Source organism: Paenibacillus curdlanolyticus YK9, assembly GCF_000179615.1.
GTDB classification, from domain to species: domain Bacteria; phylum Bacillota; class Bacilli; order Paenibacillales; family Paenibacillaceae; genus Paenibacillus_T; species Paenibacillus_T curdlanolyticus.
Genome location: NZ_AEDD01000010.1, coordinates 167,501 through 225,171 on the forward strand (window position 1 = coordinate 167,501; position 57,671 = coordinate 225,171).

At 52.8% G+C, this 57,671-nt stretch carries 51 protein-coding genes, 1 other RNA gene, 1 pseudogene, 2 riboswitches and 1 other annotated feature (1 of these 56 cut by a window edge); of the genes and pseudogenes, 21 read left to right on the forward strand and 32 right to left on the reverse strand.

The window, feature by feature from the left end:
* Positions 1-73: 73 nt before the first annotated feature.
* From PAECUDRAFT_RS18310 to rpoE, 14 genes are all read right to left on the reverse strand, one after another.
* Positions 74-337 carry a pro-sigmaK processing inhibitor BofA family protein gene (locus PAECUDRAFT_RS18310; protein WP_006039619.1) on the reverse strand — a complete coding sequence of 88 codons (264 nt, stop codon included), beginning with the start codon at positions 335-337 and terminating at the stop codon, positions 74-76.
* A complete protein-coding gene (locus PAECUDRAFT_RS18315; RefSeq protein WP_006039620.1) occupies positions 334-630 on the reverse strand; it encodes a DUF2508 family protein in 297 nt (98 codons plus the stop codon). The genes PAECUDRAFT_RS18310 and PAECUDRAFT_RS18315 overlap by 4 nt, the downstream gene beginning before the upstream one ends.
* A 148-nt stretch (positions 631-778) precedes the next feature.
* Positions 779-1,378 carry a recombination mediator RecR gene (recR, locus tag PAECUDRAFT_RS18320; RefSeq protein WP_006039621.1) on the reverse strand — a complete coding sequence of 200 codons (600 nt, stop codon included), beginning with the start codon at positions 1,376-1,378 and terminating at the stop codon, positions 779-781.
* A 98-nt stretch (positions 1,379-1,476) separates the two neighbouring features.
* A complete protein-coding gene (locus PAECUDRAFT_RS18325; RefSeq protein WP_006039622.1) occupies positions 1,477-1,788 on the reverse strand; it encodes a YbaB/EbfC family nucleoid-associated protein in 312 nt (103 codons plus the stop codon).
* 39 nt (positions 1,789-1,827) lie between these two features.
* The gene (gene dnaX, locus PAECUDRAFT_RS18330; protein ID WP_006039623.1) at positions 1,828-3,621 is read right to left on the reverse strand and encodes a DNA polymerase III subunit gamma/tau; all 1,794 of its coding nucleotides are present in this window, start codon (positions 3,619-3,621) and stop codon (positions 1,828-1,830) included.
* Positions 3,622-3,823: 202 nt separating this feature from the next.
* Positions 3,824-4,090: signal recognition particle sRNA large type (gene ffs, locus PAECUDRAFT_RS25375), an RNA gene on the reverse strand.
* Positions 4,091-4,156: 66 nt separating this feature from the next.
* Positions 4,157-4,561, reverse strand: coding sequence for a hypothetical protein (locus PAECUDRAFT_RS18335; RefSeq protein WP_006039624.1), 405 nt, complete (start codon positions 4,559-4,561; stop codon positions 4,157-4,159).
* 73 nt (positions 4,562-4,634) lie between these two features.
* Positions 4,635-4,832 carry a 50S ribosomal protein L31 gene (gene rpmE / locus PAECUDRAFT_RS18340; RefSeq protein WP_006039625.1) on the reverse strand — a complete coding sequence of 66 codons (198 nt, stop codon included), beginning with the start codon at positions 4,830-4,832 and terminating at the stop codon, positions 4,635-4,637.
* 136 nt (positions 4,833-4,968) lie between these two features.
* Positions 4,969-6,228 carry a radical SAM protein gene (locus tag PAECUDRAFT_RS18345; RefSeq protein ID WP_006039626.1) on the reverse strand — a complete coding sequence of 420 codons (1,260 nt, stop codon included), beginning with the start codon at positions 6,226-6,228 and terminating at the stop codon, positions 4,969-4,971.
* Positions 6,229-6,266: 38 nt separating this feature from the next.
* Positions 6,267-7,637, reverse strand: a complete 1,371-nt coding sequence (gene rho, locus PAECUDRAFT_RS18350; RefSeq protein ID WP_006039627.1) for a transcription termination factor Rho — start codon at positions 7,635-7,637, stop codon at positions 6,267-6,269.
* 108 nt (positions 7,638-7,745) lie between these two features.
* Positions 7,746-9,002: a UDP-N-acetylglucosamine 1-carboxyvinyltransferase gene (locus PAECUDRAFT_RS18355; protein ID WP_040713188.1), complete on the reverse strand. Its 1,257-nt coding sequence runs from the start codon at positions 9,000-9,002 to the stop codon at positions 7,746-7,748.
* A gap of 369 nt (positions 9,003-9,371) precedes the next feature.
* Positions 9,372-9,770, reverse strand: coding sequence for a response regulator (locus tag PAECUDRAFT_RS18360; protein WP_324603687.1), 399 nt, complete (start codon positions 9,768-9,770; stop codon positions 9,372-9,374).
* Positions 9,771-10,036: 266 nt separating this feature from the next.
* The gene (locus tag PAECUDRAFT_RS18365) at positions 10,037-11,644 is read right to left on the reverse strand and encodes a CTP synthase (RefSeq protein ID WP_006039630.1); all 1,608 of its coding nucleotides are present in this window, start codon (positions 11,642-11,644) and stop codon (positions 10,037-10,039) included.
* 415 nt (positions 11,645-12,059) lie between these two features.
* Positions 12,060-12,629: a DNA-directed RNA polymerase subunit delta gene (gene rpoE, locus PAECUDRAFT_RS18370; protein WP_006039631.1), complete on the reverse strand. Its 570-nt coding sequence runs from the start codon at positions 12,627-12,629 to the stop codon at positions 12,060-12,062.
* 359 nt (positions 12,630-12,988) lie between these two features.
* Here rpoE and PAECUDRAFT_RS18375 point away from each other — a divergent pair, with 359 nt between their 5' ends.
* Positions 12,989-14,122, forward strand: a complete 1,134-nt coding sequence (locus PAECUDRAFT_RS18375) for a S8 family peptidase (protein ID WP_006039632.1) — start codon at positions 12,989-12,991, stop codon at positions 14,120-14,122.
* 110 nt (positions 14,123-14,232) lie between these two features.
* Here the strand turns inward: PAECUDRAFT_RS18375 and argS are convergent, their stop codons facing one another.
* The 6 genes and pseudogenes from argS to speE all read right to left on the reverse strand — a co-directional run bounded on the left by argS (position 14,233) and on the right by speE (position 19,586).
* On the reverse strand, positions 14,233-15,909 hold the full coding sequence (gene argS / locus PAECUDRAFT_RS18380; protein ID WP_006039633.1) for an arginine--tRNA ligase: 1,677 nt from the start codon (positions 15,907-15,909) through the stop codon (positions 14,233-14,235).
* Between the two features lie 35 nt (positions 15,910-15,944).
* Positions 15,945-16,442, reverse strand: a complete 498-nt coding sequence (locus tag PAECUDRAFT_RS18385) for a DUF1934 domain-containing protein (RefSeq protein ID WP_006039634.1) — start codon at positions 16,440-16,442, stop codon at positions 15,945-15,947.
* 81 nt (positions 16,443-16,523) lie between these two features.
* Positions 16,524-16,779 (reverse strand) — a binding site (T-box leader).
* Positions 16,780-16,836: 57 nt separating this feature from the next.
* Complete coding sequence (locus tag PAECUDRAFT_RS18390; protein WP_006039635.1) at positions 16,837-17,511, reverse strand: DNA-deoxyinosine glycosylase; 675 nt, start codon at positions 17,509-17,511, stop codon at positions 16,837-16,839.
* Between the two features lie 22 nt (positions 17,512-17,533).
* Positions 17,534-17,701, reverse strand: a pseudogene (locus PAECUDRAFT_RS26825) (DUF7667 family protein); the annotation flags it as partial.
* 172 nt (positions 17,702-17,873) lie between these two features.
* Positions 17,874-18,743, reverse strand: coding sequence for an agmatinase (gene speB, locus PAECUDRAFT_RS18395; RefSeq protein WP_006039636.1), 870 nt, complete (start codon positions 18,741-18,743; stop codon positions 17,874-17,876).
* Positions 18,744-18,758: 15 nt separating this feature from the next.
* Positions 18,759-19,586 carry a polyamine aminopropyltransferase gene (gene speE / locus PAECUDRAFT_RS18400; RefSeq protein ID WP_006039637.1) on the reverse strand — a complete coding sequence of 276 codons (828 nt, stop codon included), beginning with the start codon at positions 19,584-19,586 and terminating at the stop codon, positions 18,759-18,761.
* A gap of 188 nt (positions 19,587-19,774) precedes the next feature.
* On the opposite strand from speE, the gene PAECUDRAFT_RS18405 reads away from it, so the two are divergent.
* A complete protein-coding gene (locus PAECUDRAFT_RS18405) occupies positions 19,775-21,961 on the forward strand; it encodes a transglycosylase domain-containing protein (RefSeq protein ID WP_006039638.1) in 2,187 nt (728 codons plus the stop codon).
* Between the two features lie 88 nt (positions 21,962-22,049).
* Here the strand turns inward: PAECUDRAFT_RS18405 and PAECUDRAFT_RS18410 are convergent, their stop codons facing one another.
* Positions 22,050-22,952, reverse strand: a complete 903-nt coding sequence (locus tag PAECUDRAFT_RS18410; RefSeq protein ID WP_040713196.1) for a LysR family transcriptional regulator — start codon at positions 22,950-22,952, stop codon at positions 22,050-22,052.
* Between the two features lie 145 nt (positions 22,953-23,097).
* On the opposite strand from PAECUDRAFT_RS18410, the gene PAECUDRAFT_RS18415 reads away from it, so the two are divergent.
* The 4 genes from PAECUDRAFT_RS18415 (at position 23,098) to PAECUDRAFT_RS18430 (ending at position 28,567) form a co-directional block, all read left to right on the forward strand.
* Positions 23,098-24,168, forward strand: a complete 1,071-nt coding sequence (locus tag PAECUDRAFT_RS18415; RefSeq protein WP_006039640.1) for a branched-chain amino acid aminotransferase — start codon at positions 23,098-23,100, stop codon at positions 24,166-24,168.
* 130 nt (positions 24,169-24,298) lie between these two features.
* Complete coding sequence (locus tag PAECUDRAFT_RS18420; protein WP_006039641.1) at positions 24,299-25,549, forward strand: hypothetical protein; 1,251 nt, start codon at positions 24,299-24,301, stop codon at positions 25,547-25,549.
* Positions 25,550-26,295: 746 nt separating this feature from the next.
* Positions 26,296-27,651, forward strand: a complete 1,356-nt coding sequence (locus PAECUDRAFT_RS18425) for an arsenic transporter (RefSeq protein WP_006039642.1) — start codon at positions 26,296-26,298, stop codon at positions 27,649-27,651.
* 262 nt (positions 27,652-27,913) lie between these two features.
* Positions 27,914-28,567, forward strand: a complete 654-nt coding sequence (locus tag PAECUDRAFT_RS18430) for a cupin domain-containing protein (RefSeq protein WP_006039643.1) — start codon at positions 27,914-27,916, stop codon at positions 28,565-28,567.
* A gap of 88 nt (positions 28,568-28,655) precedes the next feature.
* On the opposite strand, the gene bioB is transcribed toward PAECUDRAFT_RS18430, so the two are convergent.
* On the reverse strand, positions 28,656-29,678 hold the full coding sequence (gene bioB / locus PAECUDRAFT_RS18435; protein WP_006039644.1) for a biotin synthase BioB: 1,023 nt from the start codon (positions 29,676-29,678) through the stop codon (positions 28,656-28,658).
* 135 nt (positions 29,679-29,813) lie between these two features.
* On the opposite strand from bioB, the gene PAECUDRAFT_RS18440 reads away from it, so the two are divergent.
* From PAECUDRAFT_RS18440 to PAECUDRAFT_RS18455, 4 genes are all read left to right on the forward strand, one after another.
* Positions 29,814-30,962, forward strand: coding sequence for a glycerate kinase (locus PAECUDRAFT_RS18440; protein WP_006039645.1), 1,149 nt, complete (start codon positions 29,814-29,816; stop codon positions 30,960-30,962).
* Positions 30,963-31,027: 65 nt separating this feature from the next.
* Complete coding sequence (locus PAECUDRAFT_RS18445; RefSeq protein WP_006039646.1) at positions 31,028-31,474, forward strand: hypothetical protein; 447 nt, start codon at positions 31,028-31,030, stop codon at positions 31,472-31,474.
* A 188-nt stretch (positions 31,475-31,662) separates the two neighbouring features.
* On the forward strand, positions 31,663-33,165 hold the full coding sequence (locus tag PAECUDRAFT_RS18450) for an alpha-N-arabinofuranosidase (protein ID WP_006039647.1): 1,503 nt from the start codon (positions 31,663-31,665) through the stop codon (positions 33,163-33,165).
* 358 nt (positions 33,166-33,523) lie between these two features.
* Positions 33,524-34,006, forward strand: a complete 483-nt coding sequence (locus PAECUDRAFT_RS18455; RefSeq protein WP_006039648.1) for a C40 family peptidase — start codon at positions 33,524-33,526, stop codon at positions 34,004-34,006.
* Positions 34,007-34,216: 210 nt separating this feature from the next.
* Here PAECUDRAFT_RS18455 and PAECUDRAFT_RS18460 read toward each other — a convergent pair whose 3' ends face one another.
* Both PAECUDRAFT_RS18460 and PAECUDRAFT_RS18465 read right to left on the reverse strand, forming a co-directional pair.
* Positions 34,217-36,310: a methyl-accepting chemotaxis protein gene (locus tag PAECUDRAFT_RS18460; RefSeq protein ID WP_006039649.1), complete on the reverse strand. Its 2,094-nt coding sequence runs from the start codon at positions 36,308-36,310 to the stop codon at positions 34,217-34,219.
* Positions 36,311-36,522: 212 nt separating this feature from the next.
* Positions 36,523-37,044 carry a YwhD family protein gene (locus tag PAECUDRAFT_RS18465; RefSeq protein WP_006039650.1) on the reverse strand — a complete coding sequence of 174 codons (522 nt, stop codon included), beginning with the start codon at positions 37,042-37,044 and terminating at the stop codon, positions 36,523-36,525.
* 197 nt (positions 37,045-37,241) lie between these two features.
* Here PAECUDRAFT_RS18465 and PAECUDRAFT_RS18470 point away from each other — a divergent pair, with 197 nt between their 5' ends.
* The 6 genes from PAECUDRAFT_RS18470 (at position 37,242) to PAECUDRAFT_RS18495 (ending at position 43,722) form a co-directional block, all read left to right on the forward strand.
* On the forward strand, positions 37,242-39,377 hold the full coding sequence (locus PAECUDRAFT_RS18470; protein ID WP_006039651.1) for a M1 family metallopeptidase: 2,136 nt from the start codon (positions 37,242-37,244) through the stop codon (positions 39,375-39,377).
* Between the two features lie 91 nt (positions 39,378-39,468).
* Positions 39,469-40,284 carry a hypothetical protein gene (locus tag PAECUDRAFT_RS18475; protein ID WP_006039652.1) on the forward strand — a complete coding sequence of 272 codons (816 nt, stop codon included), beginning with the start codon at positions 39,469-39,471 and terminating at the stop codon, positions 40,282-40,284.
* Between the two features lie 244 nt (positions 40,285-40,528).
* Positions 40,529-40,690, forward strand: a riboswitch (cyclic di-AMP (ydaO/yuaA leader).
* Between the two features lie 4 nt (positions 40,691-40,694).
* Positions 40,695-41,207, forward strand: a complete 513-nt coding sequence (locus PAECUDRAFT_RS18480) for a C40 family peptidase (protein ID WP_006039653.1) — start codon at positions 40,695-40,697, stop codon at positions 41,205-41,207.
* Between the two features lie 179 nt (positions 41,208-41,386).
* Positions 41,387-41,546, forward strand: a riboswitch (cyclic di-AMP (ydaO/yuaA leader).
* A gap of 4 nt (positions 41,547-41,550) precedes the next feature.
* Complete coding sequence (locus tag PAECUDRAFT_RS18485) at positions 41,551-42,024, forward strand: C40 family peptidase (RefSeq protein WP_006039654.1); 474 nt, start codon at positions 41,551-41,553, stop codon at positions 42,022-42,024.
* 182 nt (positions 42,025-42,206) lie between these two features.
* Entirely contained in the window at positions 42,207-42,671 is a 465-nt protein-coding gene (locus tag PAECUDRAFT_RS18490; RefSeq protein WP_006039655.1) for a hypothetical protein, read from the forward strand.
* Between the two features lie 253 nt (positions 42,672-42,924).
* Positions 42,925-43,722 carry a sensor domain-containing protein gene (locus tag PAECUDRAFT_RS18495; RefSeq protein ID WP_006039656.1) on the forward strand — a complete coding sequence of 266 codons (798 nt, stop codon included), beginning with the start codon at positions 42,925-42,927 and terminating at the stop codon, positions 43,720-43,722.
* Positions 43,723-44,132: 410 nt separating this feature from the next.
* Here PAECUDRAFT_RS18495 and PAECUDRAFT_RS18500 read toward each other — a convergent pair whose 3' ends face one another.
* The 5 genes from PAECUDRAFT_RS18500 to PAECUDRAFT_RS18520 form a co-directional block, all read right to left on the reverse strand.
* Positions 44,133-44,639: a GyrI-like domain-containing protein gene (locus tag PAECUDRAFT_RS18500; RefSeq protein ID WP_006039657.1), complete on the reverse strand. Its 507-nt coding sequence runs from the start codon at positions 44,637-44,639 to the stop codon at positions 44,133-44,135.
* Positions 44,640-44,837: 198 nt separating this feature from the next.
* Positions 44,838-45,155, reverse strand: a complete 318-nt coding sequence (locus PAECUDRAFT_RS18505; protein WP_006039658.1) for a Dabb family protein — start codon at positions 45,153-45,155, stop codon at positions 44,838-44,840.
* A 39-nt stretch (positions 45,156-45,194) separates the two neighbouring features.
* Positions 45,195-45,707, reverse strand: coding sequence for an acyl-CoA thioesterase (locus PAECUDRAFT_RS18510; protein ID WP_040713201.1), 513 nt, complete (start codon positions 45,705-45,707; stop codon positions 45,195-45,197).
* A 109-nt stretch (positions 45,708-45,816) separates the two neighbouring features.
* The gene (locus PAECUDRAFT_RS18515; protein ID WP_233516786.1) at positions 45,817-46,992 is read right to left on the reverse strand and encodes an aspartate aminotransferase family protein; all 1,176 of its coding nucleotides are present in this window, start codon (positions 46,990-46,992) and stop codon (positions 45,817-45,819) included.
* A 170-nt stretch (positions 46,993-47,162) separates the two neighbouring features.
* Positions 47,163-48,434, reverse strand: coding sequence for a molybdopterin-dependent oxidoreductase (locus PAECUDRAFT_RS18520; RefSeq protein ID WP_006039661.1), 1,272 nt, complete (start codon positions 48,432-48,434; stop codon positions 47,163-47,165).
* A gap of 228 nt (positions 48,435-48,662) precedes the next feature.
* On the opposite strand from PAECUDRAFT_RS18520, the gene PAECUDRAFT_RS18525 reads away from it, so the two are divergent.
* From PAECUDRAFT_RS18525 to murI, 5 genes are all read left to right on the forward strand, one after another.
* Positions 48,663-49,640, forward strand: a complete 978-nt coding sequence (locus PAECUDRAFT_RS18525; RefSeq protein WP_006039662.1) for a diaminopimelate dehydrogenase — start codon at positions 48,663-48,665, stop codon at positions 49,638-49,640.
* Positions 49,641-49,897: 257 nt separating this feature from the next.
* Positions 49,898-51,274 (forward strand): NADP-specific glutamate dehydrogenase, encoded by a 1,377-nt coding sequence (gdhA, locus tag PAECUDRAFT_RS18530; RefSeq protein ID WP_006039663.1) that lies wholly within the window; start codon positions 49,898-49,900, stop codon positions 51,272-51,274.
* Between the two features lie 425 nt (positions 51,275-51,699).
* Entirely contained in the window at positions 51,700-52,368 is a 669-nt protein-coding gene (locus tag PAECUDRAFT_RS18535) for a hypothetical protein (RefSeq protein WP_006039664.1), read from the forward strand.
* A 390-nt stretch (positions 52,369-52,758) separates the two neighbouring features.
* Positions 52,759-53,631, forward strand: a complete 873-nt coding sequence (locus PAECUDRAFT_RS18540) for a DMT family transporter (protein ID WP_006039665.1) — start codon at positions 52,759-52,761, stop codon at positions 53,629-53,631.
* Between the two features lie 141 nt (positions 53,632-53,772).
* Entirely contained in the window at positions 53,773-54,567 is a 795-nt protein-coding gene (murI, locus tag PAECUDRAFT_RS18545) for a glutamate racemase (protein ID WP_006039666.1), read from the forward strand.
* Positions 54,568-54,641: 74 nt separating this feature from the next.
* Here the strand turns inward: murI and PAECUDRAFT_RS24885 are convergent, their stop codons facing one another.
* From PAECUDRAFT_RS24885 to PAECUDRAFT_RS18560, 3 genes are all read right to left on the reverse strand, one after another.
* A complete protein-coding gene (locus PAECUDRAFT_RS24885; protein WP_006039667.1) occupies positions 54,642-56,195 on the reverse strand; it encodes a trypsin-like peptidase domain-containing protein in 1,554 nt (517 codons plus the stop codon).
* A 181-nt stretch (positions 56,196-56,376) separates the two neighbouring features.
* The gene (locus PAECUDRAFT_RS18555) at positions 56,377-57,081 is read right to left on the reverse strand and encodes an NAD-dependent epimerase/dehydratase family protein (RefSeq protein ID WP_006039668.1); all 705 of its coding nucleotides are present in this window, start codon (positions 57,079-57,081) and stop codon (positions 56,377-56,379) included.
* 133 nt (positions 57,082-57,214) lie between these two features.
* Positions 57,215-57,671, reverse strand: the final stretch of a protein-coding gene (locus PAECUDRAFT_RS18560; RefSeq protein ID WP_006039669.1) for a methyl-accepting chemotaxis protein. The gene runs 1,301 nt beyond the window's last position; 457 of the gene's 1,758 nt are visible here — the last part of the coding sequence; its start codon lies beyond the right edge, outside the window; the stop codon is at positions 57,215-57,217.

Genomic DNA, 57,671 nt, shown 5'->3' on the forward strand with positions numbered 1-57,671 from the left:
GTCAACCCAGTCCGTTTAACCCCATAAATACAAAATGAGCCACAGTAGGCTCCTCGCCTGCTGTGGCTCATTTTCAAAACAACGTCATTCGCAATCCGGCAATAAGCGCAATCCCTGGAACGCCTAGAACCATCACTGTGCCAATCGTAACCGGGTTCAATGGAATTTCCCAACCACTAAGCAAACCAGAATAATTAATGGCATACAATCCTAATGAGGCAATCACAATATGAAGCGCGAATCTTCGCAGCCATTCAAAAGAAAGTTTCGTTCGGATGAGCACAAACAGCAACGCTATTGATGAAAGGATAAGAACGCCCGTTAATATTGCAGTCATTGAGGACTTTCACCCACTATCGATGCGGGCCACTCCACATTTTGAATAGCCTTCGCTTTTCGAATTAACATGACATAACGTTGTTCAGCTGCCTTAAGATGATAAATCGCATACTCAATCTCATCCGGCTCCACTACGTAATGAAAAAATCGACAAGCATTATGCCAGCCCTTGCGCGCATCTTCGACATCCTTCTTCAGTTGCCAAATCTCATCAGGCATGAATTTTACGGATTTAGATTTTGCTTTACTTTTGAACCTCTCAAGATGAAACCAACTCGCAAGCGTACGCATCGTATTCCCCCTCGCTCGTCCACTTATCTCCTACCACATTCTTATGTCGTGTGAGACAACCATAGAACCGACGGTGAACTCGACTACGAAAGCAAAAAGCCGAACTCCCATTGAAAGGCAGTTCGGCTTCTTATGCTTCGATGATATATTAGTTTAATTCTCTACGACCTTCTAGCGCTTTAGATAATGTGACCTCGTCCGCGTATTCCAGATCTCCGCCAACAGGCAGACCATGGGCAATTCGAGTAACACGAATGCCGAACGGCTTAACCAGACGCGATAAATACATGGCGGTTGCTTCGCCTTCAATATTAGGATTCGTGGCCATTATAAGCTCCTGCACGCGTTCATCGCTTAATCGCTGCAGCAGCTCCGCTACTCGGATTTGGTCCGGGCCTATCCCCTCCATCGGAGATATCGCACCCTGAAGGACATGATAATAGCCAGAGAACTCCTTGGTTCGTTCCATAGCAACCAGATCTTTCGATTCCTGCACAACGCAGATAACCGCATGATCGCGATTCTTATCTTGGCAAATCCGGCATGGGTCGACGTCTGTAATATTGCAGCAAACCGAACAGTAATGCAGATTCCGCTTAACGCTTACTAGCGCCTTAGCAAAGTCAATGACGTCATCCTCCTGCATCCGCAGGACATGAAAGGCTAATCGCGCAGCCGTTTTGGGCCCAATTCCAGGAAGCCGGGTGAATGCATCAATGAGTTTGGCTATCGGCTCGGGATAATACATGAGCTTTCAACCCCTCTCAACAACAAACGACCCGCCGGATGCATGCTGCGAATCCGACAGGCCGATTTTGGTTAGAAACAGCCTTGCTACACTTATGCTTAGAACAGGCCTGGAATTTTCATACCGCCAGTGTATTTGCCCATGTCTTCATTAGCCATCTCTTCAGCTTTAGCCAATGCGTCGTTTACTGCTGTAATAACAAGATCTTGCAGCATTTCGATGTCTTCAGGATCTACCACTTCTGGTTTGATGGTAATGGAAAGAACCTGCTTGTGGCCATTCACTTTAACGTTAACAACGCCGCCGCCAGCGGAACCTTCGATCGTTTTCGTACCCAGCTCTTCCTGCGCTTTCAGCATTTGCTCTTGCATCTTCTTTACTTGTTTCATCATATGTTGCATGTTTGTCATAACAATCACCTCACGGAAAATGTATGTTGCTCACGATTTCTAGTCCTGCTTTAATTCAACAAGTTGATCGCCAAACATTTTATAGGCTTCTTCGACCCATTCCGGTCGTGAAGCAGTCCCTGATTCATCGTCCATTCGGAGTTCCAACGGTTCTCCGGTTGCTTCATGAGCACCGTTCTCGGATGCCGCCTGCCAATCCTTCAGCATAACCGTAGCCAACTTCACTGGCCGATTAAACACCGAATGGAGCACTTGCTCAATCAATTCGCGGTTAGCCGGCTTCTCCGTAGTTTCCCGATGCATCATGCTCTTAAACGCAACGAGCACGGTTTCATCGGCGGCAGAGACGGGATCCCCATCCACCAACCAAGCGTGAACGGTAATCTTCGTTTCCTTCACGCGCTGCAGCAATTCGCCCCAACGCATACGAATCTGATTAATCGCCTGTCCGTTAAGAGCAGCCACGAAAGGCTCAAGCTTCGGCTTACCAATTGCACCTAGACCGCCGCCTCCCGATGACCCGAAGGATCCCCGCGAACCGGAATTCCGGCGGACTGCTCCGCTGCCACTGGCTGCCGATGCGGCGCCAGCATCCCCTCCGCCGCTTGCTGCCACGCCGTTACGAAGCAATTGCTCGAGTTTCTTCTCAAGCGCTTCCACTTGACGCTGCAACCGCACAACCTCATCGCCCGTATGACCAGATGGCGCTTGCGCACCATTAGCACTACGGCCGGAAACGTCATTCGGCTCAGCCAGCGTACAGAGCTTCATAAGCGCTACTTCGAATAAAGTCTGGGGCTGCAGCGCATGCTTCATATCCGCCTGATAACGGTTGAGCACGTCGATCATGACAAACAGTCGCTCCGTACTAAAGCCATCGGCCATTTCTCGGAATCGACTATCGTCAACAATTCGTTCCGTCGCGGCGCCACTCTGAGGAGCCAGCTTGAGAACCAACAGATCACGGAAATAGTAGATGAAGTTTTCCATACACTTCTCCGCACTCTTGCCCGCTTGCATCAATCCTTCAACCAAAGGAAGCACAGCGCCCGCGTTACGGTCTCTGACTGCCTCAGCAAGCTTGGCAAATTGCTCAGCCGCTAATCCGCCAGTTACATCTACTGCGCCTTCAAGCGTTATTCGCTCTCCTCCAAAAGCGGCCGACTGCTCAAGCAGGCCGATTGCATCGCGCATTCCGCCTTCCGATAAGCGAGCGATATAAGCTAGCGCCTCTTCGTCAGCCTCAATACCTTCCTCCTGACAGATCAGCCTAAGCCGCTCTGTCTGTTCCTCTAGGGAAACCTGCCGGAAATCAAATCGTTGGCACCGCGATATGATTGTCGGCGGCAGCTTGTGAGGTTCAGTCGTTGCAAGGATGAAAATGACATGACCCGGCGGTTCCTCTAACGTCTTGAGCAAAGCGTTAAAGGCCTCTGTCGTAAGCATGTGCACTTCATCAATAATATACACTTTATAGCGAACTTCGGACGGGGCATAACGGACTTTATCACGAATATCGCGGATTTCATCAATGCCCCTATTGGAAGCGGCATCAATCTCAACGACATCCATTACCGTGCCCGCTGTAATCCCTAGACAAGCGTCACATTCATTGCATGGTTCCGGCGCCGGCCCGCGTTCACAGTTAACCGCTTTGGCCAGAATCTTGGCTGCACTGGTCTTGCCTGTTCCTCGCGGTCCATTAAATAGATAGGCATGTGATACGCGATCCTCACGAATCGCGTTCTGCAGCGTCCGGATAATGTGCCGCTGTCCAACCATGTCATGGAATGTCTGGGGACGCCAGGCTCTGTATAAGGCAATATGAGACATGGGGCCCATCCTTTCTGCAATGACATTTCGATCCGATTATTCCATTATACACGAACCTATGCGGCAAAAAAACAAGCATTATGCAGAGTCTTGTCGCATCAGCATTAATTAGCAAGCATTACAAACATACAAAAAAACCGACCTATGCGGAGTGGCTACTGCCTTACTCCACACAGCCGGTCTGGCTGATGCATTATAGGAACCGTGCACCTGCCCCCGATCCATGCGACCCGGGTGGCACCTTTGCACTTCAACTCGAGCCAGGCACTCCTCCAACACATGAACAGATCTGCTTACGGCTGCTTCCTTCCGGACCTGACCGGGTTCACAGATGCCCATTGCGGAGGACCCAACTGTCAACATTGATTGCAAATACCAACCCCGCATCAGCATAACCTCAGACAGGAATTCAACCTCGCTACAGCGGATTGCGAGTTACAGGGCACCGCTACCTCCCCGTCTAGCACGGCAAAACTAAGTATAGCCCATTAAAGGACAAAGCGCAACCTTCGGAAATACTTCCCTCAACATTCCTCTAATGTACCACCGTCACATGCACATCATAGCGAGGCATATTCTTCTGAACAATTGCCGTTGCTTCTGACTGCAAGCGTGCCCGCTGCGCTGCATTCAACGATGGATCTGGATCAATCCTTACATGCATGGACGAGCCGTCAATCGTCACACGGCTGCGCTGAATTCCTTTCAGCCCGCGAAGCTTCTCGCCTACGAAGTCTGTATCGCTTTTTATCGTCAAGCTGTTCGGAGAGTTCGGCAGGTTCGGATTCGTGTTGGTTAAACCCATGTACCCGTCATGGCCGTAATTTTGCACCTTCATCTTGTTATCGTACTTGCCGCTTCCGCCGCCGCAGCCAGAACCAGTTATCGCGATGCTAATCATCAAAGTGCTGAAGAGTAAATAACGTCTACCATGCAACATAACAAAAAACCTCCCTCTAAACCATAGGATGGCTGAGGGAGGTCGTTGTATTCTGCCAATTTCAAACAGAATATTAGATACCGTATTTCTTTTTGAACTTGTCCACACGGCCGCCGGCATCGATAAATTTCTGTTTGCCAGTGAAGAACGGGTGGCATACGGAGCAGATCTCGACACGAAGATTCGATTTGATCGAACCAGTCTCGAACGTGTTACCGCAAGCGCACGTTGCCGTTGTTACGTGGTACGTCGGATGAATACCTTGTTTCATCGCGTTCACCTCTTTCCGCCCTGGATTACATGCGAATCCAGAGTAAATTGCACAGACAACGTGATTATAGCACGGTCCATTCAAAATATGCAATGCAATCCGTCGCCTGAGCTAATGCCAAAACATGCGAAAAAATTTAACGAGCACGACGCAATTGCTCGGGTGGCACATGCGTGAACGACCCAATAGCGACATCCGGCAATTCTTCGTTGAAAATTTCAATCATTTGCTTCATGCCGTAAATTTCACCCTGCGGCTTTGGAATAAGCTCCAAATAGCTTTCCGGGTCAATATTCAGATTGCGCATTTGAATGAGCTTAAGGCCTGTCCGCTTGGCAAATCCGATCATCGCCTCGATCTCCTCTTCTCGATCCGTCACGCCTGGGAAGATGAGATAGTTGATCGAGGTGTATACGCCATTGTCTGTCGCATACTTCAGCGACTTCTCAACGTTCGCAAGGGTATAGCCACGCGGCTTGTAATAAGCGTTGTAATGATCATCGAGCGCGCTGATGGTACTGACTCGCATCAAATCGAGCCCCGCATCGACAATGCCGCGAATGTGGTCAGACAAGCCAGCATTCGTATTAATATTGATATAGCCCATGGAAGTACGGCTGCGCACTTCTTTGATCGCATCGATAATGATCTTGGCTTGAGTCGACGGTTCGCCCTCGCAGCCTTGCCCAAAGCTGATGATCGCATCCGGCGTAACGAGCTGTTCCATCATTACCTGTACAACTTCATCGACGGTAGGCTTGAAATTCATTCGAGTCTGGGGTGCAACGAACCCGCTGTCTTCAGGCTGCTCAGAGATGCACCCGTAGCATCCTGCGTTGCACGAGAAGGACACAGGAACCGCGCCCTCCCAACGTTGTAAAAATGTGTTGGATGAAGTCAGGCATTCATAGCCTAATGCACAATTAGACAAATGCTTGTACAGCCGATTGTCCGGGTAGCGATTAATAAGCTGATCGACTTTCACGCGCAGCTCCTTGCGGTCGCAATTAAGCGGATTCCATCGTTCCGGATCGTCTGTCGGCTGCGCCGCCACATAAAACTGACCATTTTTCCAAACGACTGCCGTATAGCCGAACAAAGGAAACTTCTCTTCCTTGTTTGTTTTAACGTACGACGGAATGTTCAATCGGGTAAAGCCTTGCGGCAGCAACGCCCCAACTGCTTGAACATCTCCCGGCAGCACGGCCATCTCTCCACTCTTAGGATCGAGGCCAATCGGGCGCGTATGCGGCAACCCAACGAGCGTAGCGCCATCCGGGAGCGGTATTAGCTCATCTTCCATCAGCTCTACTGCCAAATCGCCAGAGCGTCCCAGACCAATCCATGTTGGATGGTCAAATACGTTGCCATCGGCGTCTGCATATACGAGATTCATGGTGTCCTCCTAAAAATAAGTACATTTGCAAAACGGCGTTAGTCCCGTGACAGCGCTGTCGAGCGCGCTGCCGGACGCCGTCCCGCATTCGTGCCGCTGTTGCTGCTATTATTTGCTCCAGACGTGCTGCTATTGCCGCTGCCAGAAGGCGAGCCTGGGAAAGATGATGTATCAAGCGACATTAAGAACTCTTCGTTCGTCTTCGAATCCGCAAGCTTCTTCAGGAAGTTGTCCACGAACTCCATGGAATCGTTCATGCTCTTGCGAATCGCCCACACTTTGTCCAGCTCTTCTTTCGATAAAAGCATTTCCTCGCGGCGCGTGCCAGAACGACGAATGTCGAGTGCAGGGAAAATCCGACGCTCTGCTAATCTACGGTCAAGATGGAGCTCCATATTGCCTGTGCCTTTGAACTCCTCATAGATCACATCGTCCATGCGAGAACCCGTCTCGATTAGCGCTGTTGCAAGAATCGTCAAGCTGCCGCCCTCTTCCACGTTGCGCGCAGAGCCAAAAAAGCGCTTCGGACGATGAAATGCCGCGGGATCAATACCGCCGCTCAGCGTTCGGCCTGATGGTGGAATAACAAGGTTATATGCGCGCGCTAAACGCGTAATGCTATCAAGCAAAATTACGACGTCCTTCTTGCTCTCGACAAGTCGAAGCGCCCGCTCAAGCACTAGCTCAGCTACTTTAATATGATTCTCTGGCAATTCATCGAATGTGGAAGCGACAACCTCGCCTTTAACCGAGCGCTGCATATCTGTAACTTCCTCAGGACGTTCATCGATTAGCAGTACAAATAATTCAATGTCGGGATGGTTCGCCGAGATGCTATTCGCAATTTCTTTGAGAAGCAAGGTTTTACCCGCTTTCGGAGGCGCCACGATTAAGCCGCGCTGTCCGAGTCCGACCGGTGCCAGCAAATCCATTATGCGCGTCGAAAGCTTGTTAGGGGCCATTTCTAGTACCAGTTTCTTCTCTGGGAAAAGAGGGGTAAGCGCGGGAAAGTGAAGGCGTTCTGCAGCTGTATCAGGGTTTTCGCCGTTTACGGCGTTGACTTGAAGCAAACCATAGTACCGTTCATTTTCTTTCGGAGGACGACATTTGCCAGAAACGAGATCGCCGGAGCGCAGATCGAACCTGCGAATTTGGGATTGCGAAATGTAAATATCCTCGTTACTGCTAGCGTAATTGATGGGCCGTAAAAAACCAAAGCCATCAGGCAAAATATCAAGTATTCCTTGCATGAAGAAGAACCCGCTCTTCTCCGCTTGCGCTCGCAGTATCGCGAAAATGAGTTCTTTTTTCTTAAATTGACCGTAATAAGGGATCTGATACTGTTTAGCCAGCTTATACAGATCGGTCAACTTCATCTCTTCCAGATCGTTGATCTGAAGATCCGTCATATTCTCACCACACTATTATATTTTGCTTACCAGCATTGCCGGAAACGGCGGACCCTATTCCGCCTTAGACGAAATCAGTACCGCCGTTCTCTGCAATGGCCACTTTCGTTATACGGTCTCGCGCCAAATGTCTGCTCCAAGCCGGCGCAAATTGTCTACGAGATTGTCATAGCCGCGATCGATGTATTCAACACCTGTTACTTCGGTAATGCCTTCCTTCACTGTTAAGCCGGCGATAACGAGCGCTGCGCCAGCACGCAAATCCGTCGCATGCACTTTAGCTGCGCTCAGCGGACCGCCTTCAATAATAGCGGAACGGCCCTCTACGCGAATGTTCGCTCCCATCATCGCAAGCTCCGGCACATGTTTGAAGCGGTTTCCATAAATGTAATCTGAAAGCACGCTCACTCCCTTAGCCTGCGTGAGGAGACTCGTCATCGGCGATTGGAGGTCAGTCGCAAAGCCAGGGTATACGAGCGCTTTGAGATCGACAGCCTCATAAGGCTTGTCGCCTCCGACAATGCGAATCGCATCATCCAGCTCCTCAACCGTTGCGCCCATCTCGCGAAGCTTGGCCGTAACCGCCTCCATATGCTTCGGAATGACGCCTTCTACCGTAACATCGCCTCGAGTCGCTGCAGCCATAATCATATAAGTACCCGCTTGAATGCGGTCTGGAATAATAGAATGTCGGCAACCATGCATCCGTTCAACGCCTTCGATGCGAATCGTTTCGGTGCCCGCCCCTTTAATCTTCGCTCCCATAGCGTTTAGAAGTGTAGCAACATCTATAATTTCAGGCTCTTTCGCCGCATTTTCGATAATTGTGGAGCCTTTGGCTCTTGCAGCCGCCAGCATGATGTTAATCGTAGCGCCTACGCTGACGAGGTCCAGATAAATCTTAGCGCCGCGAAGCTCTTTGGCCGAAATCCGCATTGCGCCATGCTCATTCGTTACGGTTGCACCCAATGCCTCGAATCCTTTAATGTGCTGATCGATTGGACGCGGCTCAAAGTTGCAGCCTCCCGGAAGCCCGATCACAGCCTCGCCAAACCGTCCTAGCAGCGCACCCATCAAATAATACGAAGCTCGCAGCATCTTCACTTTGCCATTAGGCATAGCGGTGGAAACTAGCTTCGAAGGATCAATGCGCATCGTATCTTCGTGACGCTCTACTTTTGCTCCGAGATCTCGCAAAATCTCGCTATATACGGCAACATCGCTAATCGCAGGCAAATTATCGAGCGTTACTTCTGATTCTGCCAATATTGCAGCGGGAAGCAGCGCAACTGCACTGTTCTTGGCTCCGCTAATTTGAATTTCACCATGAAGCGGCCTACCGCCGCGGATCATCAATTTCTCCATGCCTTAACCGATTCCTCCCCGTCAAAAGCGAACAAACCATCGAGCTCCAGTAGCCAATTCTCGCACTAAACCCCCATGAATACGGCGAATCTCTCCCCTCGAACCCCAAACGGTCCAATATGGGAGAGACTGTCGCACATGCATAAAGAAGAGGTTAACACCCCATCTTCAGAGGAGCATAGCTCCGTTATGGCCAAGCCGTCCTATCCGGACGGTCGTCGATTACTTTATTCGGACGTTACGCTTAATTGCTTCTACCAAACAGACGGTTATACCTCAACAACTACTTGTCATCCTGCGCTATTATACCACAACGCGCCCACGTATAGTAAATGGATTGTAACGATATGAAAAAAGGGACCCTAACGGCTAGGTCCCTATTGCGTAACGATTATTCGTTTGGTCGCCTCGCAGCTGGCTGTTCACCGCAAGACGCATTTCGTCAATATCGAATGGCTTCGTAAAATGCATCAACGCTCCCAAGTCGGTCGCTTCCTTGATAATGTCCAATTCGCCATACGCCGTCATCATGATGACCTTGATATCGACGTCGATCGTTTTAATATGACGCAAAATTTCAAGTCCATCCATGCCAGGAATCTTCATGTCCAGCAGCACCAAATCCGGCTTCTCCTGTCGAACGATTTCCAATGCGAGCTTACCGTTAGATGCTTGGAAAGTCGAGTATCCCTCGCTACTGAACACTTCCATCAGTAAAACGCGAATGCCATTCTGGTCATCGACAATCAACACTTTGTTCTTCTCCACCATATAACCTCCCATGAACACCACGATCGCCCAGCCTTGGACGTACCCGACATAATCGTTAAATATATTCGCATATGAAGCTATATTTTCCTGCATCTTTATCAAAAAAAGGAATTACATGGCTTGTCAGATATTGACGATGGCTATGTAGACTCACTTTCCACTCTTAATCACTACCCACGCAGCCCTCTTCCTTAATCACCCTTTTCCGACAAAATTAAAAAAAATCCCTGTATCTCCAAATAGAGAAACAGGGATTTAAACAATTATTGTTGTTCTGCAAATTTCAACGCTGCGCTAACGAAGCCGCGGAACAATGGCTGCGGACGGTTCGGACGCGACGTAAATTCCGGATGGAATTGAACGGCCAAGAACCAAGGATGCTCCGGCAATTCAACCATTTCGATCAAACGACCGTCAGGCGAAGTACCCGAGAAGACCAGACCGCGGGATTCCAGCTGCTCACGGTACTCGTTGTTGAACTCATACCGGTGACGGTGGCGTTCGTATACGAGCTCGTCGCCATATGCTTTCATGCCGACAGAGCCCGGAACCAGCTTACAAGGATACAGGCCAAGGCGCATCGTTCCGCCAAGATCCTCGATATCCTTCTGCTCTGGCAGCAGATCGATAACAGGGTAAGGCGTGGATGGGTTGATCTCCGAGCTGTTCGCGTCCAGCAGGCCGCCAACATTGCGAGCGAACTCGATTACAGCTACTTGCATGCCGAGGCAAATGCCGAAGAACGGCGTGCCGCTTTCACGTGCATATTTGATTGCTGTAATCTTGCCTTCAATACCGCGATCGCCAAATCCGCCTGGCACGAGAATGCCATGTACGCCCTGCAGCTGCTCAGCAACGTTGCTTTCCGTCAGCTCTTCTGCATTCACCCAACGGATTTTAACATCGGAATCAGCAGCAATGCCAGCGTGGCCCAACGATTCCACAATCGACAAGTACGCGTCATGAAGCGCTACATATTTGCCGACGATTGCGATTTCCGTCGTTTTGTGAAGCGACTTCACACGTTGAACGAGTTGCTCCCATTCCACCATGTCCGGCGGCGTCGTCGTCAGCTTCAAATGGTTAACGACGATGTCGTCCAACCCTTGCTCGCGAAGCATCAGCGGCACTTCATACAATGTCGAGGCATCGCGGCACTCGACAACCGCATTCGCGTCCACGTCCGTGAATTGCGCGATTTTGCGTTTCAAATCGTCAGCCATCGGATGCTCCGTACGGCAAACGATTACGTTCGGTTGAATGCCGATGCTGCGCAATTCTTTAACGCTATGCTGCGTCGGCTTTGTTTTCACTTCGCCTGCCGCTTTAATGTAAGGAATCAGCGTAACATGGATGTACATGACGTTATCGCGACCAATGTCGCTTTTGATCTGGCGAATGGCTTCCAAGAATGGCAAGCTCTCGATATCGCCTACCGTGCCGCCAATCTCCGTGATGACAACATCCGAGCCCGCTTCTTTGCCTGCGCGGAACACGCGGTCTTTGATTTCATTCGTAATGTGGGGAATAACTTGAACCGTACCGCCCAAGTATTCGCCACGGCGCTCTTTGGTAATAACGGTGGAATAAATTTTGCCTGTCGTCACGTTGCTGTTCTTCGAAAGATTAATATCAATGAAACGCTCATAATGACCAAGGTCAAGGTCCGTCTCAGCACCGTCATCGGTAACGAATACCTCACCATGCTGATACGGGCTCATCGTTCCCGGGTCAACGTTAATATAAGGGTCAAACTTTTGGATCGTTACTTTCAGACCACGATTCTTCAGCAGCCTGCCAAGTGATGCAGCCGTAATGCCCTTACCCAAGGACGACACGACGCCGCCAGTTACGAAAATGTATTTAGTCACTGTACCAATACCCTCCAAGCTCCTATGTTAATGTTTAGGTTTGCCTATTGTTGCCGTATTCAGTGGTGCGCACCGACAAGGAACGCCATCCAATTTCTGGAGCAGCCATCTCATCCTTCGATTAAAAAGGTTTCGCCGTCCGATAACGGACGGCGTCCTGAGTGAAAAGGAAGTTAAATGGCAAAATAAAAAAAGTGACACCCGTGTCCACGGGGCACTTTAGATCTAAAGTATACAGATTATAAGCAAGAATAAGGCGGACTAGACGTCCTATTGTTACAAATTTCTTATTCCGCAATCAGAAGCCCATGCAATAGTTTACCCGCTTGCGGTAAGCCTGTCAAGTAAAGCCCGCGACGAAAAAAAAGCTCCGCCGTTCCGTGGGGAACATGCAGAGCTGTTGTGTATAAAATGCTTATTTATCGTCGTCCTCGTCATCGTCCTGATCGTCGTCGAAGTCTTCATCCTCTTCGTCGCCGTCAGCCCCCTCCGCATCGGACTCTTCATCGATTTCTTCCTCGTCAATAACTTCCTCGTCGACTTCCGCTTCTTCTTCGGACTCTTCGAAGCCTTCACGGTCTTCATCGTACGTATCGTAATCTTCTTCGTCCGGCGTGTATGCTTCTTCTTCCTCGTCCGCATAGATATCCTCGTCATCCAGATCGTCGTCATCGTTAATAATCCGAGGACGCTTCGCGTTCGTGACCGGATCTTCGTTGCGTTCGACTGGATACCAGCGCTTCAAGCCCCAGTTGTTGCTGCCGACGCACGCAAACCGTCCGTCGATGTTGATTTCCGTATATACTTGCGCAATTACGTCATTGATTCTGTCCGGATCCAACTCGCGGACCTTCGCGATTTCCATCATTATATCCCGATAGTACATCGGCGTGTTGGCCGCTTTCAGCACTTCGAAAGCCAAATCGACCATGGGCATATCTTGAATCTGTTCGCGGTCCCATTTGGCGGCGAAATCGATGCTCATCCTGACCCATCCTCCCGTGCTACTTCAATAGCAAAAATACCGTTCATATACGATTGTTACCGTATCAACCTATAGTAAAACCTATTTCCCTTAAAAATGCAAGCACATAGGCTTGTCCGCACGCAAAAAGCGAAGGGCATATCCCCTCCGCTCTGACTGTATCCTTCCGGATTGGATGGAAACCATCCGCCACCGGGCTGGCGGGAGCCTTCGCGGGGCTCTTACATCATCGTATGTCTCTCCCCGCTTTTTGACACGGTTTCAAGCCTAATTATATGAAAAAAGGCAACTTGCTCATGCGGCGACCGACGCTCGTTCATACAATACTTCAGCATCGTCGTCGGGAGGGGACCCGTAATTTGGACACCACCGCTTTTCTCCGTTGGCTGCAGGGCATGATGACCGAGAAGAACGCGAGCCACAAAAAGAGAATCATCCGGTTCCAAAATAGCCAAGACTTTCGCCGTTTCGTGCATGAGTGGTCAGAAATGAAGGCATCGGTCTCGTCGCTGCAGTCGGTCAGGCAGATGGGCATTATTCAAGCAATCTCCTGTCCGATTCCCGACGACCAGCCTCATCGCCGGTTCGATGGCCGCGTCTGGGTGGAAAACGATAAACGTATCCGCATTCACACAGCAACCCAACGGGCATCGGCACCGGACAAAGGCATTCCTTGGGGCGTATCCCATATCAAAGCCCCGCAAGCGTGGAGCACCACGACCGGCCATAAAATTAAAATCGGCGTCGTTGATACCGGCGTTGATTTTAGCCATCCCGATTTGCGCCAATCGCTCGCTCGGGGCATCAATCTGCTCAATCGCAGCCTGCTGCCGCATGACGATAACGGCCATGGCACGCATATCGCTGGCACGATCGCAGCAGCAAATCAGTTACAAGGGATGATTGGCGTGGCGCCCCGCTCCTCCATCCATCCCATCAAGGCGTTCGACCATAACGGAAGCGCCTATGTCTCGGATATTATACTCGCAATCGAGTGGTGCGTGCGTAATCGGATGAATATTATCAACATGAGCTTCGGGATGAAGACGCGAAGCAAGGCACTGTTGAGCGCCGTTACCAATGCCACGAACGCCGGTATTATTATTGTCGCCTCGTCCGGAAACGACGGCAAACGCCGCGCAATCGACTATCCGGCACGTTATCCTCAAACGATATCCGTGGGCGCCACGAATCGGCTAAGGCGCATCGCGCCTTTCAGCAATCGCGGCATCTACATTGATATCTATGCGCCTGGCGACAAAATTACGTCTGCGTGGTTGAAGGGCAAGTACCATGAGATGAGCGGAACATCGATGGCCACCTCGCATGTAAGCGGCGCAGTAGCGCTTCTGCTCGCGAAACAACCCGACCTGTCGCCGAACGAAGTGAAGGCGATTCTGCGCCGATCCATGCAGCCCCTGAAAGGCAAACGCTCGCCACGGGTGACAGGCGAGATCGATATCGCGAAAATGCTGCAGGCATCTGACCGCTAGCTGCGGAGCAACCATGAGCATAAGCCATCCACTACCAACAGCATATAGTCCGACGTAAAAAGCCAGGAGCACCCCGCGGGGGCATCTCCTGGCTTTGCTTGTTCAGGCTATTACATTCGCTCTGGCGCCGTTACGCCGACTAGCTTCAGCACGTTGGCTATAACAATACGCGTCGATGCGAGCAAAGCAAGACGCGCTTGCGTCTGCTCAGCGTCGTCCGTCATGACGCGCTCCGCTTTATAGTAGCTGTGGAATTGCGCTGCCAGCTCATACACATAACGAATTAGGCGATGCGGCGCATATTGCTCAGCTGCATCCGTAATTTCCTGCGGAAGCTCACCCAGCTTGCGCAGCAGATCGTACTCTTGCTCTGTTACCAGACGGGACAGATCGATTTCGGATAGCGAGCGCATTGCAATCCCTTGCTCCTCTGCCTGGCGGAAAATGCTGCAAATCCGCGCATGCGCATACTGCACATAGAAGACCGGATTTTCGTTCGATGTCGATACGGCGAGATCCATATCGAAATCCAAATGGGAGTCCATGCTGCGCATCGTGAAGAAGTAACGGATCGCATCTACGCCCACTTCATCCATTAGATCCTCCATCGTAACCGCTTTGCCGGTCCGCTTGGACATTTTGACCTTCTCGCCGTTCTGGAACAGGCTGACCATCTGTGCAATGAGCACTGTCAGCTTGCCTGGATCGTTGCCCAATGCCTCCATCGCCGCTTTCATCCGAGGAATGTAGCCATGATGGTCAGCACCCCAAATGTTGATCAGACGATCGTAGCCTCGGCCATATTTCACTCGGTGGTACGCAATGTCCGGCGTCAAATACGTGTACGAGCCGTCATTTTTGACCAGAACGCGGTTCTTGTCGTCACCGAACTGCATCGTGTTAAGCCAAGTCGCGCCTTCCTCTTCATATACATGCCCCGTCGCGCGAAGCGCATCCAGCCCTTGCTCAACCAAACCTTGCTCGTACAACGAGGTTTCGCTGTACCACAGGTCGAAGCCTACGCGGAAGCGGCCGAGGTCCCGTTTGATTTTGTCCAGCTCGCGCTCCAAGCCGTATTGGCGGAAGAAGATAAACCGTTCATCGTCAGGCAGCGACAGCAGACGATCGCCCTCTTGCGCTGCCAGCTCTTGAGCGAAACCGACGATATCAGCGCCATGGTAGCCATCCTCCGGCATAACCGCCTCTTGCCCAAGCGCTTGCTTGTAACGAGCTTCGATGGAAAACGCCAGGTTTTCCACCTGTTTGCCCGCATCATTGATGTAATACTCCCTCGTCACTTCATGACCAGCAAAATCAAGCACATTGCAAAGCGCATCGCCCACTGCCGCGCCGCGTGCATGGCCTAAGTGAAGGCTGCCCGTCGGATTCGCGCTTACGAATTCCACCTCTACGCGCTTGCCTGCTCCTGCGTTCACGCGTCCATAATTTTCACCCGCCGCAAGCACCTCGGTTACGACAGGGTACAAATAGCTTTTGTTCAAGCGGAAGTTAATGAAGCCTGGGCCTGCAATCTCCGCCGATTCAATCGATGCCGATGCCGTGTCCAGATTGGCGATAATCGCTTCTGCGATCTGGCGCGGGTTGCGCTTCGCAAGCTTCGTGAGCTGCATGGCAGCATTCGTCGCAAGATCGCCATGCGACTTGTCGCGTGGCACTTCAAGCACGAAGGCTGGCAGCTCTTCGCGTGTTGCCAGACCTGCGGCAACTACCGCATTGGCCAGCGCTGTTTTGACATTGTCATATAACCGTTCAATTGCATTCGTCATGATGGTTTCGTCCCCTTATCATCTTAGATTAGTGCTTAACTTCGCTCTGCCTGCAGCTTAATCTTAAACTGACCGGTGAGCTCGTCATCAACATACATCTTATAATGCCATTCCAGCAGCATCGGAAGTTCGGGCAGCAGCTCTCCATCGCTCGGGCCAGCTTCGTCGCCGGTTGGGGGGAACCCACCTTCGCCCAGCTCGTCTTTCGTTCGCCAATCTCCACACTGCATCCATAACCACTCGGTGTCTGTCTCCATCTGAAACTGTACAAAAGGAGAAGCGTAGCGTCCCGTTCGTCGCACGCCCGCAACGAAAGTTTGCTCCGAATCGACAAGCCCGCGCCTTGCGATATGCAGTTCGCCGTCCCGCCAGCGGATGAGCGTCCGCGTTTCGCCCGCTTCCTCGTCCATCTCCGAATAACGGACGTATATCGTACGCCCTTTGCGATACCACTCGCCATGAAAATGATGCTCCTGCTTCTCGCCCTCAATATCGCTGCTAAGAACCAAGCGCACGCTTGCTTTATCCGTCAAATTCGGCACCTCCTTTCTGTACATACTGATGGTAGCGCCGTCGCGCCTCCGCTAGGAAACAAAAAACTCCGTCTCTTATAGGAAAGAGACGGAGTCAAATCCGCGGTACCACTCTTCTGGCAGCCTTCGATCCGTGCGCAAAACGCGCTAGATCGGCACACTGCCTCTCGACACGATAACGGCGTGACCGGGCTGCCCTACGCAGCGTACGCTTAAGCGCCGCCTTCAAGCCGCCGACTCCCGGGTGCGATTCCGCTGCGCGAATGCCGCCGGCTTCCACCCTCCCGGCTCGCTGTCGCATTACTTCGCTGCGTACTATCCCGTTCAATGTCTGTAACATGATTGCATCTATTATATGCCATGAACCGAAAAATGCAAATGAAAGGTTCGAATTTTATTGCAGATAGGGTACGATGACCTGCCACGCGCCAAGGCGATCCGCCAACGTTCTCATCGTCTTCGTCGGAACCGGGCTTGTCGAGGGCAGCTTCAGGCAGTCAACCCGTTGAACGACCTCAAGCTTGCCAAAATGGCGCATAAACGTGTCATGCGCTTTGCTGCCGTTCAAGGCGATGCACCGAAGGTTTGGGTATTGCTCCAGCAGCGACGGGACATCATTGACCACCTCGTCTCGAATCGCAGCATCAAGGCTTCCTTCGCGCGAGCACGACTTCAAGACGTCCCACAACGCAAGATGATGCGACAGCGCAAAGGCAATTCTTTGCTCATATTCGGCATCGACAGCGCTCAATCCATGCAAGCCATACAGCACCCGCCACATATAATTGCGAGGGTTGCCGTAATATTCGTTCGCCGTCAAGGAAGGCACGCCCGGCATGCTGCCGAGTACGAGCACGCGGGACTGTTCGTTGATGATAGGCGGGAAAGAATAAACCGTTAGATCGTTAGCCTCCGGTACCGGTGCCTTCTCCGCTCCCGCTTTCGCTTCCGCTACTGTCGTTTCCGGTGCCGTCGTTTCCGCTGTTGTTACTGTTGTTGCTGTCGTTACTGTTGTTGCTGTTGTTTGTTGGCGTTCCGCCGTATCGTTCGATTTCTTTGCATAGCTCATGCTGCCACTCCTGATCCTCTGTCATTGAAGCCATTAACGACATGTTATACAAATAAGCCAAGCGCAGGCAATGGTCAGCATTCACGTCCAGACAGTGCTCCATCTCCAGCTTCTCCGTGTCGGTCAACTTGCGGCGCTTCTGGATAATGCGAAGCTCCGCCATCCGCTCATGAATAGGCATCAAATTCATGCGGACACCCCCTCTCGGTATCCAGCATGCCCACTTTCAACCCAACTTCTACCTCTATTCTAACAAAAAATTACCGCAGTTACCTCTGTAGCGAGATTGCCCGGGCTGAACCGTCACGACATCAAAAAAGGCTCCATCCGAAACGGTTGCCCGTTCGAATGGAGCCTCGCTATTACTTAATAAAGCCAAGCAGCATCTCGCGGATGACTTTCGCCGCCACGATTTGCGTTTGCTCCGTCGGATCGTAAGCCGGCGCCACCTCTACGAGGTCACAGCCAACAACGTTCACGCCCGAACGTGCGATCGCATGAACCGCTTCAAGCAGTTCCTTGCTCGTAATGCCGCCCGCTTCTGCCGTACCTGTACCTGGCGCGCAGGATGGATCCAGCACGTCGATGTCGATCGTCAGGTAAACAGGGCGTCCTTCGAGCTCTGGCAGCACCTTTTTCAACGGCTCCAGTACCTCGAACGGATGGAAGTTAATGTTCTCGCGCGCATACTGCCATTCTTCACGGGAGCCGGAACGAATACCGAATTGGTAAATGTTCTTGCCGCCCATCAGGCCGGCAGCTTTGCGAAGCGGCGTCGAGTGCGACAGCGGCTCGCCTTCATAGCTCTCGCGCAGGTCAGCGTGGGCATCGAAGTGAATGATCGCAAGATCAGGGTATTTCTTATAGACCTCTTGGAAAATCGGCCACGAAACAAGATGCTCGCCGCCGAGTCCTACAGGCATTTTGCCATCTTCCAAAATACCGCGCACATGCTCGCCGATAATATCGAGCGAACGAGCAGCATTGCCGAAAGGCAAAAGCAGGTCGCCTGCATCGAAGTAGTCGATATCTTCAAGGCTGCGGTCAAGGTACGGGCTGTATTCTTCCAGACCGATCGACACTTCGCGAATGCGAGCCGGGCCGAAACGGGAGCCTGGACGGAACGATACCGTAAAGTCCATCGGCATGCCATAGATGACAGCTTTGGACGCGGCATAGTCCTCCGAGCTAAGGATAAAGACGTTGCCGGAATATTTTTGATCGATTTTCATAGCTGCTGTTGCTCCTTACTTCACGAGGTTTTCCACGAACTTCGGAAGCGCGAACGCTGCCTTGTGAAGGCGCGGGGAATAGTATTTGGTGTCGAGCTCTGGAATAGCGGACTCGTCTACTGCCAATGGGTCATGCTTCTTGCTGCCCATCGTGAACGTCCACAGGCCCGATGGATATGTCGGTACGTTCGCCCAATAAACACGAACGATCGGGAATACTTCTTTCACGTCACGGTTAACGCTCTCGATCAGGTCCGCTTTGAACCAAGGGTTGTCCGTCTGCGCAACGAAGATGCCATCTTCCTTGAGCGCTTCGTAGATGCCTTGATAGAAGCCGCGCGTGAACAGGTTTACCGCAGGACCTACTGGCTCCGTGGAGTCAACCATGATCACGTCATACGTGTTCTTATGATCGTGGATGTGCATGAAGCCGTCGTTCACGATCACTTCAACGCGAGCGTCGTCGAGGCCGCCAGCGATGTTCGGCAGGTATTGCTTGGAGTATTCGATAACTTTGCCGTCGATTTCAACGAGCACAGCTTTTTTTACGCTTGGGTGCTTCAGCACTTCGCGGATTACGCCGCCGTCGCCGCCGCCGACAACGAGTACGCTCTCCGGGTTTGGATGCGTGAACAGCGCGGGGTGAGCAACCATTTCATGATAAACGAACTCGTCTTTGTCCGTCGTCATGACCATGCCGTCAAGCACGAGCATCGTGCCGAACTCTTCCGTTTCGATCATGTCGAGCTTCTGGAAATCCGTTTGCTCGCTTACGTACGTTTCTTTGATTTTAGCCGTAATGCCATACGATTCTGTCTGCTTTTCTGTGTACCACAATTCCATCTTATTCTATCCCTTCTTTCATTGAATTCCCTCGGGGGCAATGGTTCTTTCTGTATTATAGAGTAACGGGGACGAAAATCAACCTTTAAGGGACGACGCGGCTCGAAAATATATATGACGAATAACGAGCCCTCCCTTTTTCCATACTAAGGGATAAGCTAGTTCGATTCCCGAGAGGAAGTTGCTTCATGTTAAAGCGTTGGTTTCACCGTATTAGCGGCCGAACGGCCCGTGGCAGCATGTCCAAACCGCCTTTATCGGCTAAATCAAAGCCCACAGCCGCAAAACGGCGTAGGCCACCGATGTTTCCGCTCATCGCGGAACGGCTCTGGCCCCGGCTCAGCGGGCGCGCCAGATGGATGCGCCTTGCCAAGCTTGCAGGCGTAAGCGCCGCATTGTTTCTTATCTTGATCGTTGGAGGCCTGCTCTATCTGCGCGTGCAGTCATTGCCCGTCTCTTCTATTACACAAACGTCCCAGATGCTCGATTTGCAGGGAAACGTGATCGATACTTTCCATACGAATCAGAACAGGAGCTCCGTACCCCTAAACCGGATTTCTCCGTTCGTCGTTCAAGCAACGCTTGCCATTGAAGACCGTAGGTTCTATGACCACGGTGGATTCGATATAAAAGGAATGGCGCGCGCAGTCGTCGTCAATGTCGAGAATCTCTCGACCAAGCAAGGCGCCAGCACGTTAACGCAGCAGCTTGCGCGTAATTTATATTTGACCCACGAGCGCACTTGGAAACGAAAGCTGAAGGAAGCAATCTACACGACGCAGCTGGAGATGCACTATTCCAAGGACGAGATTCTTAATATGTATCTGAATCAAATCTATTACGGACACGGCGCCTATGGCATTGAAGCGGCCGCTATGCAGTACTTCGGCAAGCACGCATCTGAGCTTGATCTCGCGGAAAGCGCACTGCTCGCCGGCATTCCGAAAGGGCCGAAGTATTACTCGCCTTACAATAATATGAAAAATGCGAAGGACCGGCAGCTAACGATCCTCGATGCAATGGCGATGGGCGGCTCAATTACGCAAGCGCAGGCAGACACGGCCTATAAGGAGCTGCTGCCCTTCAAGCCGCTGGAGGAATCGCGCGGCGACGGCTTCGCGCCTTACTTCCGCGACTACATCCGATCCATCGTGGTCGGCGAGCTCGGGTTTGACGAGCGACTGCTGAACGAAGGCGGAATCCGGATCTATACGACGCTGGACCCTGAAGCGCAGCGCGCTGCCGAGAAAGCCGTTGCCGATGGCATTCCGAAGGATTCCGAGCAGCAGGCGGCGCTCATCGCGATCGACCCGCGAAACGGCTATGTTAAAGCGATGGTTGGCGGCCGGGATTATCCGAACAACCAGTATAATCGCGTTTTGACGACCACGCGGCAGCCGGGGTCATCTTTTAAGCCGATTCTGTACATGACCGCTTTGCAGCAAACCGGCATAACGCCGCTGACCCGCTTCAAGAGCGAGCCAACAACGTTTACGTACGACGACGGACGCCTCACTTACCAGCCGCATAACTACAATGATAAGTACATCAATGACTTCATCGATATGCGGCAGGCGATTGCGAGCTCGGACAACATCTACGCTGTCAATACGATCATGCAGGTTGGAGCCGACAACGTCATTACAATGGCCCGCAAGCTGGGCATCGACAGCACGATGAAGCCCGTGCCGTCTCTGGCGCTCGGCACGTTCCCCGTCAGCCCGTTCGAGATGGCCTCCGCCTTCAGCACATTCGCTAACAACGGCGTGCGGGTGAAGCCGATCGCCGTGCTGCGGATTGAGGATCGCGAGGGCGATCTATTATATGAAGCGAAGCATGAGTCCGAACAAGTCGTGGATGCAGCCCATGCTTATGTGCTGACCAGCTTGATGGAGAGCGTCTTCGACACGGGCGGCACAGGCCATCGCGTATCTGCGACGATTAACCGCCCGGTCGCTGGCAAGACGGGCACGACGTCATCCGATGCGTGGCTCGTCGGCTACACGCCAGAGCTGGCGACCGCCGTCTGGGTCGGCTATGACAAAGGCCGACAGCTCACAACGACGGAGGCGCATCGGGCGGCGCCAATCTTCGCAGCCTTCACAGAAGGCGCCTTGGCGGCAGTTCCGCCAAAAATTTTCCCAATGCCGGAAGGCGTCGTCAGCGCCTATATCGATCCCAAGTCCGGCAAGCTTGCGGGCGCCGGCTGCGAGGAAGGAAAACGACTGGAGACATTCATCGCTGGCACTCAGCCGCTTGAAACTTGCGACGGCAGCGCGCAGGATGCTGCGAAAGCAGGCGAAGGCACCGGAGATCGCCAGGAGCAGCAGCGTAAATCGTGGTGGAACGATTTGAAACGCTGGTGGTCAAACTAGATATAACGAAGGGCTTTGGCTGCAAAAGGCGCGTAATCGCCGTGTGCAGACAAAGCCCTTTTTTAGGGACAGCGTAGTTCGGATGAACTCAGTAACCCCCGCTTGTATATTGTTCGATAAAATGCCTCGCACTCTTCGACAAGTACCGATCCTTCAGCCAAACAATCCCTACCTCCGACTGAAAATCCGCATGCTCAATATCCAGCATTCGGATCGCGTCGATCGGCGACATTGCAACGACTGACTTGGGCAATACGGTCGCGCCTAAACCTGCCGCTACAAGCGACAATATAATCGCGACGCTGGAGCATTCGCATATAATATTAGGGGCCAAGCCGCTGCGGCGGAACTCGTTCATGACCTGCTCATGCATCCCCGTCGTCTGATCCGTCTTAAGCGTCAGGAAGGGATGAGCCGCAAGCTCAGCGAGCGAGATGGAGGCTTCCTTATCCGCCGGGCTCCATTTGCTCGGAATGACGGCTACGAAAGGGTCTGATGGCAATCGAAGCACATCATGCTCATACGGCGAATCTATAGCAAATTCAAACGGTAACCGCGCTACAACAAGCTCAATGCTGCGCTTCGCAAGGGCGTCGCCAAGCTGGTAATGATCGCCCTCGCTTATTTTGAACGTCACTTGGGGATACTTCTCCCGAAACCGTTCGATCGCGCGAGGCAGCAAGGAAACGCAGGACACGACGGCGCCAATCGAGAGCAGCCCTTGCACGCCCTCCTCAACTTCCTTCACTTCCTGCAGCGTCTCATGGAATTGACGAAGCAGCCCTTCGGCCCGCTCACGCATCAATTCGCCCGCATGGGTGAGCGTAAGCTGCTTGCCGCTGCGGTCGAATAACGTCACGCCGAGCTCCCGCTCCATCTGCTTCAGCTGTCTGCTGAGCGGCGGCTGCTCCATATTCAGCGCCTTGGCGGCGCGTGTAATTTGCCCTGCATCGGCTATAGCCAAAAAATACCGCAGCTGTCGAATATCCAATTCCGTTCCCCCGTCCCTCACCATACCCAAAAGGTATGCTGATTCAATAAAACAGATATTTTCAATATATATAAGACAGTGATACGATGCAATTAACAATTCCGTAATGAATGTTACTATTCGATAATAAGGGGCTGTATCTACGGTGTCCAAACACACGATCTCGATTACAAAAACGACCAACCCTAAGCCGCGTCCAGACGAAAACAATCTCGTGTTCGGCAAGTACTATTCGGATCACATGTTTATTATGGATTACGATGCAGGACAAGGCTGGCATGATCCGCGCGTCGTGCCTTACGGCAACATCTCGCTTGATCCGGCTGCCAAAGTGTTCCACTACGGCCAAACGATTTTCGAAGGCTTGAAGGCTTACCGCACCGATGACAATCGCGTCGTACTGTTCCGCCCGGACGAAAACTGGAAGCGTCTTAACCGCTCCAATGATCGTCTCAGCATCCCGGCTGTCGATCCGGAAATCGCATTCGAAGCGCTATGCGCACTAATCGATGTTGACCGCGAATGGGTACCGTCCGCACCAGGCACGTCGCTGTATATCCGCCCGTATGTGATTGCAACGGAGCCTCAGCTGGGCGTTTCGCCTTCGACCAAATATATGTTCATGATCATTCTGTGCCCGGTTGGCGCTTATTATAGCGAAGGGCTTAATCCGGTGCCGATTCACGTCGAATCCGAATATGTTCGCGCAGTCAAAGGCGGCGTCGGCAACGCGAAGACAGCTGGCAACTACGCAGCAAGCCTCAAGGCGCAAGAAGGCGCAGCGGCATTGGGCTACTCCCAAGTGCTCTGGCTGGACGGCGTTCATCGCAAATACATCGAGGAAGTAGGCAGCATGAACGTCTTCTTCAAAATTAACGGCACGGTCGTGACGCCAGCGCTGAACGGCAGCATCCTCGAAGGCATCACACGTAAATCCGTGCTGCAATTGCTCCGCTCATGGAACATTCCGGTCGAAGAGCGCGAGCTGTCGATTGACGAGCTGGTTGAAGCGCATCGCAACGGCAAGCTCGAAGAAGCTTTCGGCACAGGAACGGCAGCAGTTATTTCGCCAATCGGCGCGCTGCACTACCAAGACGAGAAGCTTACGATCAACGAAGGCAAGACAGGCGAGCTGTCCAGCCGTGTGTACGACACGATCACAGGCATTCAACGCACGGAGCTTCCTGATCCGTTCGGTTGGGTCGTTGAGGTTTAATACCTCGCAGGATTGATATTTCGATAATCATTAAAACCGCATCTCTCGCACAGCCAGCACGGAACACGCTTGCTGTGCGAGAGGTTTTTTTTGCATATTTGCAACTATATAGGGTAGGGGTCTAATTGTAATGCTTCGATTACGAACATACGGAGTTGTCCTGTTAGCATGTTTGACTTTCATGATAAGCGCTTGCTCTTCTAGCGAAAATCCGGCAACTGATCCAAAGGAATCAGCAGATAAACCAACCACGCAACAAACAGCGGATGACGCGTCCGTGGAGACTGGAACTCCGACTTCGGCGAAAGAACAACAGCAACCAGAAGGTTCAGCCCCGTCGATAACTAAGCCTGTTGTTTATCAGCTAGAAGGACTTATTGACGACAAATATGCAATCGAGATGAAGCTTGCTATCGAAGGATCGGCGGCAACCGGCTCTTACTTTTATACGAAATACAACCAAACAATCGTATTGAAAGGCACTGCTCGGCCAGATAGCGAAATAGGACAGATAGCAGTCACTCTGGACGAGTTGGACGAAAGCGGCCAACGAACGGGACGGTTCTCCGGAACGATCAATAGTAAAGATCCGAGTCCGACTTTTGCTGGGAATTGGTCGAATGCAGACGGAACGAAGGCCATGCCGTTTGTTTTGTCGAGAAAGGCAAGTAGCAGAGTGACGCGCGATGAGCACACCGCCCCATTAGCATGGTCTGGCACTTGGAACCGGCTCGATAATAATCAGTTTGAAAGCCAATCGCTTGCCATTACTGAATTAACTGACACTACCCTGAAGTTTGATTTGGACGCTCAAGACGGGGGACGCGCGGGTATCATAGGAGGCACCGCTATTCGCTCTAAGGATGGAAAAACAGCAATGTTCTCGAGCACCGAAGCGAATTTCAAACTTATTTTTAAGCAGCAGGGTGAACAGCTTAACGTAACAACCGATGGTGAGGATGCCTCCTATTACGGAACCGTCGTCTTTGGAGGAACTTTCGAAAAGCGTGACACTACGAAGAATCTAGATCTCATTGACCTCCATGTGTTTAGCAGCGCAAAAATAAATAAGTCCTTCAAAGCACTGGTTGGCAATGATTACAGCCTTTTCACTTCATCCATGCAAGTTGTTAGCTCCGAGCCAAGCGTCGATGAAGAACATATCCATGTAATATCTGGAGACGTCATGGGCCTGTCCGGAGTCGAAGCTATCATTATGTACGATGAGGATGGCAGCTCATTCTGGGCGGCCGTAATCGAAGATGAAGAGCATGTAAACTATTACACCAACGTCCGCAGCGATTATAACAAGCTGCCCGCTCCAATCGAGAAGTGGAGGCGCGAACGACATAAAGATGATGACGTCGTCTTTAAAAACTAATTTGATAAGGAGGCCGCCCGCGGCCTCCTCATTCTTCACCGCACGCATATACGTACGGATCTATGCTTCCCATTGTAGTTCGTGCAATGATCACCCTCTCCAACTCCCTCCCCTACTGCTGCCATTGCATTCTATACAATGAGACACCGTGTCCATCGCCTTAACTAGCGCAAAGGGGCACCTCCGAACGTTTGGCATTGTACAAATTGCAAGGACACCTTGCTATACCGGGAGACAGCCGCCTTTCCGTTGCACATTTTGCAATGACGCCGTTAGTTTGTTGTGCTAACGGGCGGCAAGTCACCGTCCGAGCGGTCTTCCTTCTGTCCTGTCGTCCGTGGTCGGCGGCCCCTTCATGTCAGCTCGCTCTACTCCACCTAACGACGCAGCAGCCCCCCTCCTTAATGCCAAACAGCCCGCTTATCGCTACAGATAAACGGGCTTTTCTCTATACGCGCACGCGCGCTCATGCGGGTGTTCATCACGATGGGATAGACGTTCGCATCGTCAATTGTCTCGAACAGATACCAGTGGGACTTGCTAGAAATAGGGATATAGCGTAGTACGTACCATCTGTCCGATACGTATACATACAGTACAGCTAATAGATTTCAACTGCTGGAGAGGAGGATAGTAGAGCGCTTCACGATTCGGAAAGGCGGATTTGCAATCATGTGGACAACCGCTGCAAACCCCTTAAATCAAAGGAGGAACCTATTTAATCCCGAGAAGAGGTAGTGATTTATATGCATGATCTTTCAGTGTGGCTCACCATTCTGGCGTTTATTTTCACTGTGTCTTTCATCTTCTTGCGTTCCAGCGTCAACGAAGCAATCCCTGCAACCATCGGCGCCTTCTTCGTCATGCTAAGCGGAAGCGTCTCGTTATCCGATCTGTTCACGATTACGGAGACGATCGGCGGAGCTGCGATTACGATTATAGCTACGATCGTGATGGCCATCGTGCTGGAAAGCTTCGGTTTCTTCCACTGGGTGGCTGAGAAGCTCACAGAACGGGCTGGCAATTCTGGCATACGATTGTTTTGGTACACGAATCTGCTCTGCTTCCTCATGACGTTATTCGTCAACAACGACGGCAGCATCTTAATTACGACTCCGATTCTGCTCATGATCTTGAATAATCTAGGGCTCAAAAACCACCAGAAGCTGCCTTACCTGATCTCCGGCGCCCTTATCGCAACTGCTTCCAGCGCACCGATCGGCGTTAGCAATATCGTCAACCTGATCGCGCTCAAAATCGTTCACATGGACCTGTATATGCATACAGCGATGATGTTCGTACCCGCTTCCCTCGGACTGGCCCTCATGTCTCTCCTGCTATTTGCCGTCTTCTACCCTATACTCCCTAAGAGGCTCAAAACAGTACCGGCAGGCGCTCGGCCCTATTCCCCGCTCCCTGGCCATCATCCGCTCAAGTACGCGCAGGACGAAGCACCATCCGAACAACGCGGTCGCCATTTCATGCGCAACATTATTCTGTTTGTCCTAGCGGTTCGCATCAGCCTGTTCGTTGCCTCGTATATCCATTTTCCCGTTCCTCTCATGGCGATCATCGGCTCGGTATGCTTGCTCGCTTGGCGCTGGGCATTTCTCAAAATATCGCCCCTCGATATGATCAAAAAAACGCCGTGGCACATCCTTATCTTCGCCTTCAGCATGTACGTCATCATTTACGGTCTCCACAACATCGGACTGACGGACATGCTCATTCGTTGGCTGAAGCCTTTCGTTACAGGCGGGCTCATGGAAGCAAGCATCGGCATGGGTGTCGTCGTTTCCCTGTTGTCCAACTTATTCAATAACCATCCAGCACTTATGGTTGGCACATTAACGCTAACGAATATGGGACTCGATCCCATTACGCTCAAAATCTCATATCTTGCTAGCGTTATCGGCAGCGATATGGGCTCTCTGCTCCTCCCGATCGGCACGCTCGCAACCCTGCTGTGGATGCATATCCTCAGGAAAGGAAAAATAAAAATCACATGGAGCGACTATTTGAAAGTTACGATTCTCGTCATCCCAATTACGGTTATTTTCACATTGATTGTTCTATTCTACTGGGTAAACTGGCTGTTCTAATTGGAGCAAAAGAGAATACGGCTGTCCTAGCCGGCAGCCGTTCGAGAAAAGTTGGGTTTAACACACAATAATGTATGTAATCGTGCCGTGAAGCGTAAGGGCGTTGGTACCGCGAGGAGGGTATCAATGCCTCTTTGCGTTTTTGGGGCTTGGATTCTATTAGCCCGAAGCCCAGCTAGGCATTCAGGCAGCCGGACATACACCCCGAGGAGGCAACCAACATACGTTACAGCAATAACGATCGCCCAGAGGAAGTGATAGGATGACGGGAGCCGGCTTCGTGCCTGATAATTTGAATTTGAAGAAAAGCTCGGGAAACCCCAACCTGACCTATACGATGAAAGACAACGTCCTGTTCAAAGTTAACGATACGAATTTCGCATACGAGGTTTCCGCGACCCAAATTCCAGCAATGGTCGGCGGCTCGGTAGCCGACCTGTTCATGACCAAGGGGCATATCCGCGAGCCGCACTGGCACCCGAACGCCTGGGAGCTCGACGTCGTGATCGAAGGCCAAGTGGTTGTATCGATTCTGAATCCCGACACGGCACAGCTTATTAACAATACCGCAGGCCCCGGCCAAGTCGTGTTTATTCCGATGGGTTGGCTGCACTGGATTACGCCCGTGTCCGACCGCACGCATCTGCATCTTTTCTTCAACAGCAGCCAAGTGGAAAATGCCGAAGTATCGAACTTCCTTCAGACGACGCCGCCTGAAGTGTTCAAGCTCGCCTATAACATCGATCCTGCGCAGATCGCTACTGCGCTCGCCCCGATCAAGGCGGTCAAGGAAACAGTCTTCGTCGGGCCTCCGACAAGCGGGACCACTCGCACCAGCAGTATACGAAATATGCTCGGAACGAACAGCACACAAGCGCAAGTGCCCCCGCCAATGGTGAATATTAAGCGCAAATAAAACAAAGGCGGTGCAGAAGCTATTCTCTGCAACGCCTTTGCCTCGATCCTGACCGAACTACTGTCATACGCTGCTGATTGATGCTCGCCTATAGCGCGCACATCTCGATTTCAAAGCCCATGTCTGCGATCAGCTTATGGTCAGCATCGACTGCCTGACCTTCCGTCGTTAGGTAATCCCCAACAAACAGCGAATTAGCTGCGTACAGCGCCAACGGTTGAAGGGACCGCAGATTCAGCTCGCGACCGCCCGCGACTCGAATTTCTTTGGATGGGCAAATGAACCGGAACAAAGCAAGCGTCTTGAGCGCCTGCAGCGGCGGCGTCAACTGTTTATCCGCCAACGGCGTGCCCGGTATCGGGTTCAGGAAGTTGATCGGAATCGAATCCGCATCCAGCTCGCGCAGAGCGAAGGCCGTCTCGACCAACTCCTCCGGCGACTCGCCCATGCCGACGATGACGCCGGAGCACGGCGACATTCCGCTGCGCTTCGCGCGCTCAACCGTCTCGACGCGTTGGTCGTAGGTATGCGTCGTCGTAATCGATTTGTAATTTTCGCGGCTCGTATTGAGGTTATGGTTATAGCGATGCACGCCCGCATCTTGCAGCCGGTCCGCTTGCTCCTCGCTCAGCAACCCGAGGCATGCACAAATTTTGAGAGGCATCGTATCGCGAATCTCTCGTACGGCATCGATAACCTGCCCCAGCTCGCGCTCCGTCGGCCCGCGGCCTGCCGCAACGATACAATAGGTGCCCGCCTGGCGGTTCACCGCTTCGCGCGCGCCTGCCAGCAGCGTTTCTTTATCCAGCAATGTATATTTGGGCACCGATGCTGTCGATACGATCGACTGCGAGCAGTAGCCGCAGTCCTCGGGACAGAGGCCGCTCTTCGCATTCAGTATCATATTCAGCTTCACCTTGCGGCCATAGTAATGCTTGCGCACTTGAAAAGCCGCATGCAGCAGCGGCAGCACTTCGTCATCATCGGCTTGCAGCACGGACAACCCTTCAGCCAACGTCAGCTGCTCGCCGTTCAGCGCCTTGTCCGCCAACTCTCCCCAATTCATCCCCGTCGACACCGTTCCCGCAAGACCCCCAAACTGCTCACTCATCCGAACGTTCCCCCTACCGCATTATATGTTAACCAAAATTATTAATAATCGGTTAACTAAAAACTCACCCCATTGTATCGAACATCGGGCATACTGTAAATAGTTGCATTTTATTAAAAAGGGGCATGACCCGTCATGAAGGTTGTTATCGCGATCGATTCGTTCAAAGGAAGCCTGACCTCGGGACAAGCCAACGAAGCAGCGGCGGCTGGCGTCCGCGACGCCTGTCCTGAGGCGGCAATCGTTACCGTCCCGCTTGCTGATGGCGGCGAGGGGACCGTCGAAGCGCTCGTCCGCGCCACGGCCGGACAGCTTGTTACACTTACAGTGACCGGACCGCTCGGCAAACCGCTAGCAGCAAGCTATGGGCTGCTCAGCGATGGGCGAACCGCCGTCATCGAGGTTGCCGCTGCATGCGGCCTCACGCTAGTGCCGCCCGCCGAACGGGACCCGCTGAAGACGACGACCTTCGGCGTCGGCGAGCTCATCGCGGACGCGCTTAGCCGAGGCTGCACCGAGCTGATCATCGGGCTCGGCGGGAGCGCCACCAACGATGCAGGCATCGGCATGCTGCAGGCGCTCGGCTACTCGTTCCGCGATACGCGCGGACTCGAAGCTGCGCATGGCGGCGCAGCGCTGACAGGCATCGCTGCGATCGACCAATCGTCCGCGCATCCGCTGCTCGCGCACGCACGCATTCGCGTTGCCTGCGACGTCGATAACCCGCTGCACGGCCCAGAGGGCGCTGCATCCATATTTGCGCCGCAAAAGGGCGCCTCCGCCGAGGCGGTGGAGCAGCTCGATCGCGGGCTGGCGCATTTCGCCGCGCTAATTCACGATCAGCTCGGCCGCGATGTGCAGCGCATACCCGGCGCTGGCGCAGCCGGCGGCCTCGGCGCCGCCTTCGCCGGCTTGCTGGGCGCGACGCTGACGCCCGGCGCGCCGCTCGTGCTTGAAGCAGCCGGCTTTGATCGGCTGCTCGAAGGCTCCGACTTCGTCATCACCGGCGAAGGCCGGCTCGACGGTCAGACCGCCCGCGGCAAAGCGCCGCTTGCCGTCGCCCGCGCTGCAAGCGGGCACGGCATTCCTGTCATCGCCCTCGCCGGCGATGTCGCACCCCAAGCCGCCGAGCTCGCCGCGCTCGGCATCACAGCAGCCTTCTCAATCGTATCTGGCCCCGCATCGCTTGAGCAGGCTATGTCGCCAGCCGTCGCGCAGGATGGGCTCCGCCGCACGACGAAAGAGCTATTCCGCCTGCTCCGCACAATGCAGCGCCGACAATAACCCGTTCATAACGGACCAACCTCCGGTCATATACTGTTCCATCTGACCGGAGGAGGCTGGCGCCCATGTCTGATCCACTGGCCGACGCTTGCCGCAGCAAACCCCAACCGCAGCACGGCACAACAACCGCTACTCACAACGTGTTTCGTTTTCTGAAGTCCCGTCCGCGACGAAAGCTCGGGCCGCTCAGCGGCGCCATGCTCGTGCTTGGCGCGCACGCTGTTCACCTGCTCGCCTTTCCCTTGCTCGCGCTTCTGCTGGGCACGCAAGCCGCTGCCGGAGACGGCGTTCAGCTAAGCGGCCATTCGCACAGCGCCATGCTGGAGCCTACTACGACGAGCGGCCTTTTCCTGCGCTGGGCAACCGATCTACTTGCAGCTGCGACCGTTATCGTAGCCATTCTCATGTGCCGAGCGACCGCCCGGGCATGGCGCAACGTCCGCGTGCATCCATGGATTTGCATGCTGAATACATGTGCCGCAGCATTATGTATCGCGATGATTTTTTACTGATTAACATCAAACTAAATCCAAGCCCCCATTCTCCGTTCGCGAGAAAAGGCGGGCTATTTGTTTTGTATTGACAACCGATACAGTCATCCTTATGATAATGGTGTTGCTATGAATAAATGTACCATTGAATGAATTTATGTTTTAATTAATTCATTATGAACACCCCTATTACCGAAGGAGCGTTTTCAATGACTGCTAATCAACCAACGAAACCAACCGCTGTTCTGAACGCTGACTTGACGACCGGAACGATCAACCGCAATCTCTACGGACATTTTGCCGAGCATCTCGGCCGTTGTATCTATGAAGGGCTTTGGGTAGGTGATGATCCTGACATTACGAATACGGGCGGCATTCGCAACGATGTCGTGGAAGCGCTTCGCAATCTGCACATTCCCGTCCTGCGCTGGCCAGGCGGCTGCTTCGCAGACGAGTACCATTGGAAGGACGGCATCGGGCCTCAACATTTGCGCAAGCGCATGGTGAACACGCACTGGGGCTGTGTCGTAGAGAACAACCATTTTGGCACGCATGAATTCATGCATCTCGTCGAGCTGCTCGGCTGCGAGCCCTATATTAACGGAAACGTGGGCAGCGGCACGGTTCAGGAAATGTCCGAGTGGGTCGAGTACATGACGTTCGACGGCGAATCGCCGATGGCGAACTTGCGCCGGGAGAACGGGCGAGACAAGCCGTGGAAGCTTAAATATTTTGGCGTAGGCAACGAAAGCTGGGGCTGCGGCGGCAGCATGCGACCGGAATATTACGCAGACCTGTACCGCCAATACCAGACGTACGTACGCAGCTACGGCGAGAATAAAATCTACCGGATCGCCTGCGGCGCCAACGTGGACGATTATCGCTGGACGGAGGTGCTCATGCAGCAAGCAGGCAACTGGATGGACGGACTGAGCCTTCATTACTATACCTATCCGGGCGTATGGGAAGACGAGAAAAAGCCGGCGCTGCAGTTCGACGAAGGCATTTGGTTTGAAACGATGGCCAAAGCGTACTACATCGATGAGCTGCTAACCCGCCACTCCGCGATTATGGATCAATTCGATCCGAAGAAGCGCATCGGCATTATTCTCGACGAATGGGGAACGTGGTTCGGCGTGGAGCCGGGGACCAATCCGGGCTTCCTCTATCAGCAAAGCACGATGCGCGACGCGCTTGTCGCAGGCTTGCACTTTAACATTTTCCACAACCATAACAGCCGTCTGCATATGGCGAACATCGCGCAGACGATCAATGTGCTGCAAGCCGTCGCATTGACCGACGGGCCGCGCATGCTGCTCACGCCAACGTACCATGTCTTCGAGATGTACAAAGTGCACCAAGGCGCCGAACAGCTGCACCTGCATGTCGACAGCCCCCTGTACACAATGGACAGCGCATCAATACCGCAAGTGAGCATAACCGCTTCCCGCTCGGCCGACGGCATCGTCAACATCGGCATCTGCAATATCCACCACGCAGACAGCGCCAGCATCAGCATCGAGCTCCGCGGCGAAACGTTCTCAGCCATCGAGGGTCGTGTTCTAACGAGCGGCGAGCTGCGCGATTGCAACACGTTCGACCAGCCGGATACGGTAAAACCGGCAGCCTTCACTGCATTCACACACGAGGACGGCATGCTGCGCCTCGAGCTGCCAGCTCGATCGGTAACGTCACTTGCGCTTCGCGCATAAGCATGCGTCTGCGCGTTAATCTACCCTCTTATATAGTAGAAAAGGTGTCCCTGCAGCGACTTGCGCTGTCCAGGGACACCTTTTTTTCACGAAAGATGATGCAATTGGTTCTTTTGGCCCGCAACCCTTGCCACGCTTAGGTTTGCACAGCATCCGCTTTCCGTATGGTTTCCATGATAACCCTTACAATACCAATGCTGCCCTAAATGAGGGAACTCTCATGCAATTCTAAGAATGCGGTTACAAATGAGTCGTACCAAGGGTTTAATCCCTCAATGGGAGCCTTTAGGAAAAGAAATCCGTGCTATAGTAGCAATACAACACAACCAAGACAAACCTAACCGGAGGAACATACAACATGATGAACAAAAAATCGGTCATTGGCAAAAGCTTGGCTGCAGCGTTTGTAGCATTGACGGTATCGACAGCATCGATCAGCGGTATTATGCCTACTCAGAGCGCACATGCCGCAACAGCATCCCAAAAATCCACTATCGTTTCGGTAGCCAAAAAATATCTCGGCACGCCTTACCAGCACGGCGCATCGTCCAGCACGACGGCTGTATTCGACTGCTCGTCGTTCACGAAGCGCGTATTCTCGCAGCTCGGCGTGAAGCTGCCGCGCAGCTCCAAGCAGCAGTCCGTTGTCGGCAAATATGTAGCGAAAAGCAACCTGCAAGTAGGCGATCTCGTCTTCTTCTACTCGCCGATTCACCACGTTGGCATCTACATTGGCAACGGCAACATCATTCACACGTATGGCGCCGGCGGCGTTAAAATTAGCAACATCAACTCCGGCTGGTGGAAAAACAACTACAACCAGGCTCGTCGCGTACTGTAAGGGACAAGCTTATCCATTCGCATAGCGAAAAGAGTACCAGGGACACTAGGTTCGGCATGATGCCGCTCCTAGTGCTTTTTATTATGCGCTTTTCGATACACTTATCCTACCAAGTGAAGCTGAATTTAGTCTGAAGATCGGGGCGGAAAATAAACCCACTCCAATAAAAACGATCGCCGCGGCGACCGTCTTTTCCTCTCCTTAAAATGATCAAAAAGTAAACCGGCTAAGCTCCTTCCGCAGTCGCCCCGCCGTCGCATTGAGCGCTTCGGACGAAGCCAGCACCTCTTCCATGCTCGCAAGCTGCTCTTCCGTAGACGCGGATACCTCTTGCGTCTTCTCCGATGTCACGCGAGAATGGTTCGACGTCTCTTGCACCGCAGCAGCCACTTCCTCCGTCGCAGCGGACAGCTGCTCGGAAGCAGCCGACACTTCGCTGATCTGCGCCGCTACTTGTCCGATCGATTCGAGAATGCCGTCAAACACAACGTTCACTTGCTCCATCGATGCCATGCCGCGCGCCGTCTCTTCCGTGCTGCCGCTCGTCGCTGCGACCGCCCGTTCAATCCCTTCGGTCGCTTCCGCAATCAACCCGCCGATCTCATCGGCCGATTGGCGGGATTGCTCCGACAGCTTCTGCACCTCCTGAGCGACGACGGCGAATCCCTTGCCATGCTCGCCTGCCCGCGCCGCTTCGATATTCGCATTCAGCGAAAGCAAATGCGTTTGGCCAGCGATATCGGTCATAACAGCAGCTATGTCGCCGATCCGGCCGGACAGCTCGCCAAGCTTGGACAACGCATCCGAAGTCTCGCTCGACCGCTTGCGGACGACTGCCATTTGCTCCGTCGCGGCTGTGACCGCGCGCCGTCCAGCATTCGCCCCCGCCGACGCCTGATCCGCATTGTCAGATACAGACCCAGCGGTCTCCGCTATACGCGAGATGCCTTCTGCCATCTCGTGCATTGCCGTAGCATTTTGCTCCGATACGGCTGCTTGCTGCTCGGCCATCATCGTTAGCTCCTGCACCGCATGAGCAATTTGGTTCGTCGCGAGTGTCGTCGCATTCGCCGCCGACTCCATATCCTCAGAGGAAGCCGCTAATTGGCCGGCGACGGTCTGATTCGAACGCAGCAGGTTAGCGAACGTCTCCGCAACCTGATTGAACGCTACGCCGACGCCGCTAAGCTCGTCACGCGTTTGCAGCTCTGCGCGCGCCGACGCATCGCCAGCCGCCAAGCGTGAAGCGGCTTTTTCAAGCGCAGCGATCGTATTGCGCACGTTGCTGTAGAAGGCGATAAAGAAAGCAACCACAAGCAGCAGCGCAACCACAGTCAGCGCGAGCATCCGAATCAATTGCGCCTGTGAATCATCGATGCGAAGCTGCAGCTGACGGTCCATCATGATGGCCGTTTCATTATATAGCACGGAAATCTGATCGATAGCAGCCGTGCCTTTGGCAAAAAACGTATCGCTGTCCATCGATAGCCGTCCATTCAAAATTTCCGTATCCAGCAAGCTGACATAATCGCGTGCTGCAGTCGAAGCAGCCGTATAGCTCGCTTGCATAGATTGGATGTCGGGACTACTGCTTGTCGTGCTTGCCCAATCCTTCTGCAGCCCGACCATCGCCGTCTCGATTCGATCGTAATCAATTCGATACTCCAGCTTCTCCGAAGGCGTAAGCTTCCCGCGCAGCAGCGTACCCGTAATTTGCCCGCGCGTCTGCGCAATTTTCTCCATCAACAACGGCGTGCGCTGCACGAGCATATCCATCAAATAATACGTATGCTGCTCAGGATCTAGCGTGAGCCCAGATGCGTCCGATACGACGACATTAAAATCAAGCAACTCCTCGATCATCGTTGTATGCTTCGCGAAGCTTACGCCAGCTGCACCCGCAGCATATTGCTCCAACAGCATGGACAATCGCGTCTCCAGTCCACTCCACTGCGATTCGATGCCGAACGCCTTGCCATACAAAGCATCGCTTGCATGAACAGCCTCCACCTCTTGCTTCCACTGCGCTTCCAGCTTCTCCAGCTCTGCCTTCTTGCCCGAATCCCCGTTCAAATAAGCATTCGCCACCCCGCGATGCTTCTGCACGGTGAGCAGCAGCTCCTTCAACGGCTTCAAATAGGCGACACCCTGCTGCTCCTTCTTAGCCACATCCATCGTAATTTGGATTTCAGATGTTAGGAAATAGGACATAAATCCTGTAGGAATTAGAAACAACAATGCGATTAACACGAACTTTTGGCTATATTTCAGACGATTCATTACATATAGGAACGGCTTTAACATCAAACGTCCTCCTCTGCTGCTCGTTATGTTATATTACCTAACATTGTAAGCCAAAAGCCATTAAAATCCAATCATAAATATGTCGAAAATCCTACTTTTGTGTCGATACGAAAACCCGCACAACAAAAAACCGACTGACGTCGCATTTAGCGACGATAGCCGGCTTCTTTCATTGCCAATATTATATAGATAAAATCAATACGACTGGCTCCCTAAGCCTCCAGCGCTTGCTTCAACGCATCTGGCGAGCGGTCCCACCACTCCTGATTATGCTCCACGAGCAGCTTTTTCAATGCCGTCTTCTGCTCAGGCCCCAGATTGTCCAGCATGAACCGCCGCTTAATCGCATAATCGAGCCGGTTCACATGATCCGCCAGCAGCTTCCAGCCGCGGCGCGCTTCCGTATCGACCAGCATATCGCAAGCCGTTGCTCCGCCATAGAAGGCGCCATCGTCATTACGGTCAACCGCCACCCATACGATCCAGCATGGACGGCCGTTTGGCACATCCTCTTTGTTCGGGCTGAACTTAATGCCCTTCTCGATTTTGCTCTTCGCGTGCATGGCCCCAACATCAATAACCGCTTCATTGCCATCAATAACGACTGGCGATACTGCGCTCAAATCGATCGACCCCGCGCCGAATCCGCGATGCTCCTTGTTGCTAACGACGTTAAGGGACAGCGATTTCTTCGGCTTTGGCTCTGTGGAGCCGCCTTGACCTTGTTGTTCCATCTTGAATCGTTCACCCTCTCCGCTATCTGATGGCGCGCATGCTTCGCAGCCGCATGTCGGCGCCTAAACTCCCTGCGAAACCGCACTGTGCTTGGGATTGTCCGCTCTGTCGCAGAATAATTCCATTTTAGCTAATAATCTGTGAAATGCAAACATATACATGCCTTAGATGCTTGTCAACGGGAGGGAATCGTTCAATGACTCCACGACACGTCAAAGGAATAGCGGTCGCACTGCTCCTCGCCGCTGTATTCAGTGTTACGTTGTCTCAAGGTTTTGGTGACGCATGGAAATCGCAGTATACGTATGCTTTCTCCCCGGTTAACGATCCTATAGCCATCGACCTGAGCAGTACCGCCGATGAAGCTACTGGGCTGGCCCCGACGAGCGAGCCTGACGCTGCCGCCCATGCGGATACGAGAAACCAAGCCGATTCGGCGCCGCAGGCGCCAGCACGCAGTACGCCTAACAACAGCATAGCGAAACCACCAGCCCCGCCCGAGCCCGACACCGGCATGACGCCAAACAACCAAGCCCTTAGCAAACGAGTAACCGAGTATCACATTGATGTAAAGCTGGACAATGCAGGCCGCTCGCTGAACGGAAATTTGATCGTCACTTGGACGAACCCCGGCCGCAAGCCTGTGTCCGAGCTGTATTGGCACCTGTATCCGAATGCCTTCCAATCGCAAGAAACGACCTTCATGCGCGAATCCGGCGGGCAGCTGCGGGAGGATCGCGCTACAACAAACAGCTTAGGCGGCATGACGATCAACTCTCTCATGACAGAGCAAGGCGAAAGCTTACTCCCACGCCTTCATTATGTGCAGCCGGATGACGGCAACGTGAAGGATCAAACGCTTGCGAAGCTTCGGCTCCAGAAGCCCGTGGAGCCGAACAAGAGCGTGACGCTGAAGGTCGGCTTCACCGTGAAGCTGCCTGAGGTGTTCGCCCGCATGGGCTACGCCGGAAATTTCATCATGGCAGGCCAATGGTTTCCGAAGCTGGCCGTCTATGAACCAGCAGGCACGCGCGGACGCGCCGCCGAAGGCTGGAATGCCCATCAGTATCATGGCAACTCCGAGTTTTACAGCGATTTTGGCATCTACAGCGTGAACATCACCTTACCAGCGCGATACAAAGTAGCGGCAACCGGATTTCAGACAAAGCCAGCCAAAACGCATGGCGATTGGAAGACCCTAACATTCTACGCGGATGACGTACATGATTTTGCATGGGCAGCTTCGCCGGATTTCGTCTATGCAGAGGAGTCCTTCTCCGCCGTCGGCGTTCCTGGCGTACGCATCAAGCTTTACCTCGATCCGCTGCACGCCAAGCTCAAGGACCGCTATATGCACGCCGCCAAATCCGCTCTCGCCAAATATGCGCAGTGGTACGGCCAATATCCGTACTCGACGTTATCCGTCGTCGTTCCGCCGAAGGGCGGCAATGGCGCAGGCGGCATGGAATATCCGACCCTTGTCACCTCCTTCGCTGCCGAAGATGATAATCCGGGCTACAGCCTGGAGCGGACGGTCGTCCATGAGATCGGACACCAGTACTGGTACGGCATGGTAGCATCCAACGAATTCGAGGAAGCATGGCTCGACGAAGGCTTTACCTCTTACGCGGAAGATAAAGTAATGGAAACCGAGTATGGCGTTCTTCCGAATCTCGCGCTTGAATCCAGCTATATGACCGATCCTGCGCCTTTAAAGCAGCTCTCGTGGTCCTATCAAAGCCATGACCACTACGCGGAGAACGTGTATATGCGCGCCAAGCTAGTGCTTGTCGGCATCGAGAAGCTGGCGGGCGATAAGGCGATGCAGAAGATTATGCGAACCTATTTCCAGAAATATAAGTTCAAGCATCCTTCTACCGCCGACTTCGAACGGATTGTCGAGCAAGTGACCAAAGCCAATTGGAGCGACTACTTCCGCCAGTATGTATACGGCGATGAGATGGCAGATTTCGCGATCGAGAGCATTACGGTCGATTCGGCGAAGCTCGCCGACGGCAGCCCCGCTTTTGAATCTGCCGTGAAGGTGCGCAGGCTTGGCGGCAGCTACGGCCCCGTGCCCGTACAGTTCCGGTTCACAGACGGAACGACCGTTACCCGAAGCTGGGACGGATCAGAGGCCAGCAGCTTGTTCCGGTTCAAGCACGCCTCTCCGCTCGACTGGGCTTCCATAGATCCGCAGCACACGAATGTACTCGACAATAAGCAAATCAACAACTATATGAAAGCCGAGCTGCCGGAACGCACACGAACGCGTTGGAGCCTCGGAGCCGCCAAGCTTCTGGAAGGCATCATCGGAGCGTTAGGCTGGTGATGAAGCGCATTCGATGCTTAGGACTGCCCGCCATCCCGTGCGCGATCGGACCGCCGAGCAGAAGGCCGGCATTCGGAAAGGAGTGTTACTGATGAAGCAGCATATGAGCGCCGGCTGGACGCTGACGGCACGACACCTCTATATCATCATTCTGCTGTTCGTTTATCAGCTGTTGTGGGGCTTCTTCCTCTACCGGGTTGTTGACGGAATCGTTATGCCTCTGCTGCGCCGCTATCCGGGCAGCGGCATGCCGGCCTCCGCTAGCCGCCTCTATCTATATGAGGCAGAATTCCAGCTAATGAAGACCGACCTCATCCATCCTTATCTATGGACATTTGCCTGCCTCATCGCGCTTCGCATGGTGCTGACGCCAATCCTGAATGCCGGGCTGTTCCATTCGCTCCATCATGCGACAACCGACTCCGGCACTCGCTTTATGCAAGGCGTACGTCGCGCATGGCTGCCAGTGACCGCCCTATACTGGGCGGAATCGCTGCTGGCGCTGGCCCCCGGCTATTGGCTGCTGCCTCGCGCATTCGACATCGCGCTCGCCGCCGACTCGCGCGCCGACATCATTCGCCAGCTGCTGCCAGGCGCCTGCGGCTGGTTCGCATGGGGCATTCTGCTCCATCTGCTGTTTCTCGCCATGCAGTTCGGCGCTGCGTCCGGGACGGGGGTCTTCCAAGGCTTATGGCGATCGATCAAACGATTCCTGCCTTATGTCACGATATCCCTGCTGATGTGGGGAATCAGCGTGCTTGCCGGGCTGCTCGTCACCTCCGCCTCGTTGCTGTGGGCCGGCTTTTTCGCCGTCCTGCTGCATCAAGCCTATCATTTTGCGAGGACGATGTTGAAGGTGTGGACCATAGCCACCCAGTTCGACTGCTGGCATGCGAATAAACCTTAAGCTATCACCCTCCCATTAGGAACGAAATCAACTTCATGCCTATCGTAATGAGGCCCCGCCTTCTGGCGCGGCCTCTTCTTTGCGTTATTTGAACCATACTCCATACTTTCCGGCTGAATTCTGAGCAAAAATGAGAAAACCTCTCATAAACAACCGGAATCCCTCCCAATTCCATGAGAATTATTAGAAATTCGACAGTTAGGAAGGATTTTCTTCAAAAAATACGAATTATTATTCCCTGTACATAAAAAAGCTGCCGAATTTCAGTGTACGAAAACGGGGGAACCACTCCGGGTTAATTGATCCCGACCGCGCTTATTGGATATTCAAGCACGGCCAGAGGGTATCATAGGTGACCTTCAACCGAACCCCACAGCTAACCTCGTAGGCAATGGAAGGAGCACTACAACGTGCGTAAGTTTACTGCATTGCTGCTCGGGCTCGCCTTATTGTTCGCTTTCCAAGCGGGAAGCGCTTTCGCGGATTCCAAAGCAGACTCCAAACTGAACCAAGTAATTGATGACGTGATTGGAACGCCGTACCTGTCCGCAGGAACGACGACCAAAGGTTTCGATTGCTCTGGTTTTACCATGTACGTCTTCAAGAAATTCGGCATTTCTCTGCCCCACTCATCTGGCGCGCAGAGCAAGCTTGGCAAAGCAGTAGCCAAGGACGACCTTCGTGAAGGAGATCTCGTATTCTTCAATACGAGCGGCAAAGGCGTATCGCATGTCGGCATCTATGTCGGCGATGGCAAATTCGCTCACGCTTCCTCCAGCAAAGGCGTCACGATCAGCAACTTGAGCGACTCCTACTATGCTAATCGTTACATGAGCGCTCGACGCGTAATGAGCACCGCATCTTATGAGAAATACGCGGACGATCCGGCTGACCAAGTAGATGGCGGTCCAGACGTCGACTAGGATGCATCATAGGCATGGCGCTTGCCATGCACCCAATAAAGGCCGCACAAGACTTCGTCCATTCGGACAAGCTCGTGCGGTCTTTGTTCTTTTTACCCACTCTTTCTCAGAAAACTAATAAAATTTTACCAGTAAAATCGGCAGGACTATTTAAGATTTTATCGAATCTTTAGATTGTCATACAAAATTTGCCGAATCATCGCCTTGGCGGTGAACGGGGGAACCATTTTTAGGGTGAATTGACTCCGCCTCTCGTCCTATCGACGTGCGCCGCAGGAATCATAGGGAACCTTCAACCGAACCCCACAGCTAACCTCGTAGGCTCTGGAAGGAGCACCACCTTTTGAAGAAAGCGCTTGCAGTTTTACTCGGACTAGCTATGCTGTTGACGATTCAAGTCGGCAGTGCGTTCGCAGATTCGACGCTGGACAACAAGATCGACGCTGTAATCGGAACACCTTACGTATCCGGCGGCACTTCGGTCAAAGGTTTTGATTGCTCAGGCTTTACGCAGTACGTGTTCAAACAGCTCGGCATCTCGCTCGAGCGCACGTCCGGCTCCCAAGCCAAAATGGGCTCTGCCGTCGATAAAGACGACCTTCGCGCAGGCGATCTCGTATTCTTCAATACGAGCGGTGACGGAATTTCGCATGTCGGCATCTATGTTGGCGACGGCAAATTCGCGCACGCGTCCTCCAGCAAAGGCGTAACCATCAGCGCGCTTGGCGATTCGTATTACGCGAAACGTTATGTAACCGCACGCCGTGTCATGGACGCAGCATCTTACGGGAAATACGCCGACTCCTCCGCTGAATAAGGATGTCGAACGTTAGCGAAGATGCGTAACACATAGCTAGCGACAACAAAAACCGTATGCCTGCCTGAGCAATCGGGACGTGGCATACGGTTTTTGCGCGAATACAGGAATGGATTGTACTTCCACCACATATGTTCAGTTGGGAACCAAACCCAATACACGAATTGAAAGGTGGATGATTAATGAAGAAGAAATGGCTAGTCGCGGTATCCTTGTTGCTGCTTATCATGACGATGGGGATCGCGGTATCAAGCTCGGCAGCGCCTGCAACCTACGTGCATGGCGTATTCTCTACCAGTCCGCTTTATGTCAAAGACGGCGGCACTGGCGCGATGCTAACCGCAACGAGCGGCAATGCCATCGCCAGCTGGACGGAAAACCCGCTAAGTTCGGGCAACCAAGGATTTTATAATGCGATCGTCTATGTAGGCAGCGTCAAATATGAATTCCGGCTCATCAGCGTAACCTCAACGACTGCCGATCAAATCAACGGCAATTTCCACATCTATAAAAACAATGTGCTCGTCGCATCCGTATCCGGCACCGTCTATGGCCTAAGCCAGCCGGTGGGTAATTACTATAAGTTTTATGACAGCGCCTCCAATTGGCATGTATCAGGCTACATCACGAACCGTCTCGATTACTGATTAATCGCCATTTAGCAAGCTCCCCAACCGTCTTGCGCTTGCTATCTTCCCAAGCCGTGAGAAGAAGGTCTATGCCTTCTTCTTGCGGCTTTGCTCTGCAATGGTCTTCATTCCGTTTCCTGCTCTAGTCTCTATCCTTACTCGACCAAAGTAGGGGAATCGCGCCGGGCGGCGGGCGGTATGCGCTTCTGTAAGCTCCCTTTATACTGGAACTATTGATCATCCAATTCCAATATCAAAGGAGTTACACGGCATGCATAATACCGTTACACAGCCCCAACCCGAAGCTGCCCAGTCCGGCGCACTCGGTCGGTACATGATACAGACCATATACATGACACTCATCACTTTACCTCTATCCATCATTGGCTTCACCCTATCGGTTACCCTCATCGCGCTCGGCTTCGGACTTGTGCCGATCCTCATCGGGCTTCCGCTGTTGAAGCTGGCTGTCCACCTCTCCCATGCCCTCATGATGGAGGACGTTCGCCGTACGCGAGGCATCCTTCCCGCTAAAGCGGCAAATGCCGTTCCCCATCATCACGCTTTCGGTCCATTCACGTACCGCGAGCTGCTTACAACATCTGCCCCTTATGTTCCGCTAGGCTACTGGCTCGGCAAGCTCCCTGCTGCGATCGGCCAATTCGCCGCTGCGGTCGTATTCCCTGTCTGCGGTATGGCGCTGCTGTTCTCGCCTGCCGTATACCTTGTGCTTGAGCGTTATGGGATCCCAAGTTTCCAGGATGACGTTGTGTTCGACGTCCTGACGCCTGCCTTGACCGGCATTCAGCGCGCATACATTGGAACAGGAGTCGGTGTCTTGTTCCTCATGATCGGCGGGCCGCTGCTAGCCGTGCTGGCGCGTTCCCAAGGCAGCCGGATCGCCGGCATGCTGCACCCGCGTGCGGAAACAGTCACGGTCGAAGCGCCTGTAGCAAAGGAGCATAACAGCGCATTTTCGTTTAAGCATCCCCTGGAGGAGCTTAAGGCTACCGAATATGATTTTCCGCTGACGAATCCTGATCTGAAAGACACGAATTCCTCCCATTAGCCGTCTCCCAGGACGCAGATCCGCCGTCGTCATGCACGTAAGCTATTCTCGGTAGGTTCCTTATTGTGATGGTAATCGACCAATGCAAACAGCACCCTCGCCTTCGAGGGTGCTGTTTTCTTTTCTTCATATCGTTGCGCTTTGTACAATGAGAACGGTGCGATTGCACGATTTCGAAGGGTATCCTTGCAGTTTATACAGCGAGATACGGTCGACATGCTCTCCAAAGATCCGAAGAATAGTCAACCCGCTTTCCCCATTGCACTAAATGCATGGCGCCTTCCTATTTTGTGCGCCCGATGAGATTTCCTTGTAAGAAATACAATGAGAACTATAGGCTAACGAACGAATTCTAACCGCTACAGATGTACATCATGTTCAGAGTGATCGCACTCTGCAGTATGGCGCGGTCAGCCCTGAATCGGCCCGAACACATCAACGTACAGCAAACCGTCCGGATGGTCTTCGCGGTCGAACTCATACTTCTCCAGCACCATCAAGCCTTTCACCTGCTCCAGGCCTTCCTGCTGTCGATAAGTTTGAAGTCTCTCGTAAGGGTCTGGCTCCCAAGGCAGCGGTCCCTCATAGTGAACAGTCGCATAGCGGGCTGCTGGCTGCGTAAAGCCGACCAGCCCTTCGGGCACATTATTATCCAAGCTCGCAACCTGCACGGCGTAGACATACGTGAACATAATGTCATTGGCATACCAAGGCGCCCACAAAATATCGGGATTGATAACGCCTTCAATTTCGCCCATGCGCTCCATGAACAGCTGCTTCGTCTTGCTGATCGTGCCATAATCCCCATCCTTAAACGAAACGATGACCGGTAGACCGACGAACTTCATTTCATCCAAATGCACAGTGACAACTTCACTGGCAAAGCCGGTCTTATCGACCTGCGACTGCTCGTTCACGCTGATGCCGCCTCCTTTGGTTGGGTCGGTGGTTGGTAGAGCCTTTCCGGAACCCTCCCTACCAGTTCGATAACAAGGTTTCCTTTTCCTGCATGGACATGACCTGATCAACGGGCAGGCCGCGCTAACAAAAAAAGAGCATCGAAGCACCGTATAAACGGTTACCCGGTGCCCCTTTTGCCCTTCAGCAGCTAAAGCTTAGCTCCATTGCACGTAATCAATTTCCAGGAAGCGCTCAACCTCAGTCTCCCAGCGTTCCCTCACGAACGCTTCATGTAACGGATGCGCATTATAAGCGTCGTAGGCGTCCTGATCGGCGAAAGCCATCGAGAAGCCATATTGATAGTCGTTCTTCGGGCTCGTCTGAAGATTGACGACGAAATCCTCCACGACAGGAATAGCACGCAGAATGCGCTGTCCATCCTCTAGAAAACGCCGCGCTTCCTCCGAACCTAAGGCATGCTTCAGGTTAAAAATAACCGAATGAATAATGCGGGATTGCGATGCCGCTGTCATAATTTTACCGCCTCCATTACCTATGTAGTTGTTTCCAACCTAATCCCAAGGCTGCTTCACCGTTAAATAGCCGGCAAATTTCTTGCTTTCCTGACGCCGCATCCGGCGCATCTCTGCGCGATGGGGGGCCGTCTCATGGAGCTTGATTTCCTCTTCGGTCTCCGGAATGACTTCCGGCACCGCAACGGGCTTCCGGTTCTCATCGAGCGCTACGAAGGTAAGGAACGACGTGGCCGCAATCGTCCGTTCTCCGTTCAAGAGGTCTTCTTTAATGATCTTCACGAAAACCTCCATGGAGGAGTTGCCCGTCCACGTTACATACGATTCCATGCAGACAGAATCGGATGGCCGGATTGGGTGAAGGAAGTCAACCGAGTCCGTTGAGGCAGTAACGACCGATCGGCGGCAATGTTTGCTCGCTGCGATGGAGGCGATGTCATCGACGTACGCCATAAGCTTGCCGCCGAACAGCGTGTTGTGGTTGTTGACATCCGTTGGGAATACCCTTGATGTTTTGTAGCACTTAGACTCGCGTGCGTACCGATGCTCCATGCCTGATTGCCCCTTTTTGTCCGACGCTTGCATCGGATCTGCTGGTATATAACGATACCGTTACTGTACCATGAAGCGACATCATTTTCCATTAGACATCAAGCGGTCATTACGCCTGCTCTAGGTTAAGGCGCTGGAGCACATGCTCCAACGTCGCAAGCATCTGATCGATATCCTCGCGCGTAACAATAAGCGGCGGCATGATCCGAATAACGGAAGGGCTCGGCGAATTGATGAGCAGGCCGCGCGCCATGCAAGCCGCGACGATTTCCTTACCCGAAGGTTCCGGCAAATCAAAGCCGAGAAGCAATCCGAGACCGCGAATATTGCGCAGCCCAAACCGAACCCGCCATGCTTGAAGCTTATCTTTCAAATACGCGCCCAGCTCATAGGCATGACTCGACAGATCTCTGCTTACAATTTCGTCCACGACGGCTCTGCCTACCGCCATGGCCAAAGGCTGCCCGGTGTACGTACCTCCTTGGTCCCCCGCTTCGAATAAATCGTATTGCGCCTTCGTCAGCATGGCGGAGAGCGGAAATCCGCCGCCGATCCCTTTTCCCAGCGTCATAATATCCGGCTTCACGCCGTAATGCTCGTATGCGAACAGCTTCCCCGTCCGGCCAAGGCCCGTTTGAATCTCATCGAAAATCAACAAAATCCCCTGCTCGTCGCACAGCTCGCGAAGCGCAGCGATGTACGCCGGATCTGCGACGTGCACGCCGCCCTCCCCCTGAACAGGCTCCAGCATAATCGCGCAGGTCCGTTCGCTAACGGCCTGTCTCATAGCATCGATGTCGTTGAAGGGGACATGCACAAAACCGGGCATTTTGGGCGCAAAAAGCGTCTGCCAATGCGGCTTCCCCGTGGCCGCCATCGTCGCAAGCGTACGGCCATGGAAGCCGCCCAGCGTCGTAATGATCTCGAATGCGCCATTCCGATGGACGGACCCGAATTTGCGCGCGAGCTTGATTGCACTTTCATTCGCCTCTGCCCCCGTGCTTCCAAAAAACACGCGATCAAAGCCGGACAATGCAGTCAGCTGCTCCGCAAATGCCAGCATTGGCTTGTTGTAGAAGCCTGGGCTTGCGCAAACCAGCCGAGCGGATTGCTCAGCCAACGCCTGCTGAACGACAGCAGAGGAATGGCCCAGCGAATTAACGGCCCAGCCTCCGATAAAATCGAGATACTCGCGCCCTTCCGTGTCCCACATGCGCATCCCTTCCCCATGGGACATAATGGTCTCCGGGCGATTAGCGGTAAATAAAATAGCCTCTTTCGACATGTGCAGCAGTCCTCCTCTTGCATCGATATGATGAATGATTATACGTATATATGAATAATCATGCAATACACTGTATAAAAATTGCCCATCTTCAAAAAAAGAGGACCGCCCATTCATGCCAGGCTGTCCTCCTTATTCGAATCCTTGCGCAGCAGCTGATTGCCCGCTCGCTACACCCAAGCATCATTATCATAGCCACGCTGCTCCCAATACCCGATATGCCCATCCGCGATCAGCTCGATGCGATTGAGCCATTTGACCGACTTATAGGCATACATGGCTGGTACGATCAAGCGAACCGGCCCGCCAAGATCGCTCGGAATCGGTTTGCCGTCATGCAGAACGGCGACGATGACATCATCCATTTGAACCATCGCCTGCTCCAGCGTCAGCGCATCGGTGTACACGCCATCCCCGGAATAAAATTTTATCGTTCTGGCCGCTGCCTGCACGCCCGCCTCCGCTAATAGCGCCTTCAGCGGAATGCCTTCCCACGTGTTGTTGTACACTGACCAGCCCGTTACGCAATGAAAGTCGCTGACCTGCACCTCCCGCTTAAGCTTGACGAACTGCTCCCAATTCCAGCTAAGCTTTCGATCCACCAGCCCATCAATCGTAAATGACCAATTATGATTGTCGAAGCTCGGGATAGGCGTAACCGTATAGACGCGAAAATGGCCTACTGCTCCGCCGCCCGTAGGGGGTGCCGAAGCCGCAAGAGGGATAGGCGCCGGAACCATCCGGTTCGAATCATTGGCGAGCAGCCGTTCCATGGCATCCCCTCCACCGATTGCGCCGCCAAGCCCGTTGAAGGAGCTCCCGAGCCATCGGAGAAAGGACGGCCCGATTGTCACCGCTAATCCGACGCCGATTGCACCTCGAATGAACGATCGCCGGGAATAGAGCGGCCGCGGCATTGCTGCAGGATGCGCGCCCCCTCCCGTATCCGAAGCTGTTTCATTGCCCGTTCGGATTGCGCGGCGATTCGCATCCTTGAGCCACTGCGTTCTGGTGATGGAATGATAGATAATGAGCGGCAATCCGATCCATGTGAACAAATCGTGAACGACCAGCGCCGGATTGGACCATGCCGGTCCAACCGCCTTGAATTGCCAGAGCAGTATGCCCGAGCCGAGCCACCCGAGCAATAAGGCTAGCACAGCTAGCACGTTGGCACGCTGCCACGGCCTTCCTTTTAGCTGCTTCCAATGTTTAGTGGCTAACAACAAGTAAAACAGTACGGGCAGCAGCGACCCGAGGCCGACAACGATATGAATCCATTTGATCCAAACGCGCCCTTCGCCAAGCACACCTCGCCAGAACCCTCCAAGCAGCACAAGCCCCGTCACAGCTAGCGCGGCAATAATCCAACCGTTCCAAGCATGCAGCGAAGCCAGCTTTCGTCCGTAGCCCTTACGCAAGCGATCCAGCACCTTCGGCACATCCATCCTCCTATCCTCATCCACACCATAGATATCCTTATTATACCTCCGAGATGGATGGCTTGTCATAAGGCGCGAAGCCAGAGGGCACGCTAGATTTTGGGCCATAATGGCATGTGTAATTATCGAGTAGAATCATCGACATTTGTATAAATTAATTATTAATTTGCATTAAGATGTAAGTGAAATTAAAATAATGTAATATCATGCTCGAGGAGGATTTCTAGAATGGGGAAAATTAAAATCGGTATCGTCGGCTACGGCAATCTTGGCAAAGGGGTCGAGAAGGCGATTGCACAAAATCCGGACATGGAGCTTGTAGCGGTATTTACGCGCCGCCAGCCGGAGCAGCTCGCTTCGGGCGGCGTTAAATTTGAACATATTTCGGCTGCTGAACAGTACAAAGGCAGCGTCGACGTTATGATTCTATGCGGCGGCTCGGCGACGGACCTGCCAGAGCAAACGCCTGTCATTGCCAGCATGTTCAACACGGTAGACAGCTTCGATACGCATGCCAAAATTCCCGAGTTTTTCAACACGGTTAACGCGGCTGCCAAGCAAGGCGGCAATCTCAGCGTCATCTCGACGGGCTGGGATCCAGGTCTCTTCTCTCTGAATCGCCTGCTGGCGCAATCCATCCTGCCGCAAGGCACGGACTACACGTTCTGGGGCAAAGGCGTCAGCCAAGGCCACTCGGACGCTATTCGTCGCGTGCCAGGCGTGAAAGCCGGCGTCCAATACACGGTTCCAGTCGAGTCGGTTATCGACCGCATTCGTTCGGGTGAAACGCCGGAGCTTGAGACGCGCGAGAAACATCTGCGCCAATGCTTCGTCGTTGCAGAAGAAAACGCGGATCAAGAGGTTATTCGCGAGACGATCATCTCAATGCCGAACTACTTCTCCGACTACGATACGACTGTAACGTTCATCACCGAAGAGCAGCTGGCTGCCGAGCACCAAGGCATGCCGCATGGCGGCTTCGTTATTCGGAGCGGCATCACGGGCGAGAGCACGAAACAAATCATCGAGTTCGGTCTGAAGCTTGAGAGCAATCCGGAATTTACGGCGAGCGTACTCGTTGCTTATGCACGGGCAGCTAATCGCCTGAGCCAAGAAGGACAAGCCGGCGCGAAAACGGTATTCGATATTCCGTTCGCTTACTTGTCTCCGAAGTCGGGCGAAGAGCTTCGTCGCGAGCTTCTGTAGTTTCGATTTGGCATTGCATAACGGTTATTACAGTCCTGCCATCTGCGGATGGCGGGGCTTTTTTTGTATCTGGAAGCCTGCATGCAACGGGAACATAGCTATTTTTAATCAGCTATAAAAATATTTTTAATTGGCGATCTATCATTCGTTTGATTTAAAATTTGTAACTAACACTACAAAAAGTATAAACGATTATTCAAATTATGCAAACGACTTGCGAACTATCTCTTGTCGTTCACCAAAGGAGCGTTATTCACGTGGTCAATGTTTTGGCAAACCAAGCGCAGCAAACAGCGAAGGAATACGTGCAATCCGTCTATGAAACCGTCATTAACCGCAACCAAGGCGAGAGCGAGTTTTTCCAAGCGGTAAAAGAAATTCTCGACTCTCTTATTCCTGTCATTGAAGCGAACCCGCATTACATTACGCATAGCATTTTGGAGCGAATCACCGAGCCGGAGCGCGTCGTTTCCTTCCGTGTTCCTTGGGTAGACGATAACGGCAAGCCGCAAGTGAACCGCGGATTCCGCGTTCAATTCAACAGCGCATTAGGACCATACAAGGGCGGTCTCCGCTTCCATCCTTCCGTGAACGCAAGCATCATCAAGTTCCTGGGCTTTGAGCAAATTTTCAAAAACTCGCTGACTGGCCAACCGATCGGCGGCGGCAAAGGCGGCTCTGACTTCGATCCGAAGGGCAAGTCCGACAATGAGATCATGCGCTTCACGCAAAGCTTCATGACCGAGCTGTATCGCTACATCGGCCCTGACGTCGACGTGCCTGCAGGCGACATCGGCGTAGGCGCACGCGAAATCGGCTACATGTTCGGCCAGTATAAACGGATCAGAAGCGGCAATGAAGCTGGCGTTCTGACGGGTAAAGGTCTGCTCTACGGCGGCAGCCTCGGACGTACCGAAGCGACGGGCTATGGCTGCGTCTACTTCGTCAACGAGATGCTTCAGGCGCAAGGCTTGAGCTTCGAAGGCAGCACGGTTGTCGTATCGGGTTCGGGCAATGTCTCTACGTATGCAATCGAGAAAGCGCAGCAGCTTGGCGCAAAAATCGTAGCGTGCAGCGATTCCAACGGCTATATTTTCGATCCGGAAGGCATTGATCTCGCACTGGTGAAGCAGCTGAAAGAAGTTGAGCGCAAACGGATTAGCGAGTACGTGAAATCGCGCCCTGCAGCTACCTACACAGAAGGCTGCGAAGGCATTTGGTCGGTACCATGCGATATCGCACTCCCATGCGCTACGCAAAACGAAATCGATGAGCAGGCGGCAGCGATGCTCGTGAAAAATGGCGTTAAAGCGATCGGCGAAGGCGCAAACATGCCGTCGACGCTGGCAGCAATCGACGTATTCTTGAACAACGGCGTCCTGTTCGGACCAGCTAAAGCAGCAAATGCAGGCGGCGTAGCCGTATCCTCGCTCGAAATGTCCCAAAACAGCATGCGCTTGTCGTGGACGTTCGAGGAAGTTGACGCGAAGCTTCATCAAATTATGCGCAACATCTACCGCAACAGCGTCGAGGCAGCCGAGAAATACGGCCACCCAGGCAACCTTGTCGTCGGCGCTAATATCGCTGGCTTCGTTAAAGTAGCCGATGCGATGATCGCTCAAGGCGTGGTATAAGCTAGATTTCCAATAAGCGCGCTAGCCCCACAACCGAGCGCAGCTAGTAAGCGCGCCGAATGAAAAAGCTCAAATTAAGCATACCCCCCCCCCCCCGATGTCGTTGTACTTTGTGCAACAACATCGGGGGGATGCTTGATGAAACGCGCTGCCATTGCAGTCTGTACAATGGCAGCACTTCTGATATGCTTAATTCGCCATATTGCAGAAAAATGAGCGTAGCTCATTGCACGAATTACAACGGAGGCGCGTATGCAGCCGATTAGCGGGTCATGTCATTGCACAAACTGCAACGAACCCTTCTCTTACGCACAAACAAGTGGTTTACCCCATCAACTGGTGCTATACTACTTGCAGACGAAGAACGTCCTTGAGCCTCCTTGGCGCAAGGGCGTTCTTTTTGTGCTATTAAAGGAGGGTATTACGTGGATTTCGAGCAAGCATATGGCCAATTTCTGGAGCATCACACGACAAGCAGGGCAGACGAACGCCGCGGCCGGCTGGTCCGTGGGCATCAATATGCTGAGAAGCTGCTGCTCCAGCAGGTCTGGTGGCCGCTATTCGGCACGCTGGAGCATCTTCATCCGGAGTATGAAATTTATGATTGGAATCGCAAATCCCAGTTTCTTGACTTTGCATTCCTGCCAGCATACGGCAAATTCGGCATCGAATGCGACGGGTTTCAAAGCCATGTGAAAGATATGGATCGCGAGAAATTCAGTTATTCGCTGAATCGAGACACTTTTTTAACCGGAATGGGTTGGAAAATGCTTCATTTTTCCTTCGATGATATTCAAAATCGCCCGGAAGTTTGCCGCTTGCTTCTCCAGTTAGCGATCGGACCCTACTTGCTGCGCAATGCGCCGGTTCGCCCCGAGTCAATGGTAGAGAAGGACATCCTTCGTCTAGCATGGTCACTGGCTCGTCCGATCCGCCCCAAAGATGTGATCGAGCGATTCGGGGTCAACTTCCGTACAGCCCGCAACTGGCTCCGGGCCCTAACCGACAAAGGACTGCTCCGACCGATAGAAAACCGGACCAATCATGTCCGTGCCTACGCTTTGAAAGCGGAGCCTAAAGAGCTGCTACTATAGCACAGCCATAGGCTCGGTTTAGAGATACGCCAATACGCCAGCCTGTGGCTGCGGGCTGTGGGGCTTTAGAGTTGCCCTGGCCGTGGATACACTTGCACTTGCACTTGCACTTGCACTCGCATTCGCACTTGCACTTGCACCTATGGCGGCTATGGCTTGATTGCATTTTGTACAATGGGAAGAGGTCATTCTGCTCCTGAGTAGACACGCCATAGCATCTTGCAGGTTCTTGCAGGTTCTTGCAGGTTCTTGCAGGTTCTTGCAGGTTCTTGCAGGTTCTTGCAACGCAGCCGCCTTAGCAACAACTGGATTGTCTTTCCCTATGCCATTTATAGTAGTATTACATCCGTATACCTTCATTTTTATAACGTATGGGAGCTTAGACTTGTTATGAATCGCACCAATAAAGTACCTTATGAATTGCTCTACATCATCGGAATTATCGCAATCTCGTTCTCTTCCATCTTCGTCCGCTGGTCGAATGCCGACGTAGCGGTCATTGCCATGTATCGGTTATATCTGACCAATCTGCTCATGCTTCCGCTTGTTTGGCGATACCGCCGCGAGTGGATGGGGCTGAGCGCTCGTCACTGGGGGATATTAGCGCTGTCAGGCATCATGCTAGGCTTGCATTTCCTGCTTTGGATGGCTTCTCTGCGCCTGACGACCGTCGCTAGCTCGACCGTCATTCTTACGCTGGAGCCCGTGTTTGTGATGATCGGTTCCTTCCTTCTCTTCCGGACAAAAGTAAACCGCATGATGCTAGCAGGCATCAGCATTGCCATGGTCGGCTCCATCGTCATCGGGTCCAGCGACTTCCAACTCTCGGGCGACGCTTTAGTTGGCGATGTCCTGTCCATGCTAGGCGCACTGGCTGTTGCTGTGCACATGATGTTCGGCAAGCATCTGCGCAAGGATATGAGCGCCTTCGTCTACAACTTCTCGGTCTTCTTTTTCGCCGCTACATCGCTCGCTGTCTATAATGCCGCCAAGGGCAATCCATTCGTCGGATACGATGCTTCAGAGTGGGGCAACTTCCTGCTGCTCGCAATCGTCCCGACGCTGTTTGGCCATTATTTGTTTAACTGGCTGCTCAAATATATGAATACAGCTGCCGTATCGATGTCCGTCCTCGGCGAGCCGGTTATCGCATCCGTGCTGGCATGGGTCCTGTTAAAAGAATCGTTAACAGCCTACCAGCTAGGCGCTGGGCTATTCATCCTTTTCGGCGTATGGCTATTCATCCGTCACGGGAAGGAGTAACCGACTAGAGCCGCCTTCCCACTACTAGACAACATTTGCCCCGCCAATGTATGGTTTATCCCTATTAAACCTTGCCCTTGGACATTGATCGCGTTATGCTGGATAGAGCTTTAGACTACATACGATAGGAATCGATCCCACATGACTATTGGATTCTTCGATTCGGGAATCGGCGGGCTATCCGTGCTAGCCGAATCGCTCCGGCGACTCCCCGCGCAAGATTATTTATATATGGCAGATACCCTGCATGTTCCCTATGGCACCAAGACGAAGGAAGAAGTAAAGGACTACGTATTCGAAGCGGTCGAACGCATGATGAGCCGAGGCATCGATGCGCTTGTCATCGCCTGCAATACGGCCACCAGCATTGCGGTCGAAGATTTACGCGCGACGTATTCGCTGCCAATCGTCGGCATGGAGCCTGCCGTGAAGCCTGCCGTCGAGATGAACCGCGCGACCGGCAAACGCGTGCTCGTAATGGCCACGCAGCTCACCCTGCAGCTTCCCAAATATTACGCCCTCGTCTCGCGCGTCGATGAAGGCGGTATCGTCGATTCTCTCCCGCTTCCGGGTCTCGTCCGGTATTGCGAAAGCCTGCAGTTCGATCCGCAAGTGATGGAAGAATACTTCCGCGCAGAGCTTGCGCCTTACAATCTTGATGAATACGGCATCTTCGTGCTGGGATGCACGCATTACCCGTTCTACAGGAACATCCTGCGCGCCATGCTGCCGCCGCATATTCAAATAGTGGATGGCAATGCCGGCACTGTGAAGCGCCTGTCCGCCCTCCTGAACCGGTTCGGCATCGAAGGCCGCGGCCACGGCCACGTCGACTTCATGTGCACAGGCAATGAGCCTGCTTATCTGGATAAAATGCAAACCGCGCTCGCTTACGTCAACAGCAATCTTGCGTCTGCCGAAGACACGCCATCATAGTCTTATATTGCTTAGTTAAACCAAACAAAAAGCCGGACATCCTCCATTTAAGAGGTGTCCGGCTTTCATCTTAATTAGTTAATTTTGATTCGTTGAACCGAATCATCGCTGTCATCATACGGGTCAACGCTATAGTATATATACCCTTCCTTATAATCCACGATTCCGAGCAAGAAATTATAGAATAGGTTATATCCGCTTCCATCCTTTTCGATCGCTTCCGCCGGGAAGCCAACTGGAGATTCATTGAAATCAGCGTCTATGAAGAACGTGCACAAGATATCCGATAGCTTCAAATCATCATGCAGTTCATTCGAAATAAAATAGATCAGATCAGGCAAATAGAGGTCGTCTTTTTTCTGAAGCTCCATTAGTGCAAGATATTCATCATAATCCTGCATAACGCCGCCAATCGTAAATGTTTTATCATCATTTTGTTTAGCAACCCAGACGAAATGAAGCTTCAATCCGCTATCAACCGGGATTACATTGTAATTCTCATTTAAATAACTCATGAGTTCCTTGGCAGTCATCTGCGTACCATCAGGCTTCGTAGACGTTGCTGGCGCCTTCTCTGTCATCGTCACATTCGTTCTCGGCAGATTCAGGAATTTCGTTACATCCGTCGATGGAATCGCGAGATTGATGTTAGCTGAGCTGTCGATCTTCGCCGTCGTAATGCCGACCAGCTCGCCTCTCATGTTGAACAATGCGCCGCCGCTGCTTCCGTGGTCGATTGGCGTTGAAATTTGAATGTAGTTCTGTCCGTCCACAACGCGGCTCGGCGAACTTACCAGGCCTGCTGTCAGCGAGTTTGTGAAACCAAGCGGCGATCCGATTGCAACAACCGACTCGCCCAGCTTCAGCTTGGAGGAATCGCCGATTGTAACAGTTGGAAGGCCTGTAGCGTCGATTTTGAGCAGCGCGAGATCTCTCTTCTCGTCTTTGGCCAGAATCGTCGTAGTCTTATACGTCTTCTTATCTTCGGTATAAATCTTAGCGCTGGCTGCACCGTCAATGACATGATAGTTTGTAATAACTTCGCCGCTGGCGCCGACGATTACGCCGCTGCCGCTCGCGAGCACCTTATCCTTGCTGTCCGATACTTCGATATAAACCACGCGGTTGGACAGGTCTCCAATTTCTTCAACCGTCTTGTTGCCCGTCGTTGGCGTGGTCGTTGGATCGGTTGTTGGCGTCGTCGGCGTCGTTCCCTTTGGCGACGTGATATAGATGGTTTTCCCTTTAATGCTTAGCCCGTAATCGAACGATTGGCTTACGAACCGCAGCGGCACGTACGTTACGTTTTTTACCGACTTGGGCGCCACGTTTAGCTTAATCGGCTGGCCATTCTTGAACGCAACCGTCTGTCCAATGACAAGCTGTACTGTGTTGCTGCCCTTAACAGCCTTCACCGTGCTCGTCTTTGGATCAAACGTAATGCTTGCCCCCATGGCTTCGAACAAATTGCGGAATGGGACTAGCGTTGTTCCATTTTCCTCTAGAACGCTATTGGAAAATTTAAGTTTGGTATTATCTAGATAAACCTGGGTAGATACTTCCGACGCAAACGCCATTGATGGGAGTAACATGAAGATGATGAATAATAGCAGCGTGACTTTCTTCACTCTAGCAATCTCCTTTAACTAACAATGTAGTAGAACAGGACCATTATACCACCTACTTCGTTACTAATAACCTATAATTTTCTTAAATTATTATATTCTATTAATCCAAATCTTAACTATTCTTAAGAGATGTGCCGTCAGACAAAAAAAGGTCCCTCATCGGGACCTCCGGCCGCGTCCATTACTGCTTGCGTGTGCGATGGCCGCTAGCCAACCGCTCAATGTCCCGTGCCTCAAGAATCGGGCGATCATAGCCCATCGTAGCCGCATGAATCATCGCAACGCCGAGCTGCCGGAGCGTCAGCATATGCTTCGGAAACAGCAGCTTCGCCATTGGATACAGCCAGGAGATATAGCGGTAATACTTATGTGCATTGCGCAGCCCTTTGGTGGGATGCAAATAGCCCGGACGGAACATGTAAGCCGCCTTTAGCGGCAGCTGCATGAGCTCGTTTTCGGTTTTGCCTTTTACGCGCGCCCACATGGAACGCCCCTGCTCCGTACTATCCGTCCCCGCGCCCGTTACATACGTCAAGACCATCTCTGGATTTAACCGTGCCAGCGTGCTTGCGACATGCAGCGTGAGGCCATAGGTGACGCTTGTATAATCTGCTTCCGTCATCCCCACCGAGGACACGCCTAAGCAGAAAAAGCAGGCGTTATATCCGGTCAAGTCCGACTCAATCAACGACAGGTCATGAAAGTCCGAATGGATGACTTCTTGCAGCTTGGGATGCTGCCTGCCGCATGGCTTCCTTCCAAGTACAAGCACCCGCTCCACCTCCGGATGGCGGAGGCACTCCTCGAGCACGCCCTCGCCAACCATTCCCGTTACGCCTGTAATGATGACGCGAATCTTCCTGCCCGCATACTCATACTCTGCCATTATGATGCAGCCCCCTTGTACATAAGTCCTTGCTATCCATTCCAATTCTATCGGACAGTATATAGCTTCCCGCTGGCGAATACAAACCCCGCTTTCTTCTACCAAAAAAAGACCCTCCGAAGAGGGCCCTAGCCTATACCTTAACCTGCCTGAGCGCTTCACCCATCTCTGCCGCCTTGCCATTGAGCTCTCGAGACGCCTCATGCAGCTGCCTGATCAACTGCAGCTGTTGGTCCGTCAACTGCTCGATCTGGCGCGACTGCTCCGATACGCCGCCTGCGATATCGGCCATATTGCCGACTGTCGCCGCCACCTCCTGCGAGCCTGCCGACAGCTGTTCAACCGTAGAGGACACCTCCAGAATCTGATCAGTTACGAGCTGGAACGCATCCACCGTAAAATCAAAGGATTGCTCCGCTTGCAGTGACAAACGCGAGCCTTCCTTGATTTCGTTCGTCGCGGCCTCCATATGCGCCCGGATCGCGCTGGCTTCACGCCCAATGCCGCTTAGCAGCTCCGTTACATGCTGGACAGCCGCTGCTGAATTTTCCGCCAGCTTCCTCACCTCAGCCGCAACGACCGAGAAGCCT

Coding starts and splice junctions, on each gene's coding strand:
- PAECUDRAFT_RS18310 (WP_006039619.1), bottom strand. CDS start 337: ATGACTGCAATATTAACGGGCGTTCTTATCCTTTCATCAATAGCGTTG.
- PAECUDRAFT_RS18315 (WP_006039620.1), bottom strand. CDS start 630: ATGCGTACGCTTGCGAGTTGGTTTCATCTTGAGAGGTTCAAAAGTAAA.
- recR (WP_006039621.1), bottom strand. CDS start 1,378: ATGTATTATCCCGAGCCGATAGCCAAACTCATTGATGCATTCACCCGG.
- PAECUDRAFT_RS18325 (WP_006039622.1), bottom strand. CDS start 1,788: ATGACAAACATGCAACATATGATGAAACAAGTAAAGAAGATGCAAGAG.
- dnaX (WP_006039623.1), bottom strand. CDS start 3,621: ATGTCTCATATTGCCTTATACAGAGCCTGGCGTCCCCAGACATTCCAT.
- PAECUDRAFT_RS18335 (WP_006039624.1), bottom strand. CDS start 4,561: ATGTTGCATGGTAGACGTTATTTACTCTTCAGCACTTTGATGATTAGC.
- rpmE (WP_006039625.1), bottom strand. CDS start 4,832: ATGAAACAAGGTATTCATCCGACGTACCACGTAACAACGGCAACGTGC.
- PAECUDRAFT_RS18345 (WP_006039626.1), bottom strand. CDS start 6,228: ATGAATCTCGTATATGCAGACGCCGATGGCAACGTATTTGACCATCCA.
- rho (WP_006039627.1), bottom strand. CDS start 7,637: ATGACGGATCTTCAGATCAACGATCTGGAAGAGATGAAGTTGACCGAT.
- PAECUDRAFT_RS18355 (WP_040713188.1), bottom strand. CDS start 9,002: ATGGAGAAATTGATGATCCGCGGCGGTAGGCCGCTTCATGGTGAAATT.
- rpoE (WP_006039631.1), bottom strand. CDS start 12,629: ATGAGCATCGATTTCGCCGCCAAATGGGACCGCGAACAGATTCAAGAT.
- argS (WP_006039633.1), bottom strand. CDS start 15,909: ATGACGAATGCAATTGAACGGTTATATGACAATGTCAAAACAGCGCTG.
- PAECUDRAFT_RS18390 (WP_006039635.1), bottom strand. CDS start 17,511: ATGAGCTATGCAAAGAAATCGAACGATACGGCGGAACGCCAACAAACA.
- speB (WP_006039636.1), bottom strand. CDS start 18,743: ATGAAAATCGATCAAAAATATTCCGGCAACGTCTTTATCCTTAGCTCG.
- speE (WP_006039637.1), bottom strand. CDS start 19,586: ATGGAATTGTGGTACACAGAAAAGCAGACAGAATCGTATGGCATTACG.
- PAECUDRAFT_RS18405 (WP_006039638.1), top strand. CDS start 19,775: ATGTTAAAGCGTTGGTTTCACCGTATTAGCGGCCGAACGGCCCGTGGC.
- PAECUDRAFT_RS18420 (WP_006039641.1), top strand. CDS start 24,299: ATGCTTCGATTACGAACATACGGAGTTGTCCTGTTAGCATGTTTGACT.
- PAECUDRAFT_RS18425 (WP_006039642.1), top strand. CDS start 26,296: ATGCATGATCTTTCAGTGTGGCTCACCATTCTGGCGTTTATTTTCACT.
- PAECUDRAFT_RS18430 (WP_006039643.1), top strand. CDS start 27,914: ATGACGGGAGCCGGCTTCGTGCCTGATAATTTGAATTTGAAGAAAAGC.
- bioB (WP_006039644.1), bottom strand. CDS start 29,678: ATGAGTGAGCAGTTTGGGGGTCTTGCGGGAACGGTGTCGACGGGGATG.
- PAECUDRAFT_RS18440 (WP_006039645.1), top strand. CDS start 29,814: ATGAAGGTTGTTATCGCGATCGATTCGTTCAAAGGAAGCCTGACCTCG.
- PAECUDRAFT_RS18445 (WP_006039646.1), top strand. CDS start 31,028: ATGTCTGATCCACTGGCCGACGCTTGCCGCAGCAAACCCCAACCGCAG.
- PAECUDRAFT_RS18450 (WP_006039647.1), top strand. CDS start 31,663: ATGACTGCTAATCAACCAACGAAACCAACCGCTGTTCTGAACGCTGAC.
- PAECUDRAFT_RS18455 (WP_006039648.1), top strand. CDS start 33,524: ATGATGAACAAAAAATCGGTCATTGGCAAAAGCTTGGCTGCAGCGTTT.
- PAECUDRAFT_RS18460 (WP_006039649.1), bottom strand. CDS start 36,310: ATGTTAAAGCCGTTCCTATATGTAATGAATCGTCTGAAATATAGCCAA.
- PAECUDRAFT_RS18465 (WP_006039650.1), bottom strand. CDS start 37,044: ATGGAACAACAAGGTCAAGGCGGCTCCACAGAGCCAAAGCCGAAGAAA.
- PAECUDRAFT_RS18470 (WP_006039651.1), top strand. CDS start 37,242: ATGACTCCACGACACGTCAAAGGAATAGCGGTCGCACTGCTCCTCGCC.
- PAECUDRAFT_RS18475 (WP_006039652.1), top strand. CDS start 39,469: ATGAAGCAGCATATGAGCGCCGGCTGGACGCTGACGGCACGACACCTC.
- PAECUDRAFT_RS18490 (WP_006039655.1), top strand. CDS start 42,207: ATGAAGAAGAAATGGCTAGTCGCGGTATCCTTGTTGCTGCTTATCATG.
- PAECUDRAFT_RS18495 (WP_006039656.1), top strand. CDS start 42,925: ATGCATAATACCGTTACACAGCCCCAACCCGAAGCTGCCCAGTCCGGC.
- PAECUDRAFT_RS18505 (WP_006039658.1), bottom strand. CDS start 45,155: ATGACAGCGGCATCGCAATCCCGCATTATTCATTCGGTTATTTTTAAC.
- PAECUDRAFT_RS18510 (WP_040713201.1), bottom strand. CDS start 45,707: ATGGAGCATCGGTACGCACGCGAGTCTAAGTGCTACAAAACATCAAGG.
- PAECUDRAFT_RS18515 (WP_233516786.1), bottom strand. CDS start 46,992: ATGTCGAAAGAGGCTATTTTATTTACCGCTAATCGCCCGGAGACCATT.
- PAECUDRAFT_RS18525 (WP_006039662.1), top strand. CDS start 48,663: ATGGGGAAAATTAAAATCGGTATCGTCGGCTACGGCAATCTTGGCAAA.
- PAECUDRAFT_RS18540 (WP_006039665.1), top strand. CDS start 52,759: ATGAATCGCACCAATAAAGTACCTTATGAATTGCTCTACATCATCGGA.
- murI (WP_006039666.1), top strand. CDS start 53,773: ATGACTATTGGATTCTTCGATTCGGGAATCGGCGGGCTATCCGTGCTA.
- PAECUDRAFT_RS18555 (WP_006039668.1), bottom strand. CDS start 57,081: ATGGCAGAGTATGAGTATGCGGGCAGGAAGATTCGCGTCATCATTACA.